The following is a 55,649-nucleotide window of genomic DNA, read 5'->3' as shown; positions in this document are numbered from 1 at the left end:
CGCCCTGGGTCTTGAGGATCTGGCTCTTGCCGTTGCCCGCGAGGTCGTAGGTGAAGGTCTCCACCGAGCCGTACTGCTCCTTGGCCGCGGCTTCGGTCAGACCGACCGAGGCGACCTCGGGGTGGCAGTAGGTGACGCGCGGGATGCCGGCCTCGTCGATCGGCTGCGGGTTCTGGCCCGCGATCTCCTCGGCGATGAAGATGCCCTGCTGGAAACCGCGGTGCGCCAGCTGCAGCCCGGGAACGATGTCGCCGACGGCGAAAACGCCCGGCACGTTGGTGCGCAGGCGCTCGTCGGTGCGCACGAAGCCGCGCTCCACGTTGATGCCGACCTGCTCGAAGCCGTGCCCCGCGGTGTTCGGGCCGCGTCCGACGGCCACCAGAAGCAGGTCCGCGTCGTAGGTCTCGCCGTTCTCCAGGCTGACCGAGACGCCGTCGTCGTTCTGGGTGGCGCCGGTGAACTTCACGCCGGTCTTGAACTTGATGCCGCGCTTGCGGAAGGCGCGCTCCAGGCGCTTCGAGGCGAACTCGTCCTCGTTGGGCACCAGGTGCGGCAGCGCTTCCACGATGGTGACCTCGGCGCCGAAGGAGGCCCAGACGCTGGCGAACTCGACACCGATCACGCCGCCGCCGAGCACGACGACCTTGTTCGGGACGTAGTCCAGGTTCAGCGCCTGCTCGCTGGCGATCACGCGTCCGCCGAGCTCCAGGCCCGGCAGCGACTTGGAGTACGAACCGGTGGCCAGCACGACGTTCTTGCCGGTGTAGCGAGTGCCGTCGACCTCGACGGTGTTGGCGTCGACGAGGGTGCCCGCACCCTCGATCAGCTGCACCTTGTGGGCCTTGGCCAGGCCCTGCAGGCCCTTGTGCAGGCCCGAGACGATGGTGTCCTTGTACTTGTTGACACCGTCGATGTCGATGCCTTCGAGGGTGGCGCGCACCCCGAACTGGTCGGCGTCTCGGGTGGAATCGGCGACCTCGGCCGCGTGCAGCAGGGCCTTGGTCGGGATGCAGCCTCGGTGCAGGCAGGTCCCACCGAGCTTGTCCTTTTCAATGAGGACGACGGACAGGCCGAGCTCGGCCGCGCGGAAAGCGCAGGCGTAGCCGCCCGAACCGCCGCCGAGAATGACCAGATCGGCGGACGTGTCGGTCACTTCGCACTCCTCGACAGGGCGTCATTGACTTGCAGTGGGTGGCGTGACCTGGTGGTCATGCACACCACCGGCCATCTTGTCACCACCCGAGCAGCCGATGCGCGGTGGGCCGGGTGATCTGTGCTGCATTCAGAGCGTGCCCACGAGTGCGCACCGCGCATTCTCAGCTCGTTTTCACACTCCGCACATGTTCGCGGTGGCAAAATCGGAAGGATCAGGCCCGAATCGGGAATGGGAGGCGAGTGCGGTGGGATTATTCGACCGGTTCCGCGGTCGTCGTCCCGGCACCGGGCGGCGGGCCACTGCTGCGGACACCGATCACCTCCGCGACTGGGCTGCGCAGCGGCGCGGCGTCGAGGGTTATCTGGAACCGCAAACCCTCGTCACCGAGACGACCTTGCTGCTCATCGCGCACGACGGGGAATGGACTCGGCGGCGAGTGGAGTCGCCCGCGGCGGCCGGGCGATTCACCAGGAAGCTCGAAATGCCGCTCTACGAGATCACCAAGGTCGGTTATCCGCAGCGGATGCGTGATTACCAGGCTCGGCAGCGCATTCTTCGCAAGCGCGCGCAACGCGCCGCCGACGAACGGCCGTGAACGCGCGAGTCGTCTCGTTCACAGATTCGCTGCGCGCACGGCCTGGCGGGGCCTGAATCGATTCGCCGGAATCAGTTCGCGACGCGAGTGGTCGGCTTGAAGCGCACCGGGAACGTGACGGACTTGGCGATGTAGCAGAGCTCGTGGGCCCGCTCGTGCAGGGCCTCGGCGACGTCGACCGTCGCTGAATCGCACACGGTGACCTCGGGGGCGAGCTCGATCGCCTCGAACTGGCCGGTGCCGTCGGAGTTCTCCGCGAGGATGCCGCGCGCCTGGTCGTGGTAACCGGTGACCACGACGCCGGAGTCGGCCGCCAGGTGCAGGAACCACAGCATGTGGCACTGCGAGAGCGACGCGACCAGCAGCTCTTCGGGGTTGTAGCGGTCCGCGTCCCCCAGGAACACGGGATCGGCCGAGGCGTCGATCGAGTCCTTGCCGTGGGCGCGGACCTCGTGGGTGCGCTCGTAGCTGCGGTAGGAAGTGGTGCCCTGGCCGGTGTTGCCGGTCCACACCACGTCGACCTGGTAGCCGTGCCTGGTCGCGGTCAGCGTGGCCGGTTGCGATTCGGTCATAAACCCATCGTGACATCGGTGCACCCTGCAGTGGTGACCTTTTCGTGACCCGTATCACAAATACCGGTGGGAGGTCACCGCGGGTTGAACGCGTTGTTCCGCATCGTGGGCGAATTGCCGGTTCTGCCCAGGGGTGGCCGGCACGGCCGGTCACCCCCGGGCAGAAATCGCTGCGCCGAGCGTCAGCCGTTCTCGGCGATGTCGGCGAGCACCGCCGCGAGCGTGCGGACCGGGACGCCGGTGCCGCCCTTGGGGGTGTAGCCCCAGGGCGAGTTGGTGTTGTAGGCCGGGCCCGCGACGTCGATGTGCGCCCACTGCACGCCGTCGGCCACGAACTCGCGGAGGAAGATCCCCGCAGCCAGCATCCCGCCCCAGCGGTGGTTGGTGACGTTGGCGAGATCCGCGAGCTTCGAGTCGAGGTCGGCGCGCAGCTCGTCCGGCAGCGGCATCGGCCAGCCGCCCTCACCGGAGGCCTGCGACAACCGGGCCACCCGGTCGCGGAAGGTGTCCTCGCCCATCACGCCCGGAGTGCGGTTGCCCAGCGCGACGACCTGCGCACCCGTCAGCGTCGAGGTCTCGATCAGGTAGTCGGGCTCGTCCTCGCAGGCCCGCACCATCGCGTCGACCAGGACCAACCGGCCCTCCGCGTCGGTGTTGAGCACCTCGACGGTCTTGCCGCCGTACATCTTCAGCACGTCACCGGGGCGGTAAGCCGTTCCGGAAGGCATGTTCTCGGCCATCGGGACGGTGGCGGTGATCTCCAGCGGGTAGTTCAGCTTCGCCGCCAGCACCATCGTCGCGATCACCGAGGCGGCACCGGACATGTCCGAGGTCATGTTCTCCATGCCACCGCCCGGCTTCAGCGAGATGCCGCCGGTGTCGAAGGTGATGCCCTTGCCGACCAGCGCGACCTTCTTCGCGCCCTTCGGTCCCTTGTGCCGCAGCCGCACCAGGCGCGGCGGGCGGGACGAGCCCGAGCCGACGCCGAGGATGCCGCCGAAGCCCTGCTTGCGCAGCGCGGCGTCGTCGAGGACCTCGACCTCCAGACCGGCCGACTTGGCCAGCTCCCCGGCACGCTCCGCGAAGCTGGCGGGGAACAGGTCGTTCGGCGGGGTGTTGATCAGGTCGCGGGCGGTGTTGACGGCCTCGCCGATCGCGGTGCCGCCCTTGAGCGCGTGGGAAGCGGCTCCGGCCTTGACGTCGGAGACCAGGAAGTCCACCGCGGCCACCGGGCCGTCGCCGTTGCTCGACTTGTACTCGGTGAAGCCGTACGCGCCCATCACCGTGCCCTGCACGGTGGCCGCCAGGTCCGCGGCCGACAGCGTGGTCGCGGCGTGCTCGACGCCGGACAGCGCGCGGGCGGCGGCACCGGAGGCGCGGCGCACGGCCTCCGAGCTCGGGCCGTCCTCGCCGGCCTTGCCCAGTCCGACGGCCAGCAGCACGGTCGCGGTCAGCCCGGGAGCGGGCAGCTTGACGACCTCATCGGCCTTGCCGCTCGCACCCAGCGACGTCAGCACCTTGACCAGGTCGCCGTCGAACGCGGTGGCAACCGGCTCGGCACCCGGTGCGAGCTGGAGGCCGTCGGCGCCGGCGATGGTGCCGATGACGAGCGCGTCCGCGCTCAGCTTGGCCACCGCGGTATCGGTGAGGGCGAGTTTCGGGGTCGTCACGTGGTCATCCTTCCGGATCGGTGCTGTGGTTCTCCCAGAGCCTTCCCGCACTCTAGAACGCCGGGTCGACCGGTGATCGGCATGTTCACCGTGAGCGTGGCGCGAGCGCGGGAGGTCACATCCGTCATACGCCCGCGGGCGGGCGCTCGCCATGACTCAGCCGACAGGCGGCTGAAGTACCGGGACCGGTCTGCAAAGGTGGGCCGGTGACCCGCCAGGTTGAAACGGACAGCCGATTGACGACCGGTCGTGACGCCCTGCCGCTCGCGCTCAGCGGCATGATCGGCGTCGGAGTGCTGGTCGGACCCGCTCCCGCAGCAGCGGCGGCGGGCCCGTGGGCGCTGCTCGGACTGCTGGTCGCCCTGCTCGCCGCGGTGTGCGCCGCCTCCGCCACCGCCTTCCAGGCCAGCTCCTACCGCAGCCCCGGGGCGGTCTACGACTGCGTGCGGGAGCGGATGGGGCTGCTGCCGGCCCGCGTCGGAGCCTCCGCCCACATCGCCGCGCGGGTCGCGGCGATGGCCGCGATCGCCCGCGTGATCGGCGAGTTCTTCCTGCCCGGCGGGAGCGCGATGGTCGCGGGCGCGGCGATCCTGCTCGTGGTGCTGGCGGCGACGGCGGGCTTGCGGATCCGCGGTGCGGCCGCCTGGCTGTGGGTCGCGCTGAGCCTGGCGGTGATCGCGCTCGTCGTGGCGATCTGCTTCGCCATCGACCCGGTCGGCGGTCCGCCCGTGCACGTCGACCCCGGGGCCTCCCCGGACAGCGCGGTCGGGATCGTCGGCGCAGGTGGCGTGCTGTTCCTGGCGTTCACCGGCTTCGAGAGGCTGACCGCGCCCGCCCACGGCGACCGCGCGCCCTGGATGTCGATCCGCCGCGCCGGTGCGCTCTCGCTGGTGGTGACGGCGGTGCTGTCGGGCGTGATGATCGTGGCCCTCGCCCACCAGCTGGGCTGGTCGCGGCTGGCGCTCTCGCCGATGCCGATCCGCGACGTGCTCACCGCCGCCGCAGCCGCAGACCTGGTGCCGCTGGTGTCCGTCGGAGCAGCCGTCGCACTGCTGCCGGTGCTGCTGGGAGCCCTGGAGTCCGCCCGCTCGACCGGCCTCGCGCTGGTGCGCGACGGCGAACTGCCGCGCGTTCTGGACCGCACCGGACCTTCGGGGAGCCCGTACCTGCTGGACCTGATCGCGGGGGTCGCCGCGGTGATCGTCTCGCAGCTGTTCACCCCGGTCGCGTTGATGTCCTTCGCGGCCTGCGCGTTGCTCCTGCACTACGCTCTTGCCAATGCAGGCACCCGTTTGCTGCTCTCCGATGGGCCCACTTGGCCCATGCGGGGTGCGTGCCTTGGGATGGGTTTGTCGGTCGTGCTGGCTATGAGCATGCCGGTTTCTGCGATGCTGACAACGCTCGGCGTGGTTGTTGTCGGTCCGTTGCTGGCGGGAATCGTTTCGCGCCGGTGGAAATGAGGCGGTCATGCCCAATTCGACTGTGGACGAGACCCGGAATTCTCGGCTGCACCAGTGGTCCTCTGGCGACGAAGTGCTCTACAGCTTCTGGCGCCTGGACGGTTCTCTCGGCACCGTGCACCCGGCTCGCGTCGTCTCCGACGACGGTGAGGAGCTGCTGTGCTGGGTGCTGCCGGACACTCCGATCCGGATCACCACCTCCCCGGACGGTCGCAGTCCGCGAGAAATGCCGCTCGCGGAGCGGTTCTCAGGCCCCCGGGTGCCCGCCCGGTCGACCTGGCGAGGCACGTCGACGTTGCGTCTGGTCCACGAGAGCCGCTGGTCATCGGTGTGGTGGTTCTTCGAACCCGACGGGAGTTTCCGGAACTGGTACGTGAACCTCGAAATCCCGCGCGGCCGCGACGAACACGGCGTGCGCCGGGTCGACGGCGTGCTGGACGTGGAGGTCTGGCCGGACGGCAGCTGGTCCTGGAAGGACGAGCACGAGCTCGACGACGCGCTCGCCGCAGGTCGTTTCAGCCAGGCCGAACTGGCGAAGCTGCGGGCCGAGGGCGAGGAGATGATCGCGCGAGCCAAGGACGGGTTGTTCCCGTTCGACGGCACCTACTGCGATGCCCGCCCGGACCCGACCTGGTCAGTGCCGAAGCTCCCCGCGTACCTGCTCAGCTGATTCAAGCGGCGTCAGGCGCTTTCTCCTGTCACCATCCTCGCAGCTTGCACCGCCGGGGGTTCTGAGCGGTTTCGTGGCGAGTACGCCGGGACGCCGTGCATTGGCGTACATCAGGAGCGGCGCACGGAGTCCACGGAGCCGCTCAGGTTCCCCTGCTCGCACCGCTGAGCAAGATGAGCGGACGAAAAGTCAGCTGATCGAGATGAACAGGAGCAGGGTGATCACCGCGACCAGGACGGTCGTGCCGACCACGGAACCGGTGGTCACCTGCTGCGGGAACCACTGCTTGTACTTGTCGCGCCACCAGAAGGCCCAGCCCGCGCAGCCGATGGCCGCGAGGACGACCCCGAAGACCCCGATCCACGCGTAGCCGAGGGTGAGCAGCATGCCCCCGCCGAACGGCATCAGGGCTGCGAGCGCACTCGCGCGGACGTCCTGCTGGACGGATGTCGGCTGCGGCGCGGGGGTGTTGTCGGCCTGGGTCATGCACCCATCATATGTTGCGCGCGGTGGCGGATTCAGCAGAATCTCTGCGTCCGTTTCGCAACGGGTCGATACTTGGATGACCAACTGACGACAAGCCGGTTTCCACTGCTCCAGCGCACGCGATACCGTACGCGCATGAGCGGAGAACTGTCCTTCACCCGTACCCCCAACCCGCAACCGGCCTCGGCAGAGCGCCGCGCGGAGGTATTGGGGAATCCGGGGTTCGGCAAGTTCTTCACCGACCACATGGTGACGATCAAGTGGTCCGAGGAGCAGGGCTGGCACGACGCCCGCCTGGAGCCCTACCACTCGCTGGAGTTCGACCCGGCGACGTCGGTCCTGCACTACGCGCAGGCGATCTTCGAGGGCTTGAAGGCCTACCGGCAGCCCGACGGCTCGATCGCGGCGTTCCGCCCGGACGCCAACGCTCGGCGTTTCCGCAGTTCCGCGAACCGCATCGCGATGGCGGAGCTGCCCGAGGACCTGTTCGTCGAATCCCTGCGCGAGCTCGTCGCCGTGGACCGCGACTGGGTGCCCAGCACCGGTGAGAGCTCGCTGTACCTGCGTCCCTTCATGGTCTCCACCGAGGTCGGCCTGGGCGTGAACCACCCGTCGAAGACCTACCTGTACTCGCTGATCGCCTCGCCCGCCGGCTCGTACTTCGCCGGTGGCGTGAAGCCGGTGACGGTGTGGCTGAGCCACGAGTACGTGCGCGCCGCGCCCGGCGGCACCGGCGCGGCCAAGTTCGCAGGCAACTACGCGGCGTCGTTCCTGGCGCAGGCGCAGGCCGTCGAGCAGGGCTGCGACCAGGTCGTCTGGCTGGACGCCTGCGACCGGCACACGGTCGAGGAGATGGGCGGCATGAACCTCTTCTTCGTGTTCGGCTCCGGTTCCGACGCGAAGCTGGTGACCCCGGCGCTGAGCGGCAGCCTGCTGCCCGGCGTGACCCGGTCTTCGCTGCTGGAGCTCGGCAAGGAGATCGGCATGCAGGTCGAGGAGCGCAAGATCACCGCCGAGGAGTGGGAGAAGGCCGCGACCACCGGCGAGCTCACCGAGGTCTTCGCCTGCGGCACGGCGGCCGTCATCACCCCGGTCGGTCACGTCAAGCACCGCGACGGGGAGTTCGGCATCGGCGACGGGCAGCCCGGCGAGGTCACCATGAAGCTCCGCGAGCGCCTGACCGCGATCCAGTACGGCACGGCCGAGGACAGCCACGGCTGGATGACCAAGCTCGGCTGACACCGAGGCGTTCCGGTGCCCCCTGCGATGCGATCGCCGGGGGCACCGTCGTCTCAGAAGTCGAGGCGGCTGACCCGTTCCGGGTGGAGGACGATGCGGAGCCAGGTCCCGGCGCGGAGTTCGTCGAGGGCGCGGGCGCGGGCCGGGTCGTCGAGGTCCCAGTAGCGGGCGGCCAGGCGTTCGACCAGCTCCGGCGCTCCACCGGGTTCCACGGTGGTGCGGCCGGAGATCGACAACCAGCGCTCGCGCTCGGTCGCGGGCGCCGCCACGACCAGCGAGGCGCGCGGATCGCGTTCCAGGCGGCCGACCTTGGGCGAGTCCGGGTCGGTGAACAGCTCGATCGTCCCCGCGGCGGTGGCCTCGAACCACACCGGCCGCGGCTGCGGTGGCAACGGTGTCGCGGCCACCGACAGGAAGCCGTGCAGCGGGCGCTGGAGGAACTCGATGTCGTGGGCGGTCAGCGTGCTCATGGCAGTGATTCAACGCCGCCGGCGCGGACGAATACATAGGTGAGGAGCCGGATCACCTGCGTCATCGTCTAGCGTCGGCGGTGTGGACGCGTTCGGTGACCTCTTCCGGGGGTTGCGGGCCCAGGGCTCGCTGTTCGGCAGTTCGACGTTGACCGCGCCGTGGTCGCTGCGCTTCGTCGATGGGGCTCCGCTGACCTTGTGCACAGTCCTCGACGGGCACGGCTGGATCGTCCCCGAGCGCGGTGAGCCGGAGCAGCTGCGTGATCGGGACACGGTCGTGGTGCGCGGACCGGCGGCGTTCACGTTCGTCGACGAGCTCGGCACATCGGCGGAACCGGTGGAATGCGGTGAGTTCTGCGCGACTCCCGAGCAGGGCGGGACGCGGCACCGGCTCGGCTGGCACGACCCGGGGGAGGGGCCGGGGGCGACGTTGATCGTCGGCGCCTACCCGCTGCGCGGCGAGATCAGCCGCCGGTTGCTGGAGGCCCTGCCCGTGGTGCTGCGAGTCGAGGCGGGCGGCACCGGCGATCCGGTGCTCGACCACCTCGCCGCCGAGGTCGCGGTGGATTCTCCGGGTCAGCAACTGGTGCTCGACCGGTTGCTGGACTGGATGCTCGTGTGCACGTTGCGCGAGTGGTTCGACCGCCCGGGAGGTGAACCTCCCGCGTGGTGGGCGGCCCAGCGGGATCCCGTCGCAGGGGAGGCGCTGCGCCTGGTGCACGCGGAGCCGGCGGAGCCGTGGACGGTCGCGGAGCTGGCCGAACGCGTCGGGGTGTCGCGCTCCACGCTGGCCAAGCGCTTCTCCGAGCTGGTCGGCGAACCGCCGCTGACCTACCTCGCGCGCTGGCGCATGACCCTCGCGGCCGACCTGCTGTCCAGCCGCGACTCGCGCACGATCGCCGAGATCGCTCGCGCGGTCGGCTACGCGGACCCCTTCACCTTCAGCGCCGCCTTCAAGCGCATCCGAGGCACCACCCCGAGCGCCCACCGAGGCAATTCCCAGTTTTAGGGGTCCTTGCAGAATCACTTTGCTTGGCGGTGCGGGTAGCGGAACCTCACACGCCGTCTGGACTCCGTGCGCCACTCCTGATGTCTTCCGCTTACCCCAGGGTGGACATCGGCGTCGCGGCGTACTCGCCAGACGACGAGTGAGAACCCGCGGCGGTGCCAGCTGAGTCCCACACCTGAAGCAACGGCCTCCGCCGCACCGAGTCCCAGTTTTAGTCCAAACCGAGCCATGATCATGTCCGAAATGTCGGCTCAGTTAGGACTAAAACTGGGAACTGCCGAGGGTGGCGCCTACCAGGACGATGGTCGTCGCGAGCTCTGAGGCGGCGCCGAGGACGTCTCCGGTGATGCCGCCGAAGCGACCGCGGACGTGGTGGGTGAACAGCAGCAGCGCAGCCGCGGCGACCAGGACGCCGCCGGCCGCGGCAGGGGAGATCACCGCCGCGCCCGCTGCTGCCGCGAGCCACCAGCCGATCACCAGCCACAGCGGCTGGCTTCCCGCGACCAGCGCGCCCATGCCTTCCGGTCGAGCCGACGGCAGGCCGGTCCGGCAGCACAGCACGAACGCGGCGCGGCCGGTGACGCAGGCGAGCACGAGCGCCCACGGCGTCTGCCCCAGCTCGCCGATGCACACCGCCTGCACGCCGATCGCCAGGATCAGCGCGACCACGGCGAACGGTCCGGCGCCGCCATCGCGCATCACCTGCAGCGCGCGTTCCGGAGGCCCGTAGCAACCGAGCCCGTCCACGGTGTCGGCGAGCCCGTCCACGTGCATGCCCCTGGTGACCAGCGCCAGCAGCGCGACCACCAGCAGCCCGGCCAGCAGCGGGGGAGCGCTGAGCGCGCTCAAGCCCCACAGCAGCAGCGCTCCGAGCCCGCCGACCAGCGCGCCGACCAGCGGAGCGAACGAGATCGCCTGCCTGCACGCGCGATCGTCGACCTGCCGCGCGGGCAGCGGGAACACCGTCAGCCAGGAAACCGCCAGCCGCAGGCCGTCGATCACGCCCCGGCCTCGGCGGCGACGCCGGCCTCGTCGAAGGTCGCCATCTCGGCCAGCACCTTCACCGCCGCCGTCAGCACCGGCAGCGCCGTGAGCGCGCCGGAGCCCTCACCGAGCCGCAGCTGCATGTCCAGCACCGGCTCCAGGTCGAGGTGCTGCAGCACCAGCGGTCCACCGGGTTCGGCGGAGCGGTGCCCGGCCAGCCACCACTGCCGCGCTCCGGGCGCGAGCTCTTCGGCGACGAGCGCGGCAGCTCCGACGACGACGCCGTCCAGCAGCACCGGGGTCTTGCGCACGGCGGCCTGGGCGAGGAACCCGGCCAGCGCGGCGATGTCCGCACCGGTGGACGTGCGCAGCAGCGCGAGGGGATCGTTGTGGACCTTGCGGGCCCGGCGCAGCGCATCGCGGATCGCGGCGGTCTTGCGCATCCAGGCGGTGTCGTCGACTCCGGTGCCGCGCCCGACCACGGCGACCGGTTCAGTCCCGGTCAGCAGCGAGATCAGCACCGCGGCCGGAGTGGTGTTGCCGATACCCATGTCACCTGCGATGAGCAGGTCGGCCCCGGAGTCGGCCTCTTCGTCGGCGATGGTGCGCCCGGCCTGGACGGCGGCCCGCACCTCCTCGTCGGTGAGGGCGTCCTCGCGATCGATGACCCCGGAGCCGCGCCGCACCTTGTGCGCGCTGACCACCGGCGGGGTGTCGACGTTGACCGACATGTCGACCACTCGCACGGTCGCCCCGGAGTGCGCGGCGAGCACGTTGACCGCAGCGCCGCCGGAGAGGAAGTTGCTCACCATCTGGCCGGTGACCTCAGGCGGGTAGGCGGACACGCCGTGCTGGGCGATGCCGTGGTCACCTGCGAAGACGACCACGCGGGCACGTGCGGGCGGGCGCGGGGGGCAGACGCCTTGCCGCCCGGCGAACCAGACGCCGAGCTCCTCCAGCCGTCCCAGCGAACCGGCCGGCTTGGTCAGCTGCGCCTGCCGCGCGACGGCTTCCCGCGAGGCCTGCTCGTCAGGTGCGGGGACAGGCGGGAACTCGATCGCGCCGGGGTCGTTCTGTTCGGTGGACAAGCGAAAACCTCCGTGTTGAAAAACCGCAGCTCGGCAGGTTTCCGAGCGGTCACCGGATCCGCAGCGGGCATCCGGCGATCAGCAGCAGCACCTCGTCGCACACCGCCGCCAGCCTGGCGTTGAGCGAGCCGAGCTCGTCCCGGAACAGCCTTCCAGACCGGGTCCCGGGCACGACGCCGAGGCCGACCTCGGCCGAGACCAGCACAACTCGTCCTGCGGCGTCCGCGACGCTGGCGATCAGCGCGTCGCAGTGCCCGGCGACGACCTCCAGCGCCGCCGGGTCGCGGTCCCACGCCCCCGCGTCGTCGAGGACGCCGGTGAGCCAGGTGGCCAGATCATCCACGAGCACGTGATCACCGTCGGCGGCGTCGGCGAGAGCTCGCCGCAACGACTCGGGTCCGGGCGCCTCGACGGTCCGCCACCCTTCGGGCCGCCGAGCGACGTGCTTGGCGATCCGCTCGTTCCACTCGCCGTCCGAAGGATCCCGCCGCGCGGTGGCCACGTAGGTCACGGCAGCGTCTTCGGGCACCAACCCCTCGGCGTGCGCCGACTTCCCGGACCGAGCCCCGCCCAACACCAACGTCCGCACGAAACCTCCCCGCTCAACGACCGCCGAGACCGTACCCGGCGACGGGTTCGTGCTGAGCGGGCCAGTGGTGGCGGTGTTCAGTGGTGGCGGTTTTGGTCCGAATTGACCGGGCATATCGGACATCGATCATGGACGGTTCGGACCAAAGCCGCCCTCGGTCACGAGCCTGAGCCGCTAGTGCTTCGCGGTGTAGGGCGCGGGTGCGGGGAGGTTGGCGTTCTCGCGGATGCGGGTGGCGTGGCGGTCGATCGAGGTGAGGGCCGCTGCGACGTCGTCGGCGGTGACCTCGAAGGGCATCGAGTGGATCGTCTCGCCTTCGACGGCTGCGGCGGTGGCGACGGCGCGCACCGAGTCCGCGTCGTCGGGGCGGATGCCGACCTCGGTGAGGGTGGTGGGCAGGCCGACGATCGTGGTGAACTCGATGAATTCGCGCAGGTCGGCCGGGTTGGCGCCCTCCAGGACGAGTTGGGCGACCGAGCCGAGGTTGACCTTCTGCCCGTGCGCGAGGCCGTGCGTGGCGGCGACCGACGTCAGGCCGTTGTGGATCGCGTGCGCCGCCGCGAGCCCGCCGGACTCGAAGCCCAGCCCGGACAGCAGCGTGTTCGCCTCGATGACCTTCTCCACCGCCGGTGTCACCTGGCTGTCGCGCACGGCGTCGATGGCGGGCAGCGCGTTCTCCCAGAGGACGTCCCAGCTGAGCTGCGCCAGCGCGGTCCCGGCGAGGGTGGGCAGGCCGCCGGCCATCGTCGGGGAGTTCGACCGGGACGTGGCGCGGGCCTCCAGCCAGGTGGCGAGCGCGTCGCCGACCCCGGCGATCAGGAACTCCGCGGGCGCGTTGGCGACCAGCTGCGAGTCGACCAGGACGAGGTCGGGATTGCGCGGGAAGAAGCGGTAGGCCTCGAACTCGCCGTCCTCGGTGTAGATCACCGACAGCGCGCTGCAGGGCGCATCGGTCGAAGCCACCGTGGGGGCGTTGGCCCACCTGACCCCGGCGAGGTGCCCGGCCGCCTTCACGGCGTCGATGGTGCTGCCGCCGCCGATGGCGACCACGACGTCGGCGCCGGACGAGGTGATCTCGCCGACGAGGCGGTCCACCTCCTTCGAGCTCGGGACCCCGCCGAAGGCCCTGCGGTCGACCGGCAACCCGGCTTCGGCCAGCGAGGCCTCGACGTCGTGACCGACGAACCCCCACACCACGTCGTCGGCGACCAGGAGCGGTGTCGAACCGAGTGGTGCGAGGTGCCGGCCGAGCTGGTGGATCGCGCCCTTGCCCTGGGCGTAGCGGCCGGGGCTGATCATCGTTCGGATCGACTGGGCCATGGTGACGCTCCTCGGGGTGGATGAGGTGGCTGGTCGGGTGAGCCTAGGAACACCGATCCGGTGGTGCCGGGTGAGCGTGTCTCATCTTGAGACGAAAAATCCGCCCCGCTCACGTGGGTGAGCGGGGCGGATGTCGAATGCGGGGGTCAGCCGACCTTGGCGATGTCCTTGGGGGTGTAGCGGGGACGCGGCACCCGGAGCTTGCGGATCTGCATGGCTCGGGTGAACGCGTACCAGCCCAGCGAGAACGGCCGGTCCTTGTGATCCGGGAACTTGGCCCGGACCCGCTTGTTGACGTAGCGGCCGAGCAGCGAACCCTCGACGACCATCATGATCAGCAGGGCCAGGCAGAACAGCGTGGCGTACTGCTGGATGAGCATGTTCTGCGCCAGCGTCGCGGCGAAGACGACCAGCACCAGCGGCATGAACAGGCCCATCAGGTGCCTGCGGGTGTCGACCAGGTCGCGGACGTGGGCGCGCACCGGCCCCTTGTCGCGGGGCATCAGGTAGCGGTCGTCGCCCTGCATCATGCGCTCACGGCGCTCGGTGACGGCCTTGCGGCGCTCTTCCTTGTTGCCCTTGGCCCGCTTGACGGCCTCGCGCTGGGTCATCGGAGGCGGCGGGACCGGGCCCCGGCGCTTGCCCTCGGCATCGCGACGCGAGGGGGTGGGCTTGCCCTTCTTGGGCGTGTGATGTTGCGCGCGTTCCTCCGCGGACCGCTCCGCGTCGTTCTCGGAGTCCGTGCTCGTGGTCTGCTCAGCGCTGCTTCGGCGAAGGAACCTCACCCCTCCAGGTTATTCGACGCGCCCAGCGGGCTTGCAGGAGACCGTCCGGTTCGCGCTGCGCCTGCTACGTCACACCTGATCCGGCCGCGCTTATGCCACCATGTAGGGAGGAGACAAGAAGTCCCCGGGTTCGCCCGCGGGAATACCCCGGATCCGGTCGTGGTTGAACGTCACGCCGGAATCGGAGAGCGAGACCACGAGGGAGTGTCCATGACCGCCCCGAACACCACTGAGACCGAGGCGCCGGCCCACGGTGTCACGCTGAGCGAGTCTGCTGCCCAGAAGGCCAAGGCCCTGCTGGACCAGGAGGGTCGTGACGACATGCACCTGCGCATCGCCGTCCAGCCCGGTGGCTGCGCCGGTCTGCGCTACCAGCTCTTCTTCGACGAGCGCAGCCTCGACGGTGACGCGCGCCGCGACTTCGAGGGCCTCGGTGTCGTCGTCGACCGGATGAGCGCCCCGTACCTGGAGGGCGCGGTCATCGACTTCGTCGACTCCATCGAGAAGCAGGGCTTCACGATCGACAACCCCAACGCAGGCGGTTCGTGCGCCTGCGGTGACTCGTTCCACTGAGAACGAGCACCCCGTTCTGGCATGAGGCCGGCACCCGCTCGGGTGCCGGCCTCGTTGTTGCTCAGGTGCAGATGACGCGCACGATTTCGTCGTCGAGGACGATCTCGTCGCCGTCCACCAGCTGCCGACCGCGACGCGTCTCCACTGCTCCGTTGACCATGACCAGGCCTTCTTCCAGCACGTCCTTGGCCTCGGCACCGTGTTCCACCAGGCCGGACAGCTTGAGCAGCTGTCCCAGGCGGATCATGTCGTCGGAGATCTCCACATCGCGCATGCCTCCATTGTCTGCCGCCGTCGTCGATCGCGGTGTGGGGGCACGGCCAGGGGTCGACGGGAGCGCTACGCTCGGCTCTTCCGTCGCCGTCCGTAGTGAAGTGGAGGCGCGCTGTGTCCGTCGCAGTGACCGGCAGCATCGCCAGCGATCATCTGATGCACTTCCCCGGCAGGTTCACCGATCAACTGGTGGCCGACGACCTGCAGCAGGTTTCCCTGAGTTTCCTCGTCGATGACCTGGTGGTGCGCCGGGGCGGGGCCGCGGCCAACATCGCCTTCGCGCTCGGAGCGCTGGGAAGACGTCCCGTGCTGGTGGGATCCGTGGGCGCGGACTTCGCCGACTACCGGTCCTGGCTGGAGCGCAACGGGGTCGAGTGCGGCGGCGTGCACGTCTCGGAGCACGCGCACACCGCGCGCTTCGTGTGCACCACCGACCAGGCCTTCAACCAGATCGCGTCCTTCTACGCAGGGGCGATGACCGAGGCGCGGAACATCGAACTGGCTCCGGTGGTGGCCGCGCACGACGTCGACCTGGTGCTGATCAGCCCGAACGACCCGAAGGCCATGATCCGGCACGCCGACGAGTGCAGGCTCCGCGGTTACAGCTTCGCCAGCGACCCGTCGCAGCAGCTCGCCAGGCTCAGCGGCGAGGAGATCCGGCGGATGGTCGAGGGTGCCGATTACCTGTTCACCAACCGGTACGAGTGGGCTCTCCTGCTGCAGAAGACCGGCTGGAGCGAGGACGACGTCCGGGGCGTGGTCGGCGTTCGCGTCACCACGCTCGGTGCCGACGGAGCGGAGATCGTCGAGCGCGACGGTCAGCGGCTGGAGGTGCCTGCGGTTCCGGAGGTCGCCAGGGCGGACCCGACGGGCGTCGGTGACGGTTTCCGCGCCGGATTCCTCGCGGCGATCGAGAGCGGGCTGTCGCTGGAGCGGGCCGCCCAGCTCGGCTCGCTGATCGCGGTGTACGTGCTGGAGGTGACCGGAACGCAGGAGTGGAGCCTCGATCGCGGCCGCGCCCACAAGCGCTTCACCGACACCTACGGGGAGAGCGCCGCGGCCGAGGTCGCCGCCGTCCTACCGCTGTGAGCAATCCCGGTAGACGAATCGCTCGCCGCCCTTGATCCGCACAGGTTTGCAAATTTTTGCGAAGTATTATGGCTGGTAAATTGCCGGTTCTCTTGGCGTATTGACTTAACGGGCGCAAGAAAATGTGATCGTAGGCGTTCGCTCATCGCAGGCGATGCGAAGGAGAATGTCATGCGATTACCGGTGCTAGCGCTGGCCACGGCGGTGGTCGGTGCCTCCCTGGTGCCCGCCGCGTTCGGCCAGGACCGCGCTCCGACTCCGGCCACCGCACCGGTGGCCGGACCGATCATCCAGATGTTCGAGTGGTCCTGGGACTCGGTCGCGAGCGAGTGCACCAGCTTCCTGGGGCCGAAGGGCTTCGGTGCCGTCCAGGTGTCGCCGCCGCAGGAGCACGTGGTGCTGCCCGAGGCCGGTTACCCCTGGTACCAGGACTACCAGCCGGTCAGCTACCAGCTCGAAACCCGGCGCGGGAACCGCGAGCAGTTCGCCGGCATGGTCAAGACCTGCAACGACGCCGGCGTGCAGATCTACGTCGACGCAGTGGTCAACCACATGGCGGGTTCGGACGGCGACCACCCGGGCAGCGCGGGCTCGGAGTTCACCAAGTACGACTACCCGGGCACCTATTCCGACGCGGATTTCCACGAGTGCCGCAGGGACATCGCCAACTACGAGGACAAGTGGGAGGTCCGCAACTGCGAGCTCGTCGGGCTCTCCGACCTCAAGACCGAGAGCGACTGGGTCCGCCAGTCCGAGATCGGTTACCTCAACGACCTGATCAGCCTGGGCGTGTCCGGGTTCCGGGTCGACGGCGTGAAGCACATGCCGCCGGAGGACGTGGGTGCGATCTTCGGCGGTCTCAACACCGTTCCCGGAACCGGGCAGAAGCCCTACGTGTTCCAGGAGGTCATCGCCGACTCCACCACGACGGCGGGGGAGTACACCGGCAACGGTGACGTCACCGAGTTCGCCTACCACGGCAAGGTCAGCGACGCCTTCAAGAACGGCTCGCTCGCGCAGCTGTCGAAGCTGGGCGATTCGATGACGCTGCCCAGCGAGCAGGCCGTGGTGTTCATCGACAACCACGACACCCAGCGCAGTGCGCCGACGCTGACCTACAAGGACGGCGCGGCCTACGACCTGGGAGTGGCCTTCGAGCTCGCCTTCCCCTACGGCACGCCGCAGCTGATCTCCGGTTTCGCCTTCGACGACGCCGATGCGGGCCCGCCCGCCGAGGCCGACGGCATGACCAAGCCCGCCAGCTGCGACGACCAGGCGTGGGTGTGCGAGCACCGGCGTCCGATCATCGCCGGGATGACCGGGTTCCACGGCGCGGTCGGTGGCGCGCAGCTCACCGACTGGTGGGACAACGGCGGCGGTCAGATCGCGTTCGGCCGTGAGGACAAGGGATTCGTGGCGATCAACCGCGAAGGCGGCGAGCTCTCCCAGACCTTCCAGACCTCGTTGCCCGCGGGCAGCTACTGCGACGTGATGTCCGGTGAGGTCTCGGACGGTTCTTGCACCGGCCAGACGGTCGAGGTCGGCGACGACGGGAAGTTCACCGCGACGGTGGCCGCGAACTCCGGTCTCGCACTGCACGCCGGAGCGAAGCTCGGCTGACCGATGCCCGGCGCGTGGGCTGTTCGGACGCATGTGCCGAACTCCTGCGCGCCGGGCATATCCGAATTGATCTCATGTTCGTTGGGGGATTGATCCCACGTGGGCAGGAAGGGCGATTCGGATGCGACACAGGATTTGGGCGATCGGCGCGGCAGCGCTCATCGCGCTCGCGGCGGTACCGGCCTCCGCGACCGCGGATGAGCGGCGCGACGTGATGTTCGTCGGCAACAACTGGGACGGCACCGTCGACCTGCTCGACGCCGCCGACTTCGACAAGTACCAGCGCATCGACGTGGTCCCGGACCTCGACCAGCGGCTGCGCGAGATGACCCCGGACCAGCGCGCGGCCATGCTGATCATCCGCGAAACCGCGGGCGAGGGCCACGACCAGCTGGTCGACGACATCGCGGTTTCCCCGGACGGCAAGACCATGTACGTCTCGCGGCCGAGTCTCGGCGACGTGGCCGCCTACGAGATCACCACCGGCGAGCAGGTCTGGCGCACTCCCGTCGAGGGCTACCGGTCCGACCACATGGCGCTGTCCCCGGACGGCACCGAACTGGCGGTCTCGGCGACCACCGCCAACGTCGTGCAGCTGCTCGACCCCGCTGACGGCTCGGTCACCGGGAGCTTCCCGACCGGCGACTTCCCGCACGAGAACCGCTACTCCGCCGACGGGAAGACCCTGTACAACGCCACCATCGGCCGCGTGGTCATGCCCGACGACCCGGCGCTGGACGGGCTCAAGGGCAAGCGGCAGCTGACCATCGTGGACGCAGCGACGCAGCAGGTCCGGGACACCATCGACTTCGGCGTCGGCATCCGCCCGTTCCTGGTGACCCCCGACGGCAAGACGATGTACGCGCAGCTGTCGTTCCACAACGGCTTCGTCGAGTACAGCCTCGAGGAGAAGCGGGTCACCCGCACCGTGCACCTGCCGCTGTCCGAGGACGCGCAGCAGATGAAGCGCGAGGACTACCCGCTGGACTCCGCGCACCACGGCCTCAGCGCCAACGCCGACGGCACCAAGCTCTGCGACGCGGGCACGATCTCGGACTACGCGGCCATCGTCTCGGTCCCGTCGCTGACCACCGACGCCATCGTGCCGGTCGGCAAGAAGCCGTACTGGGCCGCGACCAGCCCGAACGGCCAGTACTGCTTCCTGTCCAACAGCGACAGCGATGACATCTCGGTGGTCGACTTCAACGGCACGAAGGAGGCGGCCCGCATCCCCGTCGGAGACCACCCGCAGCGAGTCCGCGGCTACGCGATCCCCACGTCGGTCCTGCACGGCTGAACCCGGTGGGGTGGGGGCGCCGACGTCCCCACCCCGTGCCCGGGTGACGAGCGCGATCATCCGACCTCGCGCACCACCGGTTTTCGGCCGGACCAGCTGGTTCTCGTTGGGGTGCTTCAGCGGGCGTCGTCGTCGGGCTCCCAGCGGAGGAGGTCTCCCGGGGTGCAGTCGAGGACCTGGCAGAGGGCGTCGAGGGTGGTGAAGCGGACGGCCTTGGCTCGGCCGTTCTTCAGGACCGCGAGGTTCGCCGGGGTGATGCCGACGCGCTCGGCGAGCTCGCCGACCGACATCTTGCGCTTGGCCAGCATGACGTCGATGTCGACCGCGATCGGCACTCAGATCACCTCGTCCAGCTCGGCCTGCATCCGCGTCGCCTGCACGTCGCGGTCGACCGCCTGCGCCAGCAGCACGCGCAGCACCAGCACGACCAGCGCGACCCCCAGGATCGCCACGACCACGCCGCAGATCAGCAGCACGACGCCCGGCGCGACGGCCTCACCGGGCGCCAGCAGGCAGGCGAGGGCGAAGACGTCGAGCGCCGCGGCCACGATCGCACCGATGATGACGTGCACGTAGCGGAAAGCCGCGTGGGAGAACACGGTTCCGCGCCGGACCATCGTGACGAGCCGCCACACGCAGACGACCACGACCTGGCAGGCCACCAGTCCGAGCACGACGATCAGCAGCAGCGGCACCCGCAGGTAGGCGTGCTGCGCGTTCAGCTCCTCCAGATCGGCGTTGAGCAGCGGCACCATCACCGCCTGCACGAACAGCGACCCGGCCAGCAGCACCACGAGCACGACTCGCAGCGCGAGCACCGCCGACTTCCTCATCGCCACTCCTTCGATCGAACCACGATGAGAATCTATCGAAAAACGATAGATCGAGGCAAGCCGGGACCCGTCGGGTCGGATCGCGATCATGCGGGAACGCGCCACCGCGCCGACGTTCTCGCGGAGCACCCCGGCGGTCAGCTCTCCGGGTCGAGGAGGGCTTCCGCCACCGCGGTGATGTCTTCGGGGCGAACTCGGCAGCAGCCGCCGACGAGGGTGGCGCCGGCTTCGCGCCAGCGGCGGGCCTGACGCGGGGACAGGCGGGGATCGCCGGTCCAGGCGTGGTGCTCGGAATCCCAGTCCTCGCCGCTGTTCGGGTAGGCCACCAGCGGCTTGGCCGTTGCCGCGCGGGCGGTTTCGAGTGCCGGGAGGACGTCCTCCGGTGTCGAGCAGTTGATGCCGATCGCGCTGATGGCGTCGGACTCGGCCAGCGCGAAGGCCTCGGAGAGCGGCTGCCCCGCACGAGTGCGGTCGCCGTCGACGGTGAACGACAGCCAGGCCGGGACCCCCAGGCCGGCCACGGCTTCCACCAGGACTTCGGCTTCGTCGACGTCGGGGATGGTCTCCAGCGCGAGGACGTCCGGCGCCGCGTCGGCCAGCACCTCCAGGCGCGGCAGGTGGAACTCGCGCAGCTCCTGCTTGCTCAGGCCGTAGTCGCCGCGGTACTCGGAACCGTCGGCGAGCGTCGCGCCGTAGGGGCCGATGGAGGCGGCGACCCAGCGGTGCTCGCCCGGCTCGACCTCACCCGCGAGCCGGGCCAGTTCGACGCTGCGGCGCAGCAACCGCTCCGCTCCGGCGCGGTCGAGGCCGCGCTCGGCGAATCGCTCGAAGGACGCCTGGTAGCTGGCGGTGGTGGCGATGTCCGCGCCCGCTCGGTAGAAGGCGGCGTGCGCGGCGACGATCTCCTCAGGGGCGTCGGCCAGCAGGCGCGCCGACCACAGCGCGTCGGCGAGTTCGTGCCCCATCGCCTCCAGCTCCGTGGCCAGCCCGCCGTCGAGAACCATCGGCCGGTCGACCCTGAATCCCTCCATGCCCACCAGCGTAGTGGTGTTCGGCGCACGCCGACCGCCTTCGCGCCCGGCGTGGGGAGGATTCGAACTTCGCGCGAAATTCGAATCAGCCCTTGACGCTGCCCGCCGACAGCCCTGAGACGAGGAAGCGCTGCACCGCGTAGAAGACGATCACCGCGGGAACCGCCACCAGGACCGACGCCGCCGCGAGATGACCCCATTCCGCCCGGTTCTGCTGGACGAAGACCTGCAGGCCCACCGCGAGCGTCTTGGACTCGTCGGCCGCTGACAGGAACGCCGAGGCGAAGGCGACCTCGCTCCAGGCCACGATGAACGAGTAGAAGCCGGTCACCGCCAGCCCCGGGCGGGCCAGCGGCAGCACCAGCCGCCAGAACACGCCGAGCGGCGAGAGCCCGTCGACCCGCCCGGCCTCGTCGATGTCGGCCGGGATGCCGTCGAAGTAGCCCTTGAGCATGAAGGTGCAGAACGGAATCGCGGTGCTGCAGTAGACCAGCACCAGCCCGAGCGAGCTGCCCTGCAACCCCAGGTTGAGCAGGATGTTGTACAGCGGCACGATCAGCACCGCGAACGGGAACATCTGCACGACCAGGAACGACAGCAGCAGCCAGTGCCTGCCGGGGAACCGGAACCGGCTCAGCGCGTAGGCGGTCGTCGCCGCCAGCAGCACGCCGAGCACGGTGGTCAGGGCCGCGATCAGCACGGAGTTGCCGAACCACGCGAGGAATGAGCCCTTCGCGCCGCTGAGCACGTCCGCGTAGTTGTCCAGGCTGGAGTCGTTGAACAGCGACGGGGTCGCCTCGACCGCCTTGGCGTCCGGCTTGAACGACACCACCACGACCCAGAACACCGGGAACACCGCGATCAGCGACGCCGCCACCAGCGCGCCGTGCAGGCCGATGCTCGCCAGGGTCGAGCGCCGGCCCCGGCCGCGCGGCTGGGCGGCGGCCGAGGACGCCCGCAAGGACGCTGCGTCGATGCTCATCACAGCACCTCTCCCTGCCGCGCCATCGCGCGGCGGTAGATCGCGGCGAAGACCAGCAGCACCGACAGGATCAGCACGCCGTAGGTGGAGGCGATCGCGTAATCCCTGGTGGCGCCGGAGAAGAACCGCTCGAAGGCGTAGGTCACGAGGATTCGGGTGTGCGGGTTGTTGCCGGTGATCAGGTAGATGACCGGGAACATGTTGAACGTCCAGATCACCCCGAGCAGCACGACGCTGCTCGACACCGGCCGCAGTCCCGGCAGAGTCACGTTGACGAACCGCTGCCAGGGCGTCGCGCCGTCCATCTCAGCGGCCTCGTGGAGATCGGACGGGATGGCCTGCAGCCCGCCGAGCAGGGCGACCATCATGAACGGCACGCCCAGCCACACGTTGACCACGATCACCGACAGCAGCGCCAAGTTCGACTGCCCGAGCCACACCTGCCCCGGCAGGCCGAGCGTTTCCAGGACCCAGTTGACGAGTCCGTAGTCGGCGTTGAGCAGGTACCGCCACGCGAACGCGCTGATGAACACCGGAACCGCCCACGGCAGGATCAGCAGCACCCGGTAGAGCCCGCGTCCCCGCATCCGCCGGTTGAGCAGCATCGCGAGGCCGAGCCCGATGCCGTAGTGGCAGGCCACGCACGCGAAGGTCCAGATCACGGTGCGCACCAGCGTCGCCCAGAACGAGCCGAAGGCCGCCGATCCGGACAGCACGTTGAGGTAGTTGTCCCCTCCCACGAACTCGTACCGGGCTTCGCGGTCCAGGACGGGGTTGGCGATGTTGGTGTCGTTGATGTCGGTGAACCCGAAGTACACGCCCTGCAGCAGCGGCAGCACGACCAGCAGCGCGAGGACCGCGACGACCGGCAGCACCATCGCGTAGCCGAACCAGTACCGGGCGAGGAAGTTCCGCATGGTCAGCGCTTCGCGTAGTCGGTGAGGATCGTGGACTGGTAGGTCTGCGCCAGCTCGTCGAGCGCGGGCTTGGTCTGCTTGCGACCCGACAGGACGTCGCCGTAGGCGGTCTGCAGCGGTTCGAGCAGCTCGCTGTTCTGCGGGATCCAGGCGCGCGGGTGGGTGGAGGCCGCCAGCGGGCGGAACGCCGTGACGATCGGGTTCGCGGTCACCGCGGGGTCGTCGTAGGCCGACGTGCGGGTGGGCAGCAGGCCCAGCTCCGCGGCGACCTTCGCCTGGTTGGCGGTGCTGCTCATGCAGGCGAGGAACTTCTGCGAAGCCTCGGTGGCGTCGCTGCCCTGCCGGATCACGTAGTCGTGCCCGCCGACCGGCGACGGGGTGGCCGAGCCGGGGACCGGCGCGATGCCGAGGTTGGCCGGGTCGGCGAATTCCTGGGACGCGGTGAACTCCGAGACCGCCCAAGGTCCGTCGATCACCATGGCGGTCTCGCCGGTGGTGAAGGCCGTTTTCATGCTGGTGTAGGAGTTGGGCTGGTCCAGCGAGGTGCGGGCGGCCTTCGCGTCGAGCAGATCCTTGGCGACCTGCACGCCGCTCGCGGTCTCGGGGGAGTTGACCGTGATCGTCTTCGTGGCCGGGTCCACCAGGTCACCGCCGTGGGCGTAGATGAACGGCAGCGCGTAGTACTCGTCGTTGTTGAGGAACAGCGCGTTCTCGCCGCCCAGCTTCGGCGCGATGGCCTTGAGCTCGTCCCAGTTCTGCGGCGGTGTCACCCCGGCGGCGTCGAGCTTGCGCTTGTTGTAGAACAGCGCGAGCGCGTCGGTCACCTGCGGCACGGCGTAGGTCCGGCCCTCGAACTTCGTCGATTCCAGCGTGTTCGGCAGGAAGTCGGCGGTGTCGGTGACCAGCGGCGTCCCGGAGAGGTCCTGGATGAGACCGGCCTGCGCGAGTTGCGAGACCCAGCCGACGTCGGCGCGCAGCACGTCGGGGCCCTGGCCGCCTTGCGCCGCGGTCTTGTAGTTGTTCAGCGCCTGGTCGAAGGCCACCGACTCGACCTGCACCCGGTAACCCCCGGTGCGTCCGCACTCCTGCGCGACCTCGCTGAACACGGCGCTCTCCGCCGATCCGCTGGTGTCCCAGTACACGACTTGGTTCGGGTCGCCGCTCGTACCGCCGCACCCGGCGAGGGTGAGGGCGCCGACCAGGCCCATGACGGCAGTGACCGTGGCCTTGGGGCTCATTCCGGACCTCCGATGTGCAAATTTTTGCGACGGACTGGCGTTCGATTGCATACCCAGAATGTGAGTTGAGTCAAGGTGTTCGAGCAGAAGTGGACAGAGTCCGGCAACCGGCAACGGAACACCATTGCAAATAGTTTCGGTTGCGTGCAGGATCGAGGCCGGCGGCAACATCGGTAGCGGAAGGAGCCTGGCGTTGGCGGGTCTGGCCGAGATCGCGGAAGCGGCCGGGGTGAGCGTGTCCACGGTGAGCCGCGTGCTCAACCGCAAGTCGGGCATCGCCGAGGAGACCCGGCAACGAGTGCTCGACGTGCTCAACCAGCTGCCGCACACCGCCCGAGGCGTCGGCGCGCTGCGGCGCACCGGGGTGATCGGCCTGCTGGTGCCGGAGCTGTCCAACCCGGTCTTCCCGGCCTTCGCCGAAGCGCTGGAAAGCCGTGCCGCGCAAGCGGGTTACGCCTCGCTGCTGTGCAACACGCGCGCGGCGATGAGCGAGAAGGACTACGTCCAGATGCTCCAGGCGCGCGGGGTCGAGGGCATGATCTTCGTGTCGCCGGAGATCGCCAACCCCGACAACGACGAGCGCCGCAGTCGCGGCTACTACGAGAAGCTCGGTCGCGACGGCGTCCGGATGGTGTTCGTCAACGGAGGTGCGCCGAGCCTCGACGTCCCGGACATCACCGTCGACGAGCACCTCGCAGGCCACACCGCCGCGCGGCACCTGCTGGAACTCGGCCATCACCGCATCGGTTTTGTCAGCGGCCCCTCGCGGGCGCTGCCCTCCCGGCTCAAGCGCGCGGGCTGGGCGGCAGCCCTGGAGGAGGCGGGGGTCGAACCGGCAGCCGAGCTCGTCGCTCACGGTTCGTTCTCCGCCGAGGGCGGTGCCGAGGCGATGGCCCGGCTGCTCGACGGTCCGGAACCCACTGCGGTGCTGTGCTCGTCGGACGTGATGGCGCTGGGGGCGATGGGCGAGGCCAAGCGGCGCGGGCTGAGCACCCCGGACGACATCTCGGTGGTCGGCTTCGACGACATCCCGCTGGCCGCCTACTGCCAGCCGGCGCTGACGACCCTGGCCCAGCCCATCCGCGACATGGCCGCTGCCGCGGTGGACGAACTCCTGCGCCAGCTCGACCCCGACGGGGACGAGCGCGGCTCGACCAGCTTCAGCCGCATGTTCCGCCCGCACCTGATCGTCCGCGAATCCACTCGGGAACGGTGAGACACCCGGGCAGCTCTGGTCCGAACCGCCCACCGTCGAAGACTGTTCTGCCCGGTCAGTTCGGACCAAACTGCCCGCACTCCGGAAAGGAGCAGCATGTCTTGGTGGCGTGATGCCGTGGTGTACCAGATCTACGTGCGCAGCTTCGCCGACGGCGACGGCGACGGGGTCGGCGACCTGGCCGGGGCGCGGGAGCGGTTGCCGCACCTCGTGGAGCTCGGTGTCGACGCGATCTGGCTGACGCCCTTCTACCCGTCGCCGATGGCGGACGGGGGCTACGACGTCGCCGACTACTGCGGCGTCGACCCGCTCTTCGGCGACCTCGACGACTTCGACGCCCTGCTCGCCGAGGCCCACGACGCCAGCATCCGGGTGCTCGCCGACATCGTCCCGAACCACACCTCCGACCAGCACGCGTGGTTCACCGAGGCCGTGGCCGCCGGACCCGGTTCGGCCGAACGCGACCGCTACCTGATCCGCGACGGGCGCGGCGACGAACCGCCGAACGACTGGGAATCCATCTTCGGCGGCCCGGCCTGGACCCGGCTGCCCGACGGCCAGTGGTACCTGCACCTGTTCGCGCCCGAGCAGCCCGACCTCAACTGGCGGAACCCGCAGGTGCGCGCGGACTTCCGCAAGGTGCTCAAGTTCTGGCTGGACCGCGGGGTCGACGGTTTCCGCATCGACGTCGCGCACGGCATGATCAAGCACCCCGACCTGCCCGACACCGGTCGCAGCGAGCAGATCTCGTTGCTGGGGCGCGGCGAGCTGCCGTACTTCGACCAGGACGAGGTGCACGAGATCTACCGCGATTGGCGCGTGCTGCTCGATTCCTACTCCGGCGGGCGCATCGGCGTCGCCGAGGCCTGGGCGTCGACCCAGGAGCGGCTGGCCCGCTACGTCCGGCCCGACGAGCTGCACCAGGCGTTCAACTTCGCGCTGCTGGAGGCTCCGTGGTCGGCGGAGGAGTTCAGGAAGGTGGTCGCCGAATCGCTCGCCACCACCGCCCAGGTGGGGGCGACCACGACGTGGGTGCTCGGCAACCACGACGTCCGGCGGCCCGTGACCCGCTACGGCGACGGCGAGCTCGGCTTGGCCCGCGCCCGTGCGGCGGCGCTGCTCAGCTTCGCCCTGCCCGGTTCGGTCTACGTCTACCAGGGCGAGGAGCTGGGACTGCCCGAGGTGCTGGACCTGCCCGGCGAGGTCCGGCAGGACCCGATCTGGACGCGTTCCGGGGGTGCCGACGTCGGTCGCGACGGCTGCCGCGTGCCGCTGCCGTGGTCCGGCGACGAACCGCCGTTCGGCTTCGGTCCGGCCGGGAGCTGGCTCCCGGTGCCGGGGGAGTGGGCATCATCCACTGCGGAGGCCCAGCGCGACGAGCCGGGTTCGGTGCTGAGCCTGTACCGCTCTGCGCTCGCCCTGCGCCGCGCGCTCGCCGGCCTGGGTGATGGCGACCTGACCTGGCTGGAGGCCCCGGAGCAGGTCGTGGCGTTCACCCGCGAACCCGGTTTCACCTGCGCCACCAACTTCGGCGAGACCGCGGTCGCTCTGGAGCCGACCGGTGCCCTGCTGCTGCGCAGCGACGGCGTCGAGTCCTGGACCGGTGAGCTGCCGCCGAACACCACGGTGTGGCTCCAATACTGGGAAAAGTGAACGAGAAATCGTTCCGCTGGGTCTATTTCTACCCAACTAGGCATGGTCACATGTGAATCACCAACGACACGGAGGTGATTCGCATGGTGCGACGATTAGGGACGACCATGGCAGCGGCGGCGCTGGCTGCCGTCGCCGTGGTCGGATTCCAGGCGCCGGCCTCGGCCGCGCCCAACTTCCAGGTGCCCTTCAAGTGCGGCGTCGAGGTCACGGCCGCCACCTTCAGCGGGCACAGCCCGGCCAACTCGGTGGACTTCCAGAAGGACGGCATCACCGGCATGCCCGTCCTCGCCTCGGCAGGCGGCACCGTGACCAGGTCGGAGAACGAAGGCGACACCAGCTACGGCCGGTGGATCGAGCTCGACCACGGCAACGGCTGGCGCACCCGCTACGCCCACCTGTCCAGCCAGGCCGTCTCGGTCGGCGACGAGGTGTCGGGCGGCGGCAAGATCGGTGAAGCCGGCGCCACCGGCGGAGTCACCGGCCCCCACCTGCACTACGAACAGATCCTCGACGGCGCCGACCGCAAGGTCGTCCTCAACGGCAAGGCCATCCCCTACTACGACCACACCAACGTCACCAGCAAGAACAACTGCTGATTCCTGGGGGCGGAGGAACGGCCGGCCCGCCTCCCGGAGGTGGACCGGCCGTCGCTCACGCGCTCGCCGCGGAATCGCTTTGGTTGAAGCGCACGACGAGTTCGACGTCCAAAGCGCGTGCGAGGCGCTCGAGGATCGGGATGGTCGGGACGGTGCCTCCGGCCTCGAAGCGGGCGACCGCAGGCTGGGACATCCCCGCTGCTTCGGCGAGCTGGGTCTGCGTCCAAGCGCGCTCCTCGCGCAGCTCGCGCGTGGCCTTTCCCAGCTCGTAGGCGATCCGGGTGGCCTCGTAGGCCTCTGCAACGCCGGGCTCCGTCATCCTGCGGTTGCGCAGCGATGCCCAGTCCGTTCTGGTCACAGTCATCACCCCTCAACGAATTCGTCCACGTCGTGACCCTCGTCCACGCACCGGCGGTAGGTGCGCCATGCGCGCTCGATCTCCCTGGGCTCCCTCATCCTGGTCTTCCTGAAGACGGTGAGCAGCACGATCCGTCTTCCGGGTGCGATCCAGTACGTGACCCGCAGCGCGTCGCCGTCGAGGTAGAACCTGAGCTCCCGCAACTTGCCCCTGAGCTGCCTCGTGTACGGCTCGCCCAGCAGGACGCCGTCCTCCTCGAGGCGGTCGATGTAGAACATCGCGGTCGCGAAATGCGCGGGGGCGAGTCCTTCCAGCCATCGCCGGACCTCCGGTTCGAGCTCTACGGTACCCCAGTTCATATCATTGATGATATGAACCCGCTCGCTTTCACCATCGGGCGATCCGGGCAGAAGAACGGCCGGTCCACCTCCGAGGGGTGAACCGGCCGTTCGTGCCACGTCGAGCGTCAAAGGCGGACGGGGTAGTGGGGTTCGGGGACCTCGGGGGAGAGGCGGCCCTCGATGAAGATGCCGTGCCAGAGCATGAACACCAGCAGCGCCCAGAGGCGGCGGCTGTGGTCCAGGACGCCGGAGCGGTGCTCCTCCAGCAGCTGCAGGATCGCGCGGCGGTCCAGCAGGTGATCGGTCTGCGACTGCTGGATGATGTTGCGCGCCCAGTCGTGCATCTCGTCCTTGAGCCAGTGCCGGATCGGCACCGGGAAGCCGAGCTTGCGGCGGTTGAGCACGTGCGCCGGGACGACCTGGTACAGCGCCTGGCGCAGCGCGTACTTGGTGGTCTCGCTGGTGATCTTCTGCTCCAGCGGCACCGTGCTGGCGACCCGGAAGACCTCGTTGTCGAGGAACGGAACCCGCAGCTCCAGCGAGTTGGCCATGGTCACCTTGTCCGCCTTGACCAGGATGTCACCGCGCAGCCAGGTGAACAGGTCCACGTGCTGCATCCGGGTCACCGGGTCCCAGTTCTGCGACTGGCCGTACGGGACCGCGGTGATGTCCTTATGCGACACGCCGGGGTCGAAGCCGCGCATGATCCCGCGCAGCTGGTCGTCCCGGAAGATGCGCGCGTTGCCGTAGTAGCGCTCCTCCAGGTCCAGCGAACCGCGACGCAGCAGGTCCTTGCCGCGCACGCCCTCCGGGATGCGGCTGGAGACCTTGCCCATCGCCTTGCGCAGCGCGCCCGGCACCCTCTCGAACGGTGCCAGCGACAGCGGCTCGCGGTAGATCGTGTAGCCGCCGAACAGCTCGTCGGCGCCCTCGCCGGAGAGCACCACCTTCACGTGCTGCCGAGCCTCGCGGGCGATGAACCACAGCGGCACCAGCGCCGGGTCGGCCACCGGGTCGTCGAGATACCAGATGATCAGCGGCAGCGCGTCCATCATCTCCTGGGGGGAGACGGTGCGGACCACGTGCTTGACGCCGATCGCCGCGGCCGACTCGGCCGCCACGTCCACCTCCGAGTAGCCCTGCCGCTCGAAACCGGTCGTGAAGGTGATCAGGTTCGGGTTGTGCTCCTTGGCCAGCGCCGCGATCGCCGTGGAGTCGATGCCGCCGGACAGGAACGAGCCGACCGTGACGTCCGCGCGCATGTGCTTGGCGACCGAGTCGCGCATCACATCGACGATCTCGTTCTGCAACCGCTTCACGTCGGCGTCGGTGTTGGCCGGGCGCGGCCGGAAGTTCGGCTGGAAGTACCGCTCGGTCACCAGCTGCCCGCCGGGCGAGACCGTGAACGAGGTGCCCGACTCGATCCGGCGGATCTGCCGGTGCAGCGACTCGGGCTCCGGCACGTACTGCAGCACGAAGTAGTGCTGCAGCGCCTTGTGGTCGAGCTCCTCGCCGATCTTGACCGTGTTGGCCAGGCTGAGCAGGCTCTTCTTCTCGCTGGCGAAGGCCGTGCCGCCGGGTCCGGAGGCGTAGAACAGCGGCTTGATGCCGAACGGGTCGCGCGCGCCGTAGACCACCTTGCGCTCGCTGTCCCAGACCATGAACGCGAACATGCCGCGCAGCCGGCCGACGGACTGCGGCCCCATGTAGTGGTAGGCGGCGACGATGACCTCGGTGTCGCCGTCCGTGCCGAACCGGGCGCCGTACTGCTCGATCAGCTCGGCGCGCAGCTCGAGGTAGTTGTAGATCTCGCCGTTGAAGGTGATCGTGTACCGCTGCGGGTTCTCCGGCGGGCCCCAGGTCAGCGGCTGGTGGGAGTGCTCGAGGTCGATGATCGACAGCCGGTTGAAGCCGAGGACGACCTCACCGCCCTGCCACGTGTCGCTCTCGTCCGGTCCCCGGTGTCGTTGACACGGCAGCGCGTTGGCCACGGCGTTCACGCTGTAACCGGCAGTTTCTTCGGTGGGACAGATGAGTCCAAGCAGGCCGCACACGCGTCTGTGCACCTCTCCGGGTCGGGGGGAAAAGGCTGGCTCCAGTATGCAGAACCCTGGCGCGCGCGCTGCACGCGCGTGGGGCGATCAATTCGCGGCCTCGTGCTCAGCGGTGCGGTGGCAACCGGAGCGGTCCCACCGCTTCGAGTGGAGCCCCCGGCGCGCGATCAACGCCCCCGGAGCAGTATCGCGGCTACACCTGGGCTAGGCTCTGCCCAGGATTCCGGCGGCGGATCCGCGGTTGCCTGCGGGCGTGCCGGGGATCGACCAAGCCGCTTCGGTGAGTTTTGCACGAGGAGGCGTCGCGCAGTGGGCCTGAAGGAGGGGACCCGAGTGCCACGGCTGGTCAAGGTCGCTGGTCTGATCGGCCTGGTTGGTGTCGCGGCCACTGGCTGCACGACCGACGAGGTCCTGCGGTTCGGATGGCCAGAGGGTGTCACCCCGCAGGCCGAGGCGATGCGGAACCTGTGGACTTGGTCAGTGATCGCAGCACTCGCGGTCGGTGTTTTGGTGTGGGGACTGATCTTCTGGTCGGTCGCGTTCCACCGCAAGAAGAAGAACGACTCGGAACTGCCGCGTCAGTTCCAGTACAACCTGCCGCTCGAGCTCATCTACACGGCGATTCCGTTCGTGCTGGTGGTCGTGCTGTTCTACTTCACGGCGGTCACGCAGAACACGGTTCTGGCCAAGCCGGCCAAGCCGGACCAGACCGTGAACGTGGTCTCGTTCCAGTGGAACTGGGAGTTCAACTACCCCGGTTACAAGACGCCGGACGGGCAGCCGGTGCGCACCGTCGGCAGCAGCAGCGAGATCCCGCTGCTGGTCGTGCCGGTCGGTCAGCGCGTCGAGTACCACATCAGGTCGACCGACGTGATCCACTCGTTCTTCGTTCCGGAGTGGCACTTCAAGCGGGACACGTTCCCGCACCCGGAGAAGAACAACCAGGACAACGTCTTCCAGAACACCGTTGAGCGGGAAGGCTCGTTCGTGGGCCGGTGCGCCGAGCTGTGCGGCACCTACCACGCGATGATGAACTTCGAGGTCCGGGCTCTGTCGCCGGACAAGTTCGACCGGTACATGCAGCTGCGCACCCAGGTGAACCCGCAGACCGGGCAGACCTACACCGCTGCCGAGGCTCTCGGCGCGATGAACTGCGGTGAGCTGTGCACGCCGCACGCGGTGACCGGTGTGCCGTTCAACACCGACCGGACCGGTGGCGCGCCCTCCGGCATCGGGTCGAACAGCTAGGGGTGCCCTCGACAGGGCGTACGGCGTGAGAGCGAGGACTCCATGAAGGTCGAAGCCAGGATCTTCAACATCATCACCGTTTTCTTCTTCCTGTCCGCAGTCGTCTACGGCGTCTGGGCCAAGGAGCCGGTGGGCACCGTGGCGTTGATCCTGATCGGCGGACTGTCGCTGATCATCGGCAGCTACTTCTCCTTCGTGGCTCGCCGGATCGAGGAGCGCCCGGAGGACAACCCGGACGCGGAGATCAGCGACGGTGCCGGTGAACTGGGCTTCTTCAGCCCGGGCAGCTACTGGCCGGTCGGCCTCGCAGCCGGCGCGGCGTTCGCGGGCATCGCCCTGGCGTTCTTCCACGTCTGGATGATCGTGCTCGCGGTCGGCTTCCTGCTGATCATGGTGGCCGGGCTGGTGTTCGAGTACCACACCGGTCAGAGCAGCCACTGACGCAACATTCGAAGAGGTCCCTCGGTCACAGCCGGGGGACCTTTTCGCGTCTAGGATCTCGTCCGTCGAACAACCACGCAGCAGGAGGACCTTTCCCCGTGATCACCGCGATCGTGCTGATCCAGACCGCCGCCGACCGCCTCGTGGAGGCGGCCCAGGAGATCGCCGACCTCGACGGCGTCGACGAGGTCTACTCCTGCGCGGGTGACGTCGACCTGATCGCGATGCTGCGCGTCCCCAAGCACGAGGACCTGGCGGACATCGTTCCCGGCAAGATCAACAAGGTGGCGGGCGTCCTGGACACCGACACCCACATCGCCTTCCGCTCCTACTCCCGCAAGGACGCGGAAGCCGCCTTCTCCATCGGCCTCGGAGAGGAATGATCCACGGAGCGATCCACTGATCTGTGGTCTTGTCGCTCAGCGGTGCGGGTGACGGGGGTCAGCGGAGTTCGGCGCTGAGGGTGGTCCAGCTGTCCAGGAGGGCCGCTGCGGCTCCTGAGTCGATGGCCTCGGCGACTCGCTGCAGGCCGGAGTGGAACTGGGTCTGCAGGTCGGCTCCGGGGCCGTCGTAGGCGACGCAGGCGCCTGCGGCGTTGACCAGCACGGCGTCGCGGACCGGGCCGGTGTCACCGGCCAGGAGATCGCGGACCGCCTTCGCGTTGACCCTGGCGTCACCGCCCTGGAGGTCTTCCGGGCGGCTGCGGCTGATGCCGAAGTCCTGCGGGTCCAGCACGTCCTCGCGGACCGTGCCGTCGTTGACCACCCAGACGGTGCTGGCCGCGGTGGTGGTGATCTCGTCCATCCCGTCGTCGCCGCGCACCACCAGCGCGTCGTTGCCGCGGGCGGCGAACACCTCCGCGACCACCGGTGCCATGCGGCGGTCCGCGCAGCCGATGAGGCCCGCGGCCGGGCGGGCCGGGTTGGTCAGCGGGCCGAGCACGTTGAACGCGGTCGGGATGCCGATCTCGCGGCGGGGAGCACCGGCGTGCTTGAACGCGGGGTGGAAGACGGGCGCGAAGCAGAAGCCGATGCCGACCTCCTCCACGCAGCGCGTCACCGCAGCCGGGGGGAGGTCGATCGCCACGCCGAGCTCTTCGAGCACGTCGGCGGTGCCGCACTTGGACGAGGCCGCGCGGTTGCCGTGCTTGACGACCGTCACCCCGGACGCGGCCAGCACGATCGAGGACATGGTGGAGATGTTCACGCTGCCGCTGCGGTCACCGCCGGTGCCCACGATGTCCACCGCGCGCTGGGTGATGTCCAGGGTGCGCGCGTGCTCCAGCATCGCGTCGGCCATGCCGCGCACCTCGGCCGATGTCTCGCCCTTGGCCCGCAGCGCCACCACGAAACCGGCCACCTGGGCCGGGGTCGCCTCGCCCGACATGATCAGGTCCATGGCCCAGGCGGTGTCCTCCGCGGACAGGTCCGTTCCCGCGACCAGGCTGCCCAGCAGCCCTGCCCAACTTCCCGCCATGGTTCCCACGATCTACTCCGTCGGTTCGGCTGTCCAAAGAAACTATCGTGCCGCGCCGGGAGCTTCCTGATCAGCCCGTTATGGCATGGATCGCAAGGGGGCCGAGGACCGGTAGGTCAGGCGGGAACCGGCTTGCCCTGGGTGCGCAGGACCTCGGCGACGGTCTCGGCGGAGGCCAGCGGGTCCAGCGGGTGCACGAGAACGGCGTCGGCCTGCGACCAGGTCGCGAGCCAGCGGTCGTCCTTGCGGCGGACCGCGACGATCACCGGCGGGCACTGGGTGATCTCGTTCTTGAGCTGCCGGGAGACGCCCATGCCGCCGGTCGGCTGGGCTTCGCCGTCCAGGATGAGCAGGTCCGCCTTGCCCGCGTCGACATCGCTGATCACGTCGGCGACGGTGCTCGCCTCGATGTAGTGCAGCCGGTCCAGATCGGGCGCCGGGCGGCGTCCGACGGCGTTGATGATCGCCTCCCGGACCTCGGCGCGGTGGCTGAACACGAGAACGTTCGTTGTTGCGGTGCTCATCACTGGCTCCTCGGCGAGCTTGCTCCGGCACCCGCGCCCGATCTGCGCAGCACGGGACGTTCACGTCCGAATGCTAGCCGCCCGAGCGGGTGTGACAGTAGCCACCCGGCCGGATTCGATCATCCGGCTCCGGGCTGCAGGGCGTCCCAGCCGAAGGTCTCGCCCCCGTGCCGTTGCGCCAGACCGGCCATCCGGGAGGTCTCCTGTGAGCAATGCAACGCATCCAATCGCTGCACACGGAGCGCGACCAACGGGGTCAAACCGGACACGCTGAGGTCATCTCCGCGGCCTCCGGGGCGCAGGATCCACTCATCCGAGGCCAGCAAGGCTCTCGCGGTGTCGACCGCGTCACACGGAAGTGCCAGGTGGTGGCGCAGGACAGCAGGGCTCTCGGGGTCCCACCCGGCGGCTCTGGCAAGAGCCGCCGAGGCGGCCTCGGTGTCGTCGTAGGACTGCACGACCACCTGCAGCTCGGGGTCATCGATGCTGATCACGGGCTCGCGGCGGTCTCGGCGGCCGAGTCCCAGCGCAGCCAACGCGGACCGAAGAGTTTTCACGTTGAGTTACCTCCAGGTCGCAATCCGATCACCCCGGGACCGCGGGGGAGGACCCGAGGGCGCGAGGGGAAAAGCTGCAAGACATAATGCGTCGCGTGACAACGGCAGCGCCCTCAATCAGTCAACGCGTGCACTCGCTGAACCGCCCCAACATGGTCAGCGTCGGCACCATCGTTTGGTTGGCCAGCGAGCTGATGTTCTTCGCTGGACTCTTCGCCATGTTCTTCACGGTGAAGGCGCAGAACGAGGGCGCGTGGCCACCACCGCCCACTCACCTGAACCTCCCGTATGCCCTCCCGTTCACGATCATCCTGGTGGCGTCTTCGTTCACCTGCCAGTGGGGCGTGTTCGCGGCGGAGCGGGGTGACGTCTTCGGTCTCCGCCGGTGGTACGTGATCACGCTGATCATGGGCACGATCTTCGTGCTCGGGCAGGCCGGTGAGTACTTCCAGTTGGTCACCGAGCACGCGACCACGATCGCGTCGTCGGCCTACGGAACGGTCTTCTACATGACGACCGGCTTCCACGGGCTGCACGTCATCGGCGGGTTGGTCGCGTTCGTCTTCCTGATCATCCGGACGAAGCTCAGCAAGTTCACGCCGGCTCAAGCCATCGCAGCGATCGTCGTGTCGTACTACTGGCACTTCGTGGACATCGTGTGGATCGGCCTCTTCGCCGTGATCTACCTCGTCCCGTGATCGCTCCTCCAGCGAGGAACCTCGATCGCCTGGCACGAACGAGGCCGAAACGAACACCCCGAACCGGACAGCAAGGGTTGCCGCACTCATGACCACCACTAAGAAACGGAACCGCGCGGGCTCGAAGCTCAAGCGACGGATCTCCGGTGTACTGGCGCTGGGCATTGCGTTGGTGGGTGCCGGTGGGCTGTACACCGTCCTGACTCCCGAACCGCAGACCGCGCACGCCGCCGCGGACCCGGCGCTGGTGAGGCAGGGCGAGCAGCTCTACAACAACGCCTGCATCAGCTGCCACGGATCCAACCTGCAGGGCGTGCAGGACCGTGGACCCAGCCTGACGGGCGTCGGCGATGCCGCAGTGCACTTCCAGGTCTCCACCGGCCGCATGCCGATGGTCCGGCAGGAAGCTCAGGCGACGCGCAAGCCGCCGAAGTTCAGCCCGGAGGAGATCGACGCGCTGGGCGCCTACGTGCAGACCTACGGCGGCGGACCGGAGGCGCAGAAGCAGTCCGGCGAGGCGCTGCAGGGCGGCGACCCGTCGCGCGGCGGCGAGCTCTACCGCCTGAACTGCGCGTCCTGCCACAACTTCACCGGGCGCGGCATCGCGATGTCTTCCGGCAAGTTCGCGCCGAACCTGGACGAGGCGACTGAGCAGGACATCTACCACGCGATGGTCACCGGTCCGCAGAACATGCCCAAGTTCTCGGACCGGCAGCTCACGCCGGAAGAGAAGAAGGACATCATCGCCTACGTCAAGTCCGTGACCAACGGCAACAACAACCCGGGCGGCAACTCCCTGGGTGGCTACGGGCCGGGACCGGAAACGGTCATCGCCTGGGTCGTGGGTCTCGGTGCGCTGATCGGCCTCACCCTGTGGATCGGAGCCAGGGCATGAGCGAGCAAGAGAACAAGGACTACACCGAGGCCGAACTGGCCGAGATGAGCCGCGACGAGAAGATGCGGCTCGGCCTCGCCCTCGACGACGTCGAGCTCGTCGAGTACCGGGACAACTTCCCGGTCCCCGACACCCGCGCCGAGCGTCGGGCCGAGCGGTCGGTGGCCGCCTGGTTCGTGCTGGCCGGGCTGTCCGGGCTCGCGTTCATCGCGGTGTTCCTCTTCTGGCCGTGGGACTACCAGCCCTCGACCGAGGCGCGCGAGCACTTCATCTACTCGCTGTACAACCCGCTGATCGGTTTCTTCCTCGGCCTGTCCATCCTGGCCGTCGGCATCGGCGTCGTGCAGTACCAGAAGAAGTTCATCCCGCACGAGGTCGCGGTGCAGCAGCGCCACGACGGCCACGGTTCCAGCGAGGTCGACCGGCAGACGACCGCCGCGATCCTGGCCGACGCCGGCAACCGCAGCGGCATCGCCCGCCGCAAGATGATCACGCGCACCGCCGGCTTCGGCCTGGGTGCCTTCGGCCTGAGCGCCGGCGTGTTCGCCCTCGGCGGCATGGTCCGCAACCCCTGGGCCGAAGAGGGCCAGGAGTCGCTGCTGCACACCGGTTGGATGCCGGAGCACCCCGGCGAGAAGATCTACCTGCGACGGGACACGGGCAACCCGCACGACGTCTCGCTGCTGCGTCCCGAGGACATCGAGGCCGGCGGCTTCGAGACCGTCTTCCCGTTCCGCGAAGCCTGGCGGCACGACGAGGAAGAGCTGATCACCTCGATGCGCAAGGGCGACGCGCCGGTCATGCTGATCCGGCTGCGCCCCGGCAGCAAGCCGCTCAAGCGCAAGGGTCAGGAAGACTTCAACTACGGCGACTACTACGCCTACTCGAAGATCTGCACCCACCTCGGTTGCCCGACGTCGCTTTTCGAGCAGCAGACCGGCCGTCTGCTCTGCCCGTGCCACCAGTCGCAGTTCGACGTGGTCAACACCTACGCGAAGCCGGTGTTCGGCCCTGCCACCCGCGCGCTGCCCCAGCTGCCGATCACGGTGGACGAGGACGGCTACTTCGTGGCGAAAGGCGACTTCATCGAGCCCGTCGGTCCGGCGTACTGGGAGCGTAAGTCATGAGTTCGATCACCACGCCCACGAAGGGAGAGAGCAAGCTGTACGGCAAAGTCGCGCACGCGGCCGACGAGCTGGACACGCGCTACAGGTTCGCTCCCGGCATGCGGCGGCAGCTGAACAAGGTCTTCCCGACGCACTGGTCGTTCCTGCTCGGCGAGATCGCGCTCTACACGTTCATCCTGCTGCTGGTCACGGGCACCTACTTGGCTTTCTTTTTCGACCCCTCCATGCAGGAGGTCGAGTACCAGGGCGTCTTCACCAACCTGCGCGGTGTGGAGATGTCCCGGGCCTTCGAGAGCACGCTGGACATCTCCTTCGAGGTCCGCGGCGGTCTGTTCGCCCGTCAGCTGCACCACTGGGCGGCGCTGCTGTTCATGGCGTCGATGGTGGCGCACATGCTCCGCATCTTCTTCACCGGCGCGTTCCGGCGCCCGCGTGAGACGAACTGGATGATCGGCGTCACGCTGTTCATCCTGGGCATGTTCGAGGGCTTCACGGGCTACTCGCTGCCGGACGACCTGCTCTCCGGCACCGGTGTCCGGATCGCCTCCGGCATCGCGATGTCGGTCCCGGTGCTGGGCACCTGGGTGCACTGGATCCTGTTCGGCGCGGAGTTCCCCGGCACCGACCTGATCCCGCGCTTCTACCTGTTCCACGTGTTCCTGCTGCCCGGCCTGATCCTGGGTCTGGTCGCGGCGCACCTGGCGCTGGTCTGGTACCAGAAGCACACCCAGTTCCCGGGCGTGAAGCGCACCGAGAGCAACGTGGTCGGTGTCCGGATCATGCCGGTGTTCGCGGTCAAGGCCGGTGCCTTCTTCGCGATCGTCGTCGGCGTCTGCGCGATCCTGGCCGGTGTCTTCCAGATCAACCCGATCTGGAACCTCGGCCCGTACATCGCCTCGCAGATCTCCGCCGCGTCGCAGCCCGACTGGTACATGATCTGGACGGACGGTTCGTCGCGTCTGTGGCCGGCCTGGGAGGTCTACCTGGGGCCGTTCACGATCCCGGCGGTGTTCTTCCCGACCGTGCTGTTCATGGGCATGATCTTCACGGCCGCGATCATGTACCCCGCCATCGAGCGCAAGCTCAGCGGCGACACCGCGCACCACAACCTGCTGCAGCGTCCGCGCGACAACCCGGTACGCACCTCGCTGGGTGCCATGGCGCTGACGTTCTTCATGGTGCTGATGATCTCCGGTACGAACGACATCATCGCGTTCGAGTTCAACATCTCGCTGAACGCGATGACGTGGGGCGGACGCGTCGGCCTGCTCGTGCTGCCGCCGATCGCCTACTGGATCACCTACCGGATGTGCCTGGGTCTCCAGCACAGCGACCGGGAGGTGCTCGACCACGGCGTCGAGACCGGCATCATCAAGCGGCTCCCGCACGGTGAGTTCATCGAGGTCCACCAGCCGCTCGGCCCGGTGGACGACCACGGTCACCCGGAGGCGCTGCCCTACCAGGGCGCACCGGTGCCGAAGAAGATGAACGACCTGGGCGCGGCCGGTCATCCGGTCGAGGGCAGCTTGCTGCGGCCCGACCCGGTCGACGAGACCGCCGCGCTGAAGCGGGCCCGTCACCAGGACGAGGTCCGCCAAGCGGAGGACAGCTCGGAGCTGACGGCGGGCAAGCCGTCGCAGGGCGACGAGTAAGAGCTGAAGCCGAGACGGCCCGGTACCCCGAGCGGGTGCCGGGCCGTTTCGCTTCTCCAGCGGGCCGTCGAGGCTGTCGGTAGCGTCCCGGGCATGGCTACGCTGCAAGATCCGAAGGTCCGGGAGTTCCTCTCGCAAGGCACCCGCACCGGTCTGGTGGGGTTCACGGCAGCCGACGGACGCCCGCTGGTGGCGCCGGTGTGGTTCGTCGTGGACGGCGACGTTCTGGTGTTCAACACCGGCAAGCAGTCCGCCAAGGGCAAGTCCCTGCTCCGCGATCCGCGACTGACCCTGTGCGTCGACCTGCCGCAGCCTCCCTTCGCGTTCGTGCAGGTCCAGGGCACGGCCGAGATCTCGGAGGACAGGCAGGACCTCGTCGACACGGCCACCGCGATCGCCGCCCGCTACATCGGACCGGACGAGGCCGAGAAGTACGGCATCCGCAACGGCGTTCCGGGCGAGCTCGTCGTCCGCCTGCGGCCCACCAAGATCAACGCTGCCTTCGACATGATCGCCTGAGCGAGGTCTCGCGCCGGGTGGGGAAGTTTTCATGAAAACTTCCCCACCCCCCACCACACGCCACCGAGGCCGGGTGGTCAGTCGATGGCCGCGTAGGGGGTTCTTCCCGCGGTCGCCTTCTCCAGCCAGGTCCGCCAGGAGCCTGCGGCGTTCGCCGGCTCGGTCCACGGGTCGGTGGTGCGCACCAGGCGCGTGCCGCCGGTGGTGAGCCAGCGGTAGATGACGCGCGCTTCGTCGGCGGTCGCGCCGTGCAGCGGGCCCGGACCGTCCAGGACGGTTTCCGCCGATGCCTGCAGCAGGTCCACGACCGGCATCGGGGGAACGCCGCGACGGGCCACCCCGGCGGAAGCCAGCCTGCCGTGCCGGATGACCGACAGGTGCCAGCCGCCGCGCCCGTCCGGGCGGGCCGCGACCAGCTCCGGCACGGAGGCGAGCGCGGACAGCCGCTGGCCCCGGTCGAGGGAGCGGACCAGAGAGGCGAGCCGGTCGCGGTGGTCGGCGGCGTCCTCGTAGCGCTCGCCGTCGGACAGCCGTTGCAGCTCCTCGCGGAGCCGGTCCAGCAGGTCGCCGCTGCGCCCGCGGATGACGTCCCTGATGGTGACGACCTCGGGCGCGTAGTCCTCGGCGCTCTGCAGGCCCGCGCAGGGAGCGCCGCAGCGCCCCAGCTCGTGCAGCGCGCAGGGCCGCCCGGGCTTGCGCGGCGAGAGGCGGTCGGTGCAGCGGCGGATCGTGGTCGCCGACTGCAACGCGTCCACCGCAGCGGTCGCCGCGTGGCGGGAACCGAAGGGCCCCAACGCGTCGGCCCTGGGGGCGCGCACGATCGACAGTCGCGGGAACACCTCGTCGGTGAGCACCACCCACCACGCGCGCTGCGGGAACTTCGAACGGCGGTTGTACCGCGGTTGGTGCGCGGACAGCAGCCGCAGCTCCCGCACCTCCGCCTCCAGCGGGTGGGAGCACTCCACGTGATCGACCCGCTCGGAGATGCCCACCATCTCCTTGACCCTGGAGCGCTTCTCGCCGGCGGTGAAGTACTGCTTCACGCGTCTCCGCAGGTCGGAGGCCGTGCCGATGTAGAGGACCTCGTCCTTGGGGCCGCGGAAGAGGTAGACGCCGGGGGAGTGGGGCAGCGAATCGGCGAGGCCGCGCTTGCGCTTCTGCTGCGGCGTCACGTCGGGGAGGTGCCCGAGCAGGTCCTCCAGCGTGCGCACGCCCAGCGGGCCGAGCCGTTCGAGCAGGACGTGCAGCACGTCGACGGTCGCGCGGGCGTCGTCCAGCGCTCGGTGCACCGGTTCGGTCCGGGCGCCCAGGACGCGTGCCAACGTGCCGAGCTTGTGGTTGGGCGTCTCGTCCCGGGTCAGGACCCGGCGCGCCAGCTTCACGGTGTCGACGACCTGCGGCTTCGGCCACGTCAGGTCGAGCCGCTCGCACCCGGCCCGCAGGAACCCGATGTCGAACGGCGCGTTGTGCGCCACCAGCACCGCGCCCCGGCAGAACTCCAGGAACGCCGGGAGCACGCTGTCCCAGCGAGGTGCGTCGTGCACCATCGCCTCGGTGATGCCGGTGATCGACACGACCGAGGGCGGGATGCCGCGTTCCGGGTTCACCAGGGTGGCGAACTCGCCGAGCACCTCGCCGCCGCGGACCTTCACCGCCCCGATCTCGGTGACGGCGTCGTTCTGCCGGTCTCCGCCCGTGGTCTCAAGATCGACCACCACGAACGTCGCCTCGTGCAGCGGGAGTTCGTCGGTGACGGTGATCTCGTCGAACGTCAGTTGGCGGTGCGCGGACATCATCGGCACGTTACGTCCCCCTACCGACATCGCAGCGCGTGCGTGTGCGCGAGACCGCGGCGATTAGCCTGTGGGGATGGCGACACCGAAATCGGGGCCGGACGGTCCCACCCCGGCGGAGTCTGCTGTGGACGGTTCCCAGCAGACTCCCGGTGCCGCGTTCGCAGACCCGGAGGAACTGCCGCCTCCGCTGCGCGCCAGGCTCGCCGACCTGGCCGCGGGCGCTCTCGACGAGATGCGCTCGACGGACGTGCCCGCCGCGCTGCGCCCGGTGGTGCGCTTCGCGCCCGCCAAGCGGGCCAAGCTCGGCCAGCCGGCGCTGCTCAACGCGCTCCGGGACTCCTCGGTGTTCCGCACCTCGGTGCTGGACTGGTGCCGCAACCACCGACCGGAGGCGCTCGAGCTGCAGAACCCGGATCCGGTGGCCGCCGGAGCAGCGGCGGTGCTGCAGGGTGCCGCGTCCGCACCCCACTACGTCGAGCTGATCGGGTTCCGCAGCGAGCAGGGGCAGCTGCGCGCCGAGCGCGATTCGGCGCTCGCCAAGGTCGAGCGGCTGGCTGCCGAGACCGAGCGGCTCAAGGGCGAACTGGCGCAGGCGCGGGAGTCCGCGGATCAGGCCGCCGGCAGCGAGGAGGCCGACCGGCTGCGGAAGCGCCTGCGGGAGCAGGGAATGCGGTTGCGGGAGGCCAAGGACGCCGCCGAAGCCGCCCGGAACGAGCTCGCGCTGGCAGGCGAGCATCGGGACGCGGCCGTCGCCGAGATCGCCGCTGAACGGGACCGCGAGCGCGAACGCGCGCAGGAGGAGCGGCAACGCGCCGATCGCGCGGCGGCCGATGTGCGGGTTGCCCGGGAAAGCGCCCGGGAGGCGCGGCAGGGCGACGAGGTCCGGCTGGCGCTGCTGCTGGAGACCTTGGAGGGCGCGGTCGGCGGCCTTCGCCGCGAGATCGGTGCCGCCGGTTCCGGTCCGAGGCCGGCCGACGTCGTGCGGCGGGTCCGGGAGCAGACCGCGACGTCGGGCGAGGTCGGCGACATCGTCGCGCTGGACAGGCTGCTCGGGTTGCCCGCGGTGCACCTGATCGTCGACGGCTACAACGTCACCAAGACCGGGTACCCGGAACTCCCGCTGGCCGATCAGCGCGACCGGCTCGCCCATCAGCTCGCCGCGCTGGCCGCGCGCACGGGGGCCGAGGTCACGCTCGTCTTCGACGGAGCGGACGTGCTGGCGGTGCCCTCCGCGGGACCTCGGGGTGTGCGGGTGCTCTTCAGCGAACCCGGGGTGCAGGCCGACGACGTGATCCGCGACCTCGTGGCCGCCGAGCCCGGGGGTCGTCAGGTGGTGGTGGCGACCTCGGACCGCGCGGTGGTGACCTCGGTGCAGCGGCGCGGCGCGTACGCCGTGTCGTCGGCGATGTTGTTGGCCCGGCTGAACCGGGTCTGACCGCTCGCCGCTCGTCCGGTGCCATCCGCCGACTCAGGGGAGGTGCCCGAAGTCATAGTGGATCACTCCGATACGCTCCGTATCCCGAAGGTGGGCGTGTTGTGGTGACAAGTCCAGGTGAAAGCGACGAAAGATCCGTTACTGTGAGCGAGCAGTCATCCTCCGTTAGAGGGATTTGGTCGCGCTCAGTAGAATTTGGGACCCGCTTCTAGACGTGTCGCCTCACCTTTCGTAACCTACCTGAGTCCTCGCGGCGATCAGTTGCTCATACCGGGCGATACGCGAGGCGCCGCTGATTCGGTTTTGTCGGGGAACCGGGCCGCGCTCCAGCGGGTTTTCCGCATGCGGTCAGGCGGTTGGACGCAGAAGGAGCTGTGCGCGACGTGGCGTCGCACGGAATCAAGCGCTCATTGCGAGGCGCCCTGGCCGCAACCGCGGTCGCTGCAGTCGTCGGCATGACCTCCGGCGGTGCCGCCCTCGCAGACCCGCCTCTCCCGAACAACGCCTCGGACGCGGCCAAGCAGGTCCGCGAGCTCCAGCACCAGGCTGAGCAGCTCACCGAGGACATGAAGAAGGCCGAGGACGACCACGAGGCCAAGAAGGCCGAACTCGGACGTTCCGAAGCCCAGGCCGCACAGTCCGAGCAGGTCGCCAACCAGGCGCGTGGCGAGGAAGAGAAGTTCCGCGGTCAGGTCGACCAGCTCACGCACGCCTCGTACCAGGGCGCACGAATGAGCAAGCTCTCCGCGCTGCTGGTGAGCGAAACGCCCGATGACTTCCTGGATCGCGCGTCCGCGCTGGACGCGTTGGCCAAGGACAACAACGACGCCGTCAAGGCTCTGTCCGCGGCGACGCACCAGGCCCAGGAGGCCGAGCGGACCTCGAAGGAAGCGCGCGACCAAGCCGCTCGGGCCGAGCAGGACGCCGCGCGGCTGGCCGAGGACATGAAGAACAAGTCCAAGGCCATGAAGGACCAGATCGAGAAGGTCGAGGAGAAGTACGCCGAGCTCAGCGGTGAGGACCAGGACTCGCTGATCTCCGACGGCGAGACCGGTGTCGGCTCGATCGCCGGTGCCGGCGCGGCGATCCAGGCGGTCAACTCCGCGCTCGGCAAGCAGGGTTCGCCCTACGTCTGGGGTGCCAAGGGGCCGAGCAACTTCGACTGCTCCGGCCTCATGTACTGGGCCTACAAGCAGGCGGGCGTGAGCATCGGCGGTTCGACCAAGAGCCAGGTCACCGAGGGCAAGTCGGTGTCGGCCAGCCAGCTCAAGCCGGGCGACCTGATCTTCTACTACAGCCCGGTCAGCCACGTGTCGATGTACATCGGCAACGGCAAGGCCGTGCACGCCCCGACTTCGGGCGACGTGGTGAAGGTGACCGACTACAAGAAGATCGGTGACGTCACGGCCATGCGCCGCGTCGCGGGCTGATCCGCTCCAGTCGTGGTTCGGGGTCGGTGCCTTCGGGTGCCGGCCCCGAAATCTTTTCGCGTCCTGTTGGCGTCGACCGGTGCGGTGGACGCCTTTACGATGCGAGCCGTGTCTTCGACCGGGAAAGCGCGCGGCTGGGTCGTGCTCGGCGCGTCGGCCGCGGTGCTGGGCGGTCTCGCCCTGGTGGGACTGCCGTCACCAGCTCCGGTCGAACCGCCGCCGACTCCGGCCACCGCTGAACGAGCGGGACTGGCGGCACGCTTGCCGGCCCCTGAGGTGGCCGTGCGCGAGCTGTTGATGCGCCGCGAGGAGTCGGTCCGGCAAGGCGATGAAGCCGCGTTCTCGGCCACTGTGGACCCGGAAGCGCCGATCGGGTTCCGGCAGCGGCAGCTGCAGCAGTTCCGCAACCTGCAGACCGTGCCGCTCTCCCACTTCGGCTACCGGCTCGACGGCGTTCCGCTGGCGCACGCCCCGGTTCCCGGAGCGGACGAGGTGATGGCGTCCCGGGTGGCGCTGCGGTACTCGCTGTCCGGGGCCGATTCGGTCCCGACCGAGCGCCCGCTGGGCTACCTGTTCGTCCGCCGGGGAGCGTCCTGGTACCTCGCGGAGGACACCGGCGTGACGCCCGACGCGTGGCGCGGGCCGTGGGACTTCGACCGGGTCGAGGCGCGGCGGACCGGCCGAGGGCTGGTCGTCGGCCACGACGCGGCCGAGGTGGATCGGGTCGCGGTGCAGCTGGACGCGGCCGTCGCGGACGTCACCGAGGTCTGGGGGAGCGGCTGGGCGCAGCGCGCGGGCGTGCTCGTGCCCAGCTCGCCGGAGGAGCTGCGGGCGCTGGTGGGCCCGGAGTTCGCGGTCGACGGCATCGCCGGTGTCGCCGTCGCCGATCTGGTGGACACCCGGACGAGGCGAGTGGAGGGTGCGCGGGTGGTGCTGAGCCCGCGCACCACCGAACAGCTCCCGGACGTGGCGCTGGGCGTGGTGCTGCGGCACGAGATCACCCACGTCGCGGCGCGAGCGGTCACCGCCGACGGCGCTCCGATGTGGATGCTGGAGGGCTACCCGGACTACATCGGCTACCGCAAGAGCGGGCTCGCCCCTCGCGACATCGCCCCGGACCTCGCCCGCACGTTCAGGCAATCGGGCCCGCCGCTGCGATTGCCGACCAACACCGAGTTCCACCAGGCAGGACGTCGTCTGGACCTGGCCTACCAGCAGTCCTGGTCGGTGGTGCATTTCCTGGCGCAGCGCATCGGCGAGGAGCGCCTCACCGACCTCTACCGGCGCATCGCGACGGCCACCGAGCCCGACGCGGCCGAGAACGCGCTCGTCGAGGTGACGGGCATGACCTCGCCGCAGCTGCTGGCCGCCTGGGGAGCCGACCTGCAGCACTCGCTCGGCTGAGCTCCCGGTCGCGGAAGCACGAGCGGCGGTGCCGAGCCGGGAACCCGGCTCGTCGCACCGCCGCGTGTCACCCGGTTCCGCGGAACCGTCCCGGGTCGAAACCGGCACCGCCCGGGCGATTCGCGTCGCCCGGGCGGTGCCGGTGGATCAGGAGTAGATCGCCTCGATGTCGGCCGCGTGGTTCTCCGCGACCTTGTTGCGCTTGAGCTTCATGCTCGGGGTGAGCTCTCCGGTGGCCTCGGTGAAGTCCTCGCTGAGGATGCGGAACTGCTTGATCGCCTCCGCCCGGGACACCTGCTTGTTGGCCTCGTCGACCGCGCCCTGGACGTCGGCGCGCAGGTCCGGGTCGTTGATCAGCTCGGCCATCGGGATGTCGGCGGCGCGGTTGTGGTTGGCCAACCAGGACGGCACGAACTCGGGGTCGAGCGTGACCAGCACGCCGATGAACGGCTTCTGGTCGCCGACCACCATGCACTGGCTGATCAGCGGGTGGGAGCGCAGCGCGTCCTCCAACGCGGCCGGGGCGACGTTCTTCCCGCCGGCGGTGACGATGATCTCCTTCTTGCGACCGGTGATCCGCAGGTAGCCCTCGTCGTCCAGCGAGCCCAGGTCGCCGGTGTGGAACCAGCCGTCCTCGATGGACTCCTTGGTGGCGGTCGGGTTGTTCCAGTACTCCTTGAACACCACGTCGCCCTTGATCAGGACCTCGCCGTCCTCGGCGATGCGGATCGAGGTGCCGGCCAGCGGGCGGCCGACGGTTCCGACCTTGAAGCCGTCCTCGACGTTCACCGCCGCCGCAGCGGTGGTCTCGGTCAGGCCGTAGCCCTCCAGCACCGGGACGCCGACGCCGCGGAAGAAGTGCGCGAGCCGCTCGCCCAGCGGCGCGCCACCGGAGACCGCCGCGATGCAGCGACCGCCCAGCGCGGCGCGCAGCTTGCCGTAGACGAGCTTGTTGAACACCGCGTGCTTGGCCTTGAGGCCCAGCCCGGCGCCGCCGGCGTCCATGGCCTTGGAGTACTGGACCGCGGTCTCCTCGGCGGCGTCGAAGATCTTGCCCTTGCCGTCGCCGTGGGCCTTCTGCTTCGCGGTGTTGTAGACCTTCTCGAACACGCGCGGCACTGCCAGCACGAACGTCGGCCGGAACGAGCCGAGGTCGTTGATCAGGTCCTTGATGTCCGAGGTGTGGCCGAGGGTGACCTTGCCGTAGATGCACATGATGGTGATCGCGCGGGCGAGCACGTGCGCCATCGGCAGGAACATCAGCAGCGAGTTGCCCGACTTGGTCAGCTGCGGGAACGCGTCGATGTCGGCCCGCACCTCGGCGAGCACGTTGCGGTGGGTCAGCACGCAGCCCTTGGGGCGGCCGGTGGTGCCCGAGGTGTAGATGAGCGTCGCGGCGTGCTCGGCGGTGACCGCCCTGCGTCGCTCGTGCACCTGCTGGTCGGGTACCTCCGAGCCGAGCGCGGTCAGCTCGTCGACCGCTCCGGCGGCTCCGCTGCCGGTCGGGCCGTCGATCTGCCACACGTGGCGGACCTCGGAGAGCCTGTCGATGACCTTGTCGATCTCGGCGCGGTGCTCCTCGGTCTCCACGAACGCCGCCTTGGCGCCGGAGTCGGTGAGGATCCACTCGGCCTGGTCCGCCGAGGAAGTCTCGTAGATCGGGACTGTGATGCAACCGACAGTCCAGATCGCGAAGTCCAGCAGCGTCCACTCGTAGCGGGTGCGGGACATCAGCCCCACCCGGTCGCCGGTTTCCAGACCCGCGGCGATCAGGCCCTTGGCGACGGCCAGGACCTGCGCGGCGAAGTCGGCGGCGGTGACGTCGACCCAGGTGCCGTCCACCCGGCGCCGGAAGCTCACAGTGCTCCCGAAACGCTCCGCGTTGGCCCACACCATGTCGGTGAGGTTCTCGTCCTCAGCCACTTTGGTAGTGGCGGGTGCGCTGAACTCTCGCACGTCGAAACCTCCGAAGAAAAGCCTGTCTAGTGGGCACAACCTAACGCTCATGGTTACTGGGCGGTAGCCCCCGTTATCTCAGGCCACACCAGCGGACACAGCCTAGACCTCACCCAAGCGGACGATCGCCCACCGGGCGGGGGCGCGGCGCGCTCGTCGCGCGGTAGGTAGGAACAAGTGCACAACGGGCGGTGCGATCCGGCACCTCGGCCGATTAGGTTCGAGGGAAGTCGCCCTCGTCGGGAATGGGGTTGGAAGTTGCGCGTTCACGTCGTGTCCGACGTCCACGGCAACGTGGAAGCGCTCAAGCGGGCCGGTGACGGCGCGGATGTCCTGGTCGTGCTCGGCGATCTGATCGACTTCGTCGACTACCACGATCACGGCAACGGCATCCTCGGTCGCGTCTTCGGGCCGGAGAAGGTCGCGCGGTTCGCGGAGCTGCGACGCAGCCGCCGCGGACCTGAGTTCGGCGCCTACATCCGATCGCTGTGGGCGAGCCTCACCGACCCGGCCCAGACCGTGGCCGATGCCGTGCGCGAGCAGTACGCGGAGCTGTTCGGCGCGATGACCGCGCCCACCTACGCGACTCCGGGCAACGTCGACGCGCCCTACCTGTGGCCCGAGTTCGAGCGCGAGGGCATCCGCGCGCTCGACGGCGAGACCGCCGAGATCGGCGGGCTGACCTTCGGCTTCGTCGGCGGGGTGAGGCTGCCCGACGGCGCGACGCTGCGCACCCACTCGGCGTGGGTGCCCTACCTGCGCGTCGCCGAGGAGTACGACGCGGCGGTCGCCTCGCTGCCGCCGGTGGACGTGCTGTGCACCCACCAGCCGCCCGCCGTGCCGGAGCTGACCTACGACGTGATCGCGCGCAGCCAGGAGGCCGGTGCGGCCAGCGTCCTGGAGCGCATCAACGCTGATCAGCCGCGGTGGTCGCTGTTCGGGCACGTGCACCAGCCGCTGTCGCAGCGGATGCGCATCGGCCGCACCGAATGCGTCAACGTCGGGCACTTCAAGCGGACCGAGCAGCCCTACGTCCTGCGGTGGTGACCACCGCCCGAGGAGGTGAGTTTCGCGGACTTCGCAGAAACCTCGCTCCTCGTTGACGCCGTGCGGGGAGCTACCCGGTAACCTGCGCGCATGGTCGATCAGTCCACCCAGTCCATCGAGATCGAAGCTCCCGCTGCGCGGATCATGGCGGTCATCGCGGATTTCCCGGCGTACCCGGAGTGGGCGGAAGCGGTCAAGGAGACCGAGGTGCTCTCCCAGGACTCCGCGGGCAGCGCCGAGCGAGTCCGGTTCGTGCTGGACGCGGGCGTGGTCAAGGACACCTACACGAACGTCTACAGCTGGGCCGCCGACGGGCTCTCGGTGAGCTGGGAGCTGACCGAGGGCCAGGTCCAGAAGGCGCAGAAGGGCAGCTACGCGCTCAAGCCGATCGGTGACGACCGGACCGAGGTGACCTACAGCCTCGCGGTCGACCTGGCGATCCCGATGATCGGCATGTTCCGGCGCAAGGCCGAGAAGATGATCATGGATACGGCGCTCAAGGAGCTCAAGCGTCGCGTGGAAGCCGAGTAGACGACCCGTTGCGCATCCTGCTGTTCACCGGGAAGGGCGGGGTCGGGAAGACGACCCTGGCCGCGGCCACCGCTGCGCGCGTCGCGCGCGACGGTGGCAAGGTGCTCGCGGTGTCGACCGATCCTGCCCACTCGCTGGCGGACGCGCTCGCCGCGCGCCTGGACGCGCACCCCCGCGAAGTCCGCGTCGGCGACACCGGAGCCGTGCTGCACGCCGCCGAGGTGCAGACCCGCGGCCTGGTCGACGGGACCTGGCGCGAACTGCGCGAACACCTGGGAACCCTGTTGCGGGGCGCGGGAATCGGCGAGGTCGACTCCGAAGAGCTCACCGTGCTGCCCGGTGTCGAGGACCTCCTCGCGCTGGCCGAGGTGCACCGGCTCGCCACCAGCGGCCTGTGGGACACCGTGATCGTCGACTGCGGCCCGACCGCCGAAACGCTGCGCCTGCTGGCCCTTCCGGAATCCCTCGCCGGGTACCTCGAGCGGCTGTTCCCCGCGCACCGCAGGGCGGTTCGCGGTCTGCTGGCCGGGATCGCGGGCAGCGACCAGGTCGAGCGCTGGGACTCCGTCGCCGACGGGCTCGGCAGGCTCGCCGAGCAGCTCGCCGAGCTCAAGGACATGCTGACCGACCCGGGCACGAGCGTCCGGCTGGTGCTCACCCCGGAATCCGTCGTCGCCGCTGAGACCCGCAGGACGCTGACCGCGCTCGCGCTGCAGCGGATCCGGGTCGACGGGCTGATCGCCAATCGCGTGGTGCCGCAGCCGGGTTCGGCCAGGGGCGCTGCCGCCGGCTGGCTGCGGACCCGTCGCAAGGAGCAGGAGAAGGTCCTCGACGCGATTCGCGCGGCCACCGAGCTTCCCCTGCGCACCGTCGAGCACCGGGCGGGCGAGCCGGTGGGCACCGAGCAGCTGCTGGAGCTGGGCGCCGAGCTCTACGGCGACGGCGATCCGCTCGCCGCGGAGGCCGCCGTGCCCGAGATGCGGGTCGGTGGCGGCGGGAAGTCGCTGGACTCCGAGTACACGCTGCGCATCGGGCTGCCGCTGCACCCGGAGGCCGAGCTGGACCTGGCCCGGATCGGTTCCGAGCTGGCGATTACCGTCGACGGGCGGCGACGACTGGTGGCCCTGCCCGCTGTGCTGCAGCGGTGCGTGGTGACCTCGGCCGCGGCCGGCGACGACGGGCTGACCGTCCGGTTCCGTCCCGACCCCGATCTCTGGATGCGGTGAGGCGAGATGCGCGAGCACGATCGATTGCTCGAAGAGCTGCGGCTGCTGCTGGACGCCCTGGCAGGCAAGGCCGAGGAGTACCTGCGCGGCTGTGAGCGGGAACCGCGGCAGGACGAGTCCGGTGCGGGCTGCGGGTGGTGCCCGTTGTGCGCGGCGATGGCCTTGGCGCGCGGGCAGCGCCCCGAGCTCAACGACCAGCTGCTGGGCATCGTCGGCCTGCTGCGGCAGGCGCTGGTCGACCACGACGTGCCCGAGCAGGGCGAGCAGGCGGAGCCGTCGCAGCCGGAGGAGACGAAGGTGCAGCGCATCCAGGTCCAGCGGGTCGCCGGACCGGTGCTGGCGGAGAGCGACGCGGTGTGCTGACCATCGGCGTGGACGTGGGCGGCACCAGCGTGCGCGCGGCCGTGGCCGATGAGCACGGCCAGGTCCTGCAGACGCACCGGGTTCCGACCCCGAAGTCGGGCGCTGAGCTCAACACGGCCATCGCCGACACCGTGCGGGTGCTCACCGACTGCTACCCGATCGATGGTGTCGGACTCGCGGTCGCCGGTTTCGTCAGCGAGGACCGGCGGATGGTGCGCTTCGCGCCGCACCTGCCGTGGCGGCACGTCGCCGTCGCGGACGAGCTCTCGCACCGGCTGGGCCTGCCGGTGGTGCTCGAGCACGACGCGAACGCCGCTGCGGTGGCCGAGCAGCGCTTCGGCGCCGCGGTGGGATCCCGGGTCGCGGCCCTGGTCGCCATCGGCACGGGCATCGGCGGTGCGCTGGTGATCGACGGGGAGGTCTTCCGCGGTGCCTTCGGCGTCGCCCCGGAACTGGGGCACCTGCGGTTGATGCCGGGCGGCCGGGATTGCCCGTGCGGGAAGCGCGGATGCTGGGAGCGCTACTGCAGCGGGACCGCGCTGGCCGCGACCGCCGCCGAGCTCGCCGGGACCACGAGCACGACGCTGCCCGCCGATCCGTCCGGTGTGGACGTCGCCCGCGCCGCCGATGCCGGCGACGAGGTCGCGCTGCGCGCGATGGACGACCTGGGCCGGTGGCTGGGCGAGGGGCTAGCGCTCGTCGCCGATGTCTACGACCCGGAGGTCGTGGTCATCTCCGGAGGGGTGTCCGACTCCGCGCACCTGTTCATCGAACAGGCGCGACTGCACTACGCCGAAGCGGTCACCGGCGCGGGACACCGGCCGCTGGCCAGGGTTCGCGTCGCCCACCACGGAGACCCGGCCGCCATGATCGGCGCCGCGGCCATCGCCCGGCAGCACGTGCTGACCGGTCCCCGGGTGCCTTGATCAGATCTGCGCGCCGTCGTCGTCGGAATCGGCGGGCGGGGTGCGGCGGAGCCGGAACAGCAGCCAGCCGATCCCGGCGCTGATCAGCACGAGTCCGAGCGGGAGCTTCACGGTGGCGGCGATGCCCGCCAGCCCGGGGATCAGCAGCACCAGCACCCCGAGCACCACGATCCCGACCCCGAGGAACGTCGCGGGACGGGGGATCGGCAGCGGCGGAGGCTCCGGAGGGACGAAGTGCTCCTCTTCCTCCTCCGCCGGAGCCCAGTCGCGCGGTCCCTGGTCCCCGGTCCGCTCCACCGGCTTGGGTTCTTCCGGCGGCGGCGCGGTGGTAGCGGCCGGACGGGTGTCGTCGTCCGAGGGCGGCTGAGCGGAATCCTCTTCGCCGGGCCACTTCCCGAACTTCGTGTCGCGCTCGAGATCGGCGACGATCTCGGCGAAAGCGGCGTCGATGTCCTCCGGGCCGTCGGAGGAGTTGTGACGGGCGTTCATGCGAATTCCTTGACCCGCTCGTCGTGGACGCGGTGTGCGAAATCCACGCTGTCGCTGAAGATCCTCGGTGCGTCGTGGTCCAGGGTCGCCACGTGGTAGCTGTCGCCGAGCACGACCTCGGTGACGTCCTCGCTCGAGACCTCGTTGAGCACGATCTCGGAGTTCTCCGGCTCGACGACGTGATCGGTGGCGGAGTGCAGCAGCAGCAACGGCTGCCTGACCGCGCCCAGGTCCTCGCGCACCTCCCGCCACAACTGCTGGAGGCTCGCCATGCCGCGCAACGGCAGCCGCGAGTAGGCCAGTTCGACGACGTCGGGCTTGGCGATGTCACCGGCGATGGCGGCCAGCGACGGCACGACCCGGCTGATCACCGGTAGCAGCTTGGCCTCCTTGCGCAGCGTCATGACCGAGGGGTTGACCAGCACGATCCCCGCGATGTCGGGGTGTTCCTCGGCGAGTCGCAACGTCAGCGTGCCGCCCATCGACAGACCGAACACGAACACCGACCGGCACCGGCCGCGCAGCTCGTCGAGCTCCCGCTCGACGGCGCCGTACCAGTCGTGCCAGGTCGTCCGGTTGAGGTCCTGCCACCGCGAGCCGTGCCCGGGGAGCAGCGGGCAGCGCACCGTGCAGCCCGCTTCGGCCAGGTGTTCGGCCCAGGCCCGCATGCTCTGCGGCGTGCTGGTGAAGCCGTGGCACAGCAGCACACCGATGTCGTCGGAACCCTCGTGCGCGAATGGTTCTGCACCCACTAGCACTGACCCTGTTCCTCCCACCCGTGAACCTCCCCAACCGGCTCGAACGCCACGGGGCCGGTGTGCCTGTTGCGCTTCATCGTCGCACGCGCGGCCGAGGATTGGGACTGGCTCGACGGGCCTGGCGCCATAGCAGGTGTGACGTGATCGGTTTCGTGCCGGTGCGCATTGTGCGCGATGTGCGTGCTCCGTACGCTGAACAGCAAAGTTTCACGCGTGAGGAGGCGGCGGCGCCGTGATGTACTGGGTGATGAAACACCTACTGCTCGGTCCCCTCATGAAGTTGTTCTGCCGACCACGGGTCGAGGGCGTCGAACAGATCCCGCTCGAGGGCGGCGCGATCCTGGTCAGCAATCACATGGCCGTCGCCGATTCGTTCTTCATGCCCCTGATGATGCCGCGCCGGGTGACGTTCTTGGCCAAGCGCGAGTACTTCACCGGCACCGGCGTGCGCGGCAAGTTCAAGAAGGCCTTCTTCTCCGGCGTCGGCCAGGTGCCGATCGACCGCTCCAGCGGTGCCGCGGCCCAGGCCGCTCTGGACACCGGCGTGCGGTTGCTGTCGGAAGGCAAGCTGCTCGGCGTCTACCCGGAGGGCACGCGCTCCCCGGACGGCCGGCTCTACAAGGGCAAGACCGGTGTCGCCCGGATGGCGCTGGAGTCGGAGATGAAGGTCATCCCGATCGCGATGTTCGGCACCGACAAGGTCAACCCGATCGGCTCGAAGATGTGGTGGCCGCACAAGGTCGTGGTCAAGGTCGGTGAGCCGCTGGACTTCTCCCGCTACGAGGGGATGGCCGGGGACCGCTTCGTCGAGCGCTCGATCACCGACGAGATCATGTACTCGCTGATGGAGCTCTCCGGCCAGGAGTACGTCGACGTCTACGCCTCCTCCGTCAAGGACGAGCTGGCCGCGCAGGGCAACGACCTGGGCGGTTGGAGCAGCAGTTCCGCGGCGCGCGTGCCGGAGTCGAAGGCGGGCTGACGGGCCGGGCCGAGGGGCTCGGGCGACGCCGCATACGCTTCGCGGGTGCGGTACTTCTACGACTGCGAGTTCATCGAGGACGGGCGGACCATCGATCTGGTGTCGATCGGGGTGGTCGACGAGACGGGTCGCGAGTTCTACGCCGTGTCCACCGAGTTCGACGCGGCCCGGGCCGGCGCCTGGGTGCGTGAGCACGTCCTCCCGCAGCTGCCGCCACCTGCCGAGCAGTGCTGGAAGTCCCGCTCGCGCATCCGCGAGGACCTCTACAAGTTCCTGACCTCGCGCGGCGGGAACATCGAGATGTGGGCCTGGTACGCGGCCTACGACCACGTCGCGCTGGCTCAGCTGTGGGGCCCGATGCCCACGCTGCCCTCCCGGATCCCCAAGTTCACCCGCGATCTCCGGCAGCGCTGGGAGGACGTCGGCAAGCCCAAGCTGCCGTCGGCCCCGACCAACGCCCACGACGCCCTCGCCGACGCGAAGCACAACCTCGAACGCTGGAAGGTGATCGAGGAAGTGCAGCGCAAGCGCGGCTTTCCTCTGTGACGGGTTAGTGGTCCTTTTGCTTGGCGGTGCGGGTAGCGGAACCTCACACGCCGCCTGGACTCCGTGCGCCACTCCTTTTGTATGTCCAATACACGGCGTCGCGGCGTACTCGCCAGACGACGTGTGAGAACCCGCGGCGGTGCAGGTTGAGTCCCGCACCTGAGACGGCGGCTGCCGCCGCGACCGCTTATTGGGGTTGTCGCTTCTGATAGCCGGTCGCCTTCCGTTGTCGTCCGGTGATCTCGACCGGCGGGTATTCGCGCCAGGTTCTTGCTGCACCGATCCAGTCCGTGCCACGCTGATCCCCGGGGGAGACGTGGATCACCCAACGGGTTGGACTCAAGGAGGCGGCAACGCGATGCCGGCTGGAATGCGTGTCGGAGTGCTCACCGGTGGCGGCGACTGCCCGGGGCTGAACGCGGTGCTCCGCGCGGTGACCCGCAAGGGGATTTCGGTGTACGAGCACGAGATCCTCGGATTCCGCAGCGGATGGCAGGGCCCGATCGAGGGCCTGACGACGCCGCTGACGTTGGACAAGGTGGAGGAGATCCTCAACCGCGGGGGCACGATCCTCGGGTCCTCGCGCACGAATCCGTACAAGATCGATGACGGTGTCGCCCGCCTCAAGGAGACCGTCGCCGAGCACGGGGTGGACGCGCTGATCGCCATCGGCGGCGAGGACACGCTGGGCGTCGCCGAACAGCTCACCCACGACGGCGTTCCCGTGGTGGGCGTGCCCAAGACGATCGACAACGACCTCGACGCCACCGATTATACCTTCGGTTTCGACACCGCGGTGCACATCGCGACCGAGGCCATCGACCGTCTGCGCACCACCGCGGAATCCCACCACCGAGCGCTGGTCGTCGAGGTGATGGGCCGGCACGCCGGATGGATCGCGCTGCACTCCGGTCTCGCCGGTGGCGCCAACGTGATCCTGGTGCCGGAGCAGGAGTTCAGCGTCGAGAAGGTCGTCGACTGGGTCGAGCAGCGCTTCGAGCGCCAGTACGCCCCGATCATCGTCGTCGCTGAGGGCGCGGTCCCGGCGGGCGGCGAGGAACTGCTGGTCACCGGCGAGAAGGACGCCTTCGGGCACGCCCGGCTCGGCGGCGTCGGCACCTGGCTGGCCGACGAGATCTCCCGGCGCACGGGCAAGGAGTCGCGCGCGGTGGTGCTCGGCCACACCCAGCGCGGCGGCACGCCGACGGCCTACGACCGGGTGCTGGCCACTCGTTTCGGGCTGCACGCCATCGACGCCATCACCGACGGCGACTTCGGCAAGATGGTCGCGCTGCGCGGCACCGACATCGTCCGCGTCCCGCTGAGCGAGGCGACCGCGTCGCTCAAGACGGTGCCGAAGGAACGCCTCGCCGAGGCAGAGGTCCTCTTCGGCTGATCCGGGGAGAGCGCGGGTGCTCCACCGGAGCCCCCGCGTTCCCCTTCACGCTTCGATGACGTC

The 55,649-nt window shown here is 69.4% G+C and carries 58 protein-coding genes and 1 pseudogene (2 of these 59 only partly in view); 31 read left to right on the top strand and 28 right to left on the bottom strand.

Annotated features, from left to right (window positions below):
• A protein-coding gene (gene lpdA, locus FHU35_RS21165; RefSeq protein ID WP_145742407.1) for a dihydrolipoyl dehydrogenase crosses the window boundary here: on the bottom strand, positions 1-1,153 show its 5' portion. The gene continues 218 nt to the left of window position 1, outside the view; only the first 1,153 of its 1,371 coding nucleotides appear in the window; it begins with the start codon at positions 1,151-1,153; its stop codon lies beyond the left edge, outside the window.
• A 247-nt stretch (positions 1,154-1,400) separates the two neighbouring features.
• Here lpdA and FHU35_RS21160 point away from each other — a divergent pair, with 247 nt between their 5' ends.
• Entirely contained in the window at positions 1,401-1,751 is a 351-nt protein-coding gene (locus FHU35_RS21160) for an oxidoreductase (RefSeq protein ID WP_145742405.1), read from the top strand.
• A 71-nt stretch (positions 1,752-1,822) separates the two neighbouring features.
• Here FHU35_RS21160 and FHU35_RS21155 read toward each other — a convergent pair whose 3' ends face one another.
• Together FHU35_RS21155 and FHU35_RS21150 are read right to left on the bottom strand one after the other, a co-directional pair.
• Positions 1,823-2,323, bottom strand: a complete 501-nt coding sequence (locus FHU35_RS21155) for an OsmC family protein (RefSeq protein ID WP_145742402.1) — start codon at positions 2,321-2,323, stop codon at positions 1,823-1,825.
• 182 nt (positions 2,324-2,505) lie between these two features.
• Positions 2,506-3,993, bottom strand: a complete 1,488-nt coding sequence (locus FHU35_RS21150; RefSeq protein ID WP_145742400.1) for a leucyl aminopeptidase — start codon at positions 3,991-3,993, stop codon at positions 2,506-2,508.
• A 206-nt stretch (positions 3,994-4,199) separates the two neighbouring features.
• On the opposite strand from FHU35_RS21150, the gene FHU35_RS21145 reads away from it, so the two are divergent.
• Both FHU35_RS21145 and FHU35_RS21140 read left to right on the top strand, forming a co-directional pair.
• Positions 4,200-5,453 carry an APC family permease gene (locus FHU35_RS21145; RefSeq protein WP_145742398.1) on the top strand — a complete coding sequence of 418 codons (1,254 nt, stop codon included), beginning with the start codon at positions 4,200-4,202 and terminating at the stop codon, positions 5,451-5,453.
• Positions 5,454-5,460: 7 nt separating this feature from the next.
• Positions 5,461-6,123 (top strand): ribonuclease FAU-1 family protein, encoded by a 663-nt coding sequence (locus FHU35_RS21140; RefSeq protein WP_145742396.1) that lies wholly within the window; start codon positions 5,461-5,463, stop codon positions 6,121-6,123.
• Positions 6,124-6,312: 189 nt separating this feature from the next.
• Here the strand turns inward: FHU35_RS21140 and FHU35_RS21135 are convergent, their stop codons facing one another.
• A complete protein-coding gene (locus FHU35_RS21135; protein ID WP_145742394.1) occupies positions 6,313-6,609 on the bottom strand; it encodes a hypothetical protein in 297 nt (98 codons plus the stop codon).
• A 135-nt stretch (positions 6,610-6,744) separates the two neighbouring features.
• On the opposite strand from FHU35_RS21135, the gene FHU35_RS21130 reads away from it, so the two are divergent.
• On the top strand, positions 6,745-7,848 hold the full coding sequence (locus tag FHU35_RS21130; protein ID WP_145742392.1) for a branched-chain amino acid aminotransferase: 1,104 nt from the start codon (positions 6,745-6,747) through the stop codon (positions 7,846-7,848).
• A gap of 53 nt (positions 7,849-7,901) precedes the next feature.
• Here FHU35_RS21130 and FHU35_RS21125 read toward each other — a convergent pair whose 3' ends face one another.
• Positions 7,902-8,318 carry a pyridoxamine 5'-phosphate oxidase family protein gene (locus tag FHU35_RS21125; RefSeq protein WP_145742389.1) on the bottom strand — a complete coding sequence of 139 codons (417 nt, stop codon included), beginning with the start codon at positions 8,316-8,318 and terminating at the stop codon, positions 7,902-7,904.
• 82 nt (positions 8,319-8,400) lie between these two features.
• Here FHU35_RS21125 and FHU35_RS21120 point away from each other — a divergent pair, with 82 nt between their 5' ends.
• Entirely contained in the window at positions 8,401-9,327 is a 927-nt protein-coding gene (locus FHU35_RS21120; RefSeq protein ID WP_145742387.1) for a cupin domain-containing protein, read from the top strand.
• A 261-nt stretch (positions 9,328-9,588) separates the two neighbouring features.
• Here the strand turns inward: FHU35_RS21120 and FHU35_RS21115 are convergent, their stop codons facing one another.
• From FHU35_RS21115 to FHU35_RS21095, 5 genes are all read right to left on the bottom strand, one after another.
• Positions 9,589-10,326, bottom strand: coding sequence for an adenosylcobinamide-GDP ribazoletransferase (locus tag FHU35_RS21115; protein WP_145742694.1), 738 nt, complete (start codon positions 10,324-10,326; stop codon positions 9,589-9,591).
• A complete protein-coding gene (cobT, locus tag FHU35_RS21110; RefSeq protein WP_145742385.1) occupies positions 10,326-11,399 on the bottom strand; it encodes a nicotinate-nucleotide--dimethylbenzimidazole phosphoribosyltransferase in 1,074 nt (357 codons plus the stop codon). The genes FHU35_RS21115 and cobT overlap by 1 nt, the downstream gene beginning before the upstream one ends.
• Before the next feature lie 49 nt (positions 11,400-11,448).
• Positions 11,449-11,988, bottom strand: coding sequence for a bifunctional adenosylcobinamide kinase/adenosylcobinamide-phosphate guanylyltransferase (cobU, locus tag FHU35_RS21105; protein WP_246110458.1), 540 nt, complete (start codon positions 11,986-11,988; stop codon positions 11,449-11,451).
• A 174-nt stretch (positions 11,989-12,162) separates the two neighbouring features.
• Complete coding sequence (locus FHU35_RS21100; RefSeq protein WP_145742381.1) at positions 12,163-13,308, bottom strand: glycerol dehydrogenase; 1,146 nt, start codon at positions 13,306-13,308, stop codon at positions 12,163-12,165.
• A gap of 146 nt (positions 13,309-13,454) precedes the next feature.
• Entirely contained in the window at positions 13,455-14,093 is a 639-nt protein-coding gene (locus FHU35_RS21095) for a DUF3043 domain-containing protein (RefSeq protein WP_145742379.1), read from the bottom strand.
• Between the two features lie 210 nt (positions 14,094-14,303).
• Here FHU35_RS21095 and FHU35_RS21090 point away from each other — a divergent pair, with 210 nt between their 5' ends.
• On the top strand, positions 14,304-14,666 hold the full coding sequence (locus FHU35_RS21090) for a HesB/IscA family protein (protein WP_145742376.1): 363 nt from the start codon (positions 14,304-14,306) through the stop codon (positions 14,664-14,666).
• A 61-nt stretch (positions 14,667-14,727) separates the two neighbouring features.
• On the opposite strand, the gene FHU35_RS21085 is transcribed toward FHU35_RS21090, so the two are convergent.
• Complete coding sequence (locus FHU35_RS21085; protein ID WP_145742374.1) at positions 14,728-14,940, bottom strand: RNA-binding S4 domain-containing protein; 213 nt, start codon at positions 14,938-14,940, stop codon at positions 14,728-14,730.
• A 155-nt stretch (positions 14,941-15,095) separates the two neighbouring features.
• Here FHU35_RS21085 and FHU35_RS21080 point away from each other — a divergent pair, with 155 nt between their 5' ends.
• The 3 genes from FHU35_RS21080 to FHU35_RS21070 all read left to right on the top strand — a co-directional run bounded on the left by FHU35_RS21080 (position 15,096) and on the right by FHU35_RS21070 (position 18,945).
• Positions 15,096-16,028 (top strand): carbohydrate kinase family protein, encoded by a 933-nt coding sequence (locus tag FHU35_RS21080; RefSeq protein WP_145742692.1) that lies wholly within the window; start codon positions 15,096-15,098, stop codon positions 16,026-16,028.
• Positions 16,029-16,199: 171 nt separating this feature from the next.
• Positions 16,200-17,648, top strand: a complete 1,449-nt coding sequence (locus FHU35_RS21075) for an alpha-amylase (RefSeq protein ID WP_145742373.1) — start codon at positions 16,200-16,202, stop codon at positions 17,646-17,648.
• A gap of 121 nt (positions 17,649-17,769) precedes the next feature.
• Positions 17,770-18,945, top strand: coding sequence for a YncE family protein (locus FHU35_RS21070; RefSeq protein ID WP_145742370.1), 1,176 nt, complete (start codon positions 17,770-17,772; stop codon positions 18,943-18,945).
• A 116-nt stretch (positions 18,946-19,061) separates the two neighbouring features.
• Here FHU35_RS21070 and FHU35_RS21065 read toward each other — a convergent pair whose 3' ends face one another.
• The 6 genes from FHU35_RS21065 to FHU35_RS21040 form a co-directional block, all read right to left on the bottom strand.
• On the bottom strand, positions 19,062-19,280 hold the full coding sequence (locus FHU35_RS21065; protein WP_145742367.1) for a helix-turn-helix domain-containing protein: 219 nt from the start codon (positions 19,278-19,280) through the stop codon (positions 19,062-19,064).
• Positions 19,281-19,778 carry a DUF2975 domain-containing protein gene (locus FHU35_RS21060; protein ID WP_145742364.1) on the bottom strand — a complete coding sequence of 166 codons (498 nt, stop codon included), beginning with the start codon at positions 19,776-19,778 and terminating at the stop codon, positions 19,281-19,283.
• A 137-nt stretch (positions 19,779-19,915) separates the two neighbouring features.
• Positions 19,916-20,809, bottom strand: coding sequence for a homocysteine S-methyltransferase (mmuM, locus tag FHU35_RS21055; RefSeq protein WP_145742362.1), 894 nt, complete (start codon positions 20,807-20,809; stop codon positions 19,916-19,918).
• 85 nt (positions 20,810-20,894) lie between these two features.
• Positions 20,895-21,791 (bottom strand): sugar ABC transporter permease, encoded by an 897-nt coding sequence (locus FHU35_RS21050; RefSeq protein WP_145742360.1) that lies wholly within the window; start codon positions 21,789-21,791, stop codon positions 20,895-20,897.
• Complete coding sequence (locus tag FHU35_RS21045; protein ID WP_145742358.1) at positions 21,791-22,708, bottom strand: carbohydrate ABC transporter permease; 918 nt, start codon at positions 22,706-22,708, stop codon at positions 21,791-21,793. The genes FHU35_RS21050 and FHU35_RS21045 overlap by 1 nt, the downstream gene beginning before the upstream one ends.
• Positions 22,709-22,710: 2 nt before the next feature.
• On the bottom strand, positions 22,711-23,946 hold the full coding sequence (locus FHU35_RS21040; protein WP_145742356.1) for an extracellular solute-binding protein: 1,236 nt from the start codon (positions 23,944-23,946) through the stop codon (positions 22,711-22,713).
• Between the two features lie 193 nt (positions 23,947-24,139).
• On the opposite strand from FHU35_RS21040, the gene FHU35_RS21035 reads away from it, so the two are divergent.
• The 3 genes and pseudogenes from FHU35_RS21035 to FHU35_RS21025 all read left to right on the top strand — a co-directional run.
• Positions 24,140-25,162: a LacI family DNA-binding transcriptional regulator gene (locus FHU35_RS21035; protein ID WP_145742354.1), complete on the top strand. Its 1,023-nt coding sequence runs from the start codon at positions 24,140-24,142 to the stop codon at positions 25,160-25,162.
• Positions 25,163-25,258: 96 nt separating this feature from the next.
• Positions 25,259-26,815 (top strand): glycoside hydrolase family 13 protein, encoded by a 1,557-nt coding sequence (locus FHU35_RS21030; RefSeq protein ID WP_145742352.1) that lies wholly within the window; start codon positions 25,259-25,261, stop codon positions 26,813-26,815.
• Positions 26,816-26,892: 77 nt separating this feature from the next.
• Positions 26,893-27,411, top strand: a pseudogene (locus tag FHU35_RS21025) (M23 family metallopeptidase); the annotation flags it as partial.
• A 58-nt stretch (positions 27,412-27,469) separates the two neighbouring features.
• Here FHU35_RS21025 and FHU35_RS21020 read toward each other — a convergent pair.
• From FHU35_RS21020 to asnB, 3 genes are all read right to left on the bottom strand, one after another.
• Positions 27,470-27,772: a helix-turn-helix domain-containing protein gene (locus FHU35_RS21020; protein ID WP_425474162.1), complete on the bottom strand. Its 303-nt coding sequence runs from the start codon at positions 27,770-27,772 to the stop codon at positions 27,470-27,472.
• A gap of 5 nt (positions 27,773-27,777) precedes the next feature.
• The gene (locus FHU35_RS21015; RefSeq protein WP_145742348.1) at positions 27,778-28,131 is read right to left on the bottom strand and encodes a type II toxin-antitoxin system RelE/ParE family toxin; all 354 of its coding nucleotides are present in this window, start codon (positions 28,129-28,131) and stop codon (positions 27,778-27,780) included.
• 107 nt (positions 28,132-28,238) lie between these two features.
• A complete protein-coding gene (gene asnB, locus FHU35_RS21010; RefSeq protein ID WP_145742346.1) occupies positions 28,239-30,167 on the bottom strand; it encodes an asparagine synthase (glutamine-hydrolyzing) in 1,929 nt (642 codons plus the stop codon).
• A gap of 309 nt (positions 30,168-30,476) precedes the next feature.
• On the opposite strand from asnB, the gene ctaC reads away from it, so the two are divergent.
• The 3 genes from ctaC to FHU35_RS20995 all read left to right on the top strand — a co-directional run bounded on the left by ctaC (position 30,477) and on the right by FHU35_RS20995 (position 32,239).
• On the top strand, positions 30,477-31,415 hold the full coding sequence (gene ctaC, locus FHU35_RS21005; RefSeq protein WP_145742343.1) for an aa3-type cytochrome oxidase subunit II: 939 nt from the start codon (positions 30,477-30,479) through the stop codon (positions 31,413-31,415).
• A gap of 42 nt (positions 31,416-31,457) precedes the next feature.
• Positions 31,458-31,856 carry a cytochrome c oxidase subunit 4 gene (locus FHU35_RS21000; RefSeq protein WP_145742342.1) on the top strand — a complete coding sequence of 133 codons (399 nt, stop codon included), beginning with the start codon at positions 31,458-31,460 and terminating at the stop codon, positions 31,854-31,856.
• 98 nt (positions 31,857-31,954) lie between these two features.
• Entirely contained in the window at positions 31,955-32,239 is a 285-nt protein-coding gene (locus tag FHU35_RS20995) for an Lrp/AsnC family transcriptional regulator (protein WP_145742340.1), read from the top strand.
• 58 nt (positions 32,240-32,297) lie between these two features.
• On the opposite strand, the gene trpD is transcribed toward FHU35_RS20995, so the two are convergent.
• The 3 genes from trpD to FHU35_RS20980 form a co-directional block, all read right to left on the bottom strand.
• Positions 32,298-33,332: an anthranilate phosphoribosyltransferase gene (gene trpD / locus FHU35_RS20990; protein WP_222429446.1), complete on the bottom strand. Its 1,035-nt coding sequence runs from the start codon at positions 33,330-33,332 to the stop codon at positions 32,298-32,300.
• 116 nt (positions 33,333-33,448) lie between these two features.
• Positions 33,449-33,856 carry a hypothetical protein gene (locus FHU35_RS20985; protein WP_145742337.1) on the bottom strand — a complete coding sequence of 136 codons (408 nt, stop codon included), beginning with the start codon at positions 33,854-33,856 and terminating at the stop codon, positions 33,449-33,451.
• Between the two features lie 119 nt (positions 33,857-33,975).
• Positions 33,976-34,413, bottom strand: coding sequence for a hypothetical protein (locus FHU35_RS20980; RefSeq protein ID WP_425474161.1), 438 nt, complete (start codon positions 34,411-34,413; stop codon positions 33,976-33,978).
• A gap of 86 nt (positions 34,414-34,499) precedes the next feature.
• Here FHU35_RS20980 and ctaE point away from each other — a divergent pair, with 86 nt between their 5' ends.
• The 5 genes from ctaE to FHU35_RS20955 all read left to right on the top strand — a co-directional run bounded on the left by ctaE (position 34,500) and on the right by FHU35_RS20955 (position 39,304).
• The gene (ctaE, locus tag FHU35_RS20975) at positions 34,500-35,111 is read left to right on the top strand and encodes an aa3-type cytochrome oxidase subunit III (protein ID WP_145742335.1); all 612 of its coding nucleotides are present in this window, start codon (positions 34,500-34,502) and stop codon (positions 35,109-35,111) included.
• Between the two features lie 88 nt (positions 35,112-35,199).
• A complete protein-coding gene (gene qcrC, locus FHU35_RS20970) occupies positions 35,200-36,006 on the top strand; it encodes a cytochrome bc1 complex diheme cytochrome c subunit (protein WP_145742333.1) in 807 nt (268 codons plus the stop codon).
• Positions 36,003-37,133, top strand: coding sequence for a cytochrome bc1 complex Rieske iron-sulfur subunit (gene qcrA, locus FHU35_RS20965; protein WP_145742331.1), 1,131 nt, complete (start codon positions 36,003-36,005; stop codon positions 37,131-37,133). Before qcrC ends, qcrA begins: the two co-directional genes overlap by 4 nt.
• Positions 37,130-38,785: a cytochrome bc1 complex cytochrome b subunit gene (gene qcrB, locus FHU35_RS20960; RefSeq protein ID WP_145742330.1), complete on the top strand. Its 1,656-nt coding sequence runs from the start codon at positions 37,130-37,132 to the stop codon at positions 38,783-38,785. The genes qcrA and qcrB overlap by 4 nt, the downstream gene beginning before the upstream one ends.
• Before the next feature lie 93 nt (positions 38,786-38,878).
• Positions 38,879-39,304, top strand: coding sequence for a PPOX class F420-dependent oxidoreductase (locus FHU35_RS20955; protein ID WP_145742327.1), 426 nt, complete (start codon positions 38,879-38,881; stop codon positions 39,302-39,304).
• 77 nt (positions 39,305-39,381) lie between these two features.
• On the opposite strand, the gene FHU35_RS20950 is transcribed toward FHU35_RS20955, so the two are convergent.
• Positions 39,382-41,097 carry a DEDD exonuclease domain-containing protein gene (locus FHU35_RS20950; protein ID WP_145742325.1) on the bottom strand — a complete coding sequence of 572 codons (1,716 nt, stop codon included), beginning with the start codon at positions 41,095-41,097 and terminating at the stop codon, positions 39,382-39,384.
• Positions 41,098-41,173: 76 nt separating this feature from the next.
• Here FHU35_RS20950 and FHU35_RS20945 point away from each other — a divergent pair, with 76 nt between their 5' ends.
• The 3 genes from FHU35_RS20945 (at position 41,174) to FHU35_RS20935 (ending at position 45,369) form a co-directional block, all read left to right on the top strand.
• Positions 41,174-42,535 (top strand): NYN domain-containing protein, encoded by a 1,362-nt coding sequence (locus FHU35_RS20945; protein WP_145742323.1) that lies wholly within the window; start codon positions 41,174-41,176, stop codon positions 42,533-42,535.
• A gap of 383 nt (positions 42,536-42,918) precedes the next feature.
• A complete protein-coding gene (locus tag FHU35_RS20940; protein ID WP_246110457.1) occupies positions 42,919-43,965 on the top strand; it encodes a C40 family peptidase in 1,047 nt (348 codons plus the stop codon).
• A 108-nt stretch (positions 43,966-44,073) separates the two neighbouring features.
• On the top strand, positions 44,074-45,369 hold the full coding sequence (locus FHU35_RS20935; protein ID WP_246110456.1) for a hypothetical protein: 1,296 nt from the start codon (positions 44,074-44,076) through the stop codon (positions 45,367-45,369).
• A 147-nt stretch (positions 45,370-45,516) separates the two neighbouring features.
• On the opposite strand, the gene FHU35_RS20930 is transcribed toward FHU35_RS20935, so the two are convergent.
• A complete protein-coding gene (locus tag FHU35_RS20930) occupies positions 45,517-47,325 on the bottom strand; it encodes an AMP-dependent synthetase/ligase (RefSeq protein WP_145742319.1) in 1,809 nt (602 codons plus the stop codon).
• A 258-nt stretch (positions 47,326-47,583) separates the two neighbouring features.
• On the opposite strand from FHU35_RS20930, the gene FHU35_RS20925 reads away from it, so the two are divergent.
• The 5 genes from FHU35_RS20925 to FHU35_RS20905 all read left to right on the top strand — a co-directional run bounded on the left by FHU35_RS20925 (position 47,584) and on the right by FHU35_RS20905 (position 51,418).
• Positions 47,584-48,372, top strand: a complete 789-nt coding sequence (locus FHU35_RS20925) for a metallophosphoesterase family protein (RefSeq protein ID WP_145742317.1) — start codon at positions 47,584-47,586, stop codon at positions 48,370-48,372.
• Between the two features lie 90 nt (positions 48,373-48,462).
• Complete coding sequence (locus tag FHU35_RS20920) at positions 48,463-48,903, top strand: SRPBCC family protein (RefSeq protein WP_145742314.1); 441 nt, start codon at positions 48,463-48,465, stop codon at positions 48,901-48,903.
• An 8-nt stretch (positions 48,904-48,911) separates the two neighbouring features.
• Positions 48,912-50,129, top strand: coding sequence for an ArsA family ATPase (locus FHU35_RS20915; RefSeq protein WP_145742312.1), 1,218 nt, complete (start codon positions 48,912-48,914; stop codon positions 50,127-50,129).
• A 6-nt stretch (positions 50,130-50,135) separates the two neighbouring features.
• Positions 50,136-50,492, top strand: a complete 357-nt coding sequence (locus tag FHU35_RS20910; protein WP_145742310.1) for a hypothetical protein — start codon at positions 50,136-50,138, stop codon at positions 50,490-50,492.
• Complete coding sequence (locus FHU35_RS20905) at positions 50,486-51,418, top strand: ROK family protein (protein WP_186459528.1); 933 nt, start codon at positions 50,486-50,488, stop codon at positions 51,416-51,418. The genes FHU35_RS20910 and FHU35_RS20905 overlap by 7 nt, the downstream gene beginning before the upstream one ends.
• On the opposite strand, the gene FHU35_RS20900 is transcribed toward FHU35_RS20905, so the two are convergent.
• Together FHU35_RS20900 and FHU35_RS20895 are read right to left on the bottom strand one after the other, a co-directional pair.
• Positions 51,419-51,907, bottom strand: coding sequence for a DUF308 domain-containing protein (locus tag FHU35_RS20900; RefSeq protein WP_145742308.1), 489 nt, complete (start codon positions 51,905-51,907; stop codon positions 51,419-51,421).
• The gene (locus FHU35_RS20895; protein ID WP_145742306.1) at positions 51,904-52,665 is read right to left on the bottom strand and encodes an alpha/beta hydrolase; all 762 of its coding nucleotides are present in this window, start codon (positions 52,663-52,665) and stop codon (positions 51,904-51,906) included. Before FHU35_RS20895 ends, FHU35_RS20900 begins: the two co-directional genes overlap by 4 nt.
• A 232-nt stretch (positions 52,666-52,897) precedes the next feature.
• Between FHU35_RS20895 and FHU35_RS20890 the strand changes: the two genes are divergently transcribed.
• The 3 genes from FHU35_RS20890 (at position 52,898) to FHU35_RS20880 (ending at position 55,586) form a co-directional block, all read left to right on the top strand.
• Positions 52,898-53,644, top strand: coding sequence for a lysophospholipid acyltransferase family protein (locus FHU35_RS20890; RefSeq protein WP_145742303.1), 747 nt, complete (start codon positions 52,898-52,900; stop codon positions 53,642-53,644).
• Between the two features lie 45 nt (positions 53,645-53,689).
• Positions 53,690-54,190 (top strand): polyadenylate-specific 3'-exoribonuclease AS, encoded by a 501-nt coding sequence (locus FHU35_RS20885; RefSeq protein WP_145742301.1) that lies wholly within the window; start codon positions 53,690-53,692, stop codon positions 54,188-54,190.
• A gap of 370 nt (positions 54,191-54,560) precedes the next feature.
• Positions 54,561-55,586 carry a 6-phosphofructokinase gene (locus FHU35_RS20880; RefSeq protein WP_145742682.1) on the top strand — a complete coding sequence of 342 codons (1,026 nt, stop codon included), beginning with the start codon at positions 54,561-54,563 and terminating at the stop codon, positions 55,584-55,586.
• A gap of 45 nt (positions 55,587-55,631) precedes the next feature.
• On the opposite strand, the gene FHU35_RS20875 is transcribed toward FHU35_RS20880, so the two are convergent.
• Positions 55,632-55,649: the end of a type II toxin-antitoxin system VapC family toxin gene (locus FHU35_RS20875; protein ID WP_145742299.1), read on the bottom strand. 363 nt of this gene lie beyond the right edge of the window; only the last 18 of its 381 coding nucleotides appear in the window; its start codon lies off the right edge, out of view; its stop codon occupies positions 55,632-55,634.

This window comes from Saccharopolyspora dendranthemae (assembly GCF_007829955.1).
GTDB classification, from domain to species: Bacteria; Actinomycetota; Actinomycetes; order Mycobacteriales; family Pseudonocardiaceae; genus Saccharopolyspora; species Saccharopolyspora dendranthemae.
The sequence above is the reverse complement of the archived record's forward strand: the minus strand, read 5'-3'. Positions and strand labels throughout refer to the sequence as shown.

Coding starts and splice junctions, on each gene's coding strand:
- FHU35_RS21155 (WP_145742402.1), bottom strand. CDS start 2,323: ATGACCGAATCGCAACCGGCCACGCTGACCGCGACCAGGCACGGCTAC.
- FHU35_RS21140 (WP_145742396.1), top strand. CDS start 5,461: ATGCCCAATTCGACTGTGGACGAGACCCGGAATTCTCGGCTGCACCAG.
- FHU35_RS21135 (WP_145742394.1), bottom strand. CDS start 6,609: ATGACCCAGGCCGACAACACCCCCGCGCCGCAGCCGACATCCGTCCAG.
- FHU35_RS21130 (WP_145742392.1), top strand. CDS start 6,745: ATGAGCGGAGAACTGTCCTTCACCCGTACCCCCAACCCGCAACCGGCC.
- FHU35_RS21125 (WP_145742389.1), bottom strand. CDS start 8,318: ATGAGCACGCTGACCGCCCACGACATCGAGTTCCTCCAGCGCCCGCTG.
- FHU35_RS21100 (WP_145742381.1), bottom strand. CDS start 13,308: ATGGCCCAGTCGATCCGAACGATGATCAGCCCCGGCCGCTACGCCCAG.
- FHU35_RS21090 (WP_145742376.1), top strand. CDS start 14,304: ATGACCGCCCCGAACACCACTGAGACCGAGGCGCCGGCCCACGGTGTC.
- FHU35_RS21085 (WP_145742374.1), bottom strand. CDS start 14,940: ATGCGCGATGTGGAGATCTCCGACGACATGATCCGCCTGGGACAGCTG.
- FHU35_RS21080 (WP_145742692.1), top strand. CDS start 15,096: ATGCACTTCCCCGGCAGGTTCACCGATCAACTGGTGGCCGACGACCTG.
- FHU35_RS21075 (WP_145742373.1), top strand. CDS start 16,200: ATGCGATTACCGGTGCTAGCGCTGGCCACGGCGGTGGTCGGTGCCTCC.
- FHU35_RS21070 (WP_145742370.1), top strand. CDS start 17,770: ATGCGACACAGGATTTGGGCGATCGGCGCGGCAGCGCTCATCGCGCTC.
- FHU35_RS21060 (WP_145742364.1), bottom strand. CDS start 19,778: ATGAGGAAGTCGGCGGTGCTCGCGCTGCGAGTCGTGCTCGTGGTGCTG.
- mmuM (WP_145742362.1), bottom strand. CDS start 20,809: ATGGAGGGATTCAGGGTCGACCGGCCGATGGTTCTCGACGGCGGGCTG.
- FHU35_RS21050 (WP_145742360.1), bottom strand. CDS start 21,791: ATGAGCATCGACGCAGCGTCCTTGCGGGCGTCCTCGGCCGCCGCCCAG.
- FHU35_RS21045 (WP_145742358.1), bottom strand. CDS start 22,708: ATGCGGAACTTCCTCGCCCGGTACTGGTTCGGCTACGCGATGGTGCTG.
- FHU35_RS21040 (WP_145742356.1), bottom strand. CDS start 23,946: ATGAGCCCCAAGGCCACGGTCACTGCCGTCATGGGCCTGGTCGGCGCC.
- FHU35_RS21030 (WP_145742352.1), top strand. CDS start 25,259: ATGTCTTGGTGGCGTGATGCCGTGGTGTACCAGATCTACGTGCGCAGC.
- FHU35_RS21015 (WP_145742348.1), bottom strand. CDS start 28,131: ATGAACTGGGGTACCGTAGAGCTCGAACCGGAGGTCCGGCGATGGCTG.
- FHU35_RS21000 (WP_145742342.1), top strand. CDS start 31,458: ATGAAGGTCGAAGCCAGGATCTTCAACATCATCACCGTTTTCTTCTTC.
- trpD (WP_222429446.1), bottom strand. CDS start 33,332: ATGGCGGGAAGTTGGGCAGGGCTGCTGGGCAGCCTGGTCGCGGGAACG.
- FHU35_RS20985 (WP_145742337.1), bottom strand. CDS start 33,856: ATGAGCACCGCAACAACGAACGTTCTCGTGTTCAGCCACCGCGCCGAG.
- ctaE (WP_145742335.1), top strand. CDS start 34,500: ATGCGTCGCGTGACAACGGCAGCGCCCTCAATCAGTCAACGCGTGCAC.
- qcrC (WP_145742333.1), top strand. CDS start 35,200: ATGACCACCACTAAGAAACGGAACCGCGCGGGCTCGAAGCTCAAGCGA.
- qcrA (WP_145742331.1), top strand. CDS start 36,003: ATGAGCGAGCAAGAGAACAAGGACTACACCGAGGCCGAACTGGCCGAG.
- qcrB (WP_145742330.1), top strand. CDS start 37,130: ATGAGTTCGATCACCACGCCCACGAAGGGAGAGAGCAAGCTGTACGGC.
- FHU35_RS20955 (WP_145742327.1), top strand. CDS start 38,879: ATGGCTACGCTGCAAGATCCGAAGGTCCGGGAGTTCCTCTCGCAAGGC.
- FHU35_RS20950 (WP_145742325.1), bottom strand. CDS start 41,097: ATGTCCGCGCACCGCCAACTGACGTTCGACGAGATCACCGTCACCGAC.
- FHU35_RS20945 (WP_145742323.1), top strand. CDS start 41,174: ATGGCGACACCGAAATCGGGGCCGGACGGTCCCACCCCGGCGGAGTCT.
- FHU35_RS20920 (WP_145742314.1), top strand. CDS start 48,463: ATGGTCGATCAGTCCACCCAGTCCATCGAGATCGAAGCTCCCGCTGCG.
- FHU35_RS20910 (WP_145742310.1), top strand. CDS start 50,136: ATGCGCGAGCACGATCGATTGCTCGAAGAGCTGCGGCTGCTGCTGGAC.
- FHU35_RS20900 (WP_145742308.1), bottom strand. CDS start 51,907: ATGAACGCCCGTCACAACTCCTCCGACGGCCCGGAGGACATCGACGCC.
- FHU35_RS20880 (WP_145742682.1), top strand. CDS start 54,561: ATGCGTGTCGGAGTGCTCACCGGTGGCGGCGACTGCCCGGGGCTGAAC.